Annotated in this window: 41 protein-coding genes and 3 tRNA genes (1 of these 44 only partly in view); 22 read left to right on the top strand and 22 right to left on the bottom strand. The window is 35.4% G+C overall.

All coding sequences use genetic code 11. From position 1 onward, the window contains the following. The first annotated feature begins 311 nt into the window (after window positions 1-311). The 6 genes from thrS (at window position 312) to ABH942_RS14695 (ending at window position 4,802) form a co-directional block, all read left to right on the top strand. Window positions 312-2,258: a threonine--tRNA ligase gene (gene thrS, locus ABH942_RS14720; RefSeq protein WP_139998187.1), complete on the top strand. Its 1,947-nt coding sequence runs from the start codon at window positions 312-314 to the stop codon at window positions 2,256-2,258. A 17-nt stretch (window positions 2,259-2,275) separates the two neighbouring features. After that, the gene (gene infC / locus ABH942_RS14715; protein WP_370033269.1) at window positions 2,276-2,830 is read left to right on the top strand and encodes a translation initiation factor IF-3; all 555 of its coding nucleotides are present in this window, start codon (window positions 2,276-2,278) and stop codon (window positions 2,828-2,830) included. A 102-nt stretch (window positions 2,831-2,932) separates the two neighbouring features. After that, window positions 2,933-3,130: a 50S ribosomal protein L35 gene (gene rpmI / locus ABH942_RS14710; protein ID WP_014164268.1), complete on the top strand. Its 198-nt coding sequence runs from the start codon at window positions 2,933-2,935 to the stop codon at window positions 3,128-3,130. Window positions 3,131-3,291: 161 nt separating this feature from the next. Next, a complete protein-coding gene (gene rplT / locus ABH942_RS14705) occupies window positions 3,292-3,636 on the top strand; it encodes a 50S ribosomal protein L20 (protein ID WP_008464948.1) in 345 nt (114 codons plus the stop codon). An 84-nt stretch (window positions 3,637-3,720) separates the two neighbouring features. After that, entirely contained in the window at window positions 3,721-4,290 is a 570-nt protein-coding gene (locus ABH942_RS14700; RefSeq protein WP_370033263.1) for a Crp/Fnr family transcriptional regulator, read from the top strand. 77 nt (window positions 4,291-4,367) lie between these two features. Continuing rightward, window positions 4,368-4,802 (top strand): carboxymuconolactone decarboxylase family protein, encoded by a 435-nt coding sequence (locus ABH942_RS14695; protein ID WP_056072574.1) that lies wholly within the window; start codon window positions 4,368-4,370, stop codon window positions 4,800-4,802. A gap of 45 nt (window positions 4,803-4,847) precedes the next feature. Here the strand turns inward: ABH942_RS14695 and ABH942_RS14690 are convergent, their stop codons facing one another. Both ABH942_RS14690 and ABH942_RS14685 read right to left on the bottom strand, forming a co-directional pair. After that, window positions 4,848-5,690, bottom strand: a complete 843-nt coding sequence (locus ABH942_RS14690) for an isoaspartyl peptidase/L-asparaginase (protein ID WP_370033260.1) — start codon at window positions 5,688-5,690, stop codon at window positions 4,848-4,850. Between the two features lies 1 nt (window position 5,691). Further along, window positions 5,692-6,561: a cyanophycinase gene (locus tag ABH942_RS14685; RefSeq protein WP_370033258.1), complete on the bottom strand. Its 870-nt coding sequence runs from the start codon at window positions 6,559-6,561 to the stop codon at window positions 5,692-5,694. 298 nt (window positions 6,562-6,859) lie between these two features. On the opposite strand from ABH942_RS14685, the gene cphA reads away from it, so the two are divergent. Next, window positions 6,860-9,484, top strand: coding sequence for a cyanophycin synthetase (gene cphA, locus ABH942_RS14680; RefSeq protein ID WP_370033256.1), 2,625 nt, complete (start codon window positions 6,860-6,862; stop codon window positions 9,482-9,484). Window positions 9,485-9,595: 111 nt separating this feature from the next. Further along, window positions 9,596-11,338, top strand: a complete 1,743-nt coding sequence (locus tag ABH942_RS14675; protein ID WP_370033254.1) for a T9SS type A sorting domain-containing protein — start codon at window positions 9,596-9,598, stop codon at window positions 11,336-11,338. A gap of 56 nt (window positions 11,339-11,394) precedes the next feature. Here the strand turns inward: ABH942_RS14675 and ABH942_RS14670 are convergent, their stop codons facing one another. The 7 genes from ABH942_RS14670 to tgt form a co-directional block, all read right to left on the bottom strand. After that, window positions 11,395-12,306, bottom strand: coding sequence for a glutaminase (locus ABH942_RS14670; protein WP_370033252.1), 912 nt, complete (start codon window positions 12,304-12,306; stop codon window positions 11,395-11,397). A 22-nt stretch (window positions 12,307-12,328) separates the two neighbouring features. After that, window positions 12,329-13,591 (bottom strand): asparagine synthetase B, encoded by a 1,263-nt coding sequence (locus tag ABH942_RS14665; protein WP_370033250.1) that lies wholly within the window; start codon window positions 13,589-13,591, stop codon window positions 12,329-12,331. An 85-nt stretch (window positions 13,592-13,676) separates the two neighbouring features. Continuing rightward, window positions 13,677-15,221 (bottom strand): replicative DNA helicase, encoded by a 1,545-nt coding sequence (gene dnaB, locus ABH942_RS14660; protein ID WP_370033248.1) that lies wholly within the window; start codon window positions 15,219-15,221, stop codon window positions 13,677-13,679. 141 nt (window positions 15,222-15,362) lie between these two features. After that, window positions 15,363-16,316 carry an acetyl-CoA carboxylase carboxyltransferase subunit alpha gene (locus tag ABH942_RS14655; protein WP_370033246.1) on the bottom strand — a complete coding sequence of 318 codons (954 nt, stop codon included), beginning with the start codon at window positions 16,314-16,316 and terminating at the stop codon, window positions 15,363-15,365. Between the two features lie 132 nt (window positions 16,317-16,448). Further along, window positions 16,449-17,351, bottom strand: coding sequence for a DMT family transporter (locus ABH942_RS14650; protein WP_370033244.1), 903 nt, complete (start codon window positions 17,349-17,351; stop codon window positions 16,449-16,451). Beyond that, a complete protein-coding gene (locus ABH942_RS14645) occupies window positions 17,338-18,414 on the bottom strand; it encodes an LptF/LptG family permease (RefSeq protein ID WP_370033243.1) in 1,077 nt (358 codons plus the stop codon). The genes ABH942_RS14650 and ABH942_RS14645 overlap by 14 nt, the downstream gene beginning before the upstream one ends. A 34-nt stretch (window positions 18,415-18,448) precedes the next feature. Further along, the gene (gene tgt / locus ABH942_RS14640) at window positions 18,449-19,579 is read right to left on the bottom strand and encodes a tRNA guanosine(34) transglycosylase Tgt (protein WP_370033241.1); all 1,131 of its coding nucleotides are present in this window, start codon (window positions 19,577-19,579) and stop codon (window positions 18,449-18,451) included. Window positions 19,580-19,831: 252 nt separating this feature from the next. On the opposite strand from tgt, the gene ABH942_RS14635 reads away from it, so the two are divergent. From ABH942_RS14635 to ABH942_RS14625, 3 genes are all read left to right on the top strand, one after another. Then, entirely contained in the window at window positions 19,832-21,010 is a 1,179-nt protein-coding gene (locus tag ABH942_RS14635) for a M50 family metallopeptidase (protein WP_370033239.1), read from the top strand. Between the two features lie 96 nt (window positions 21,011-21,106). Further along, window positions 21,107-21,958, top strand: a complete 852-nt coding sequence (locus tag ABH942_RS14630) for a transketolase (RefSeq protein WP_370033237.1) — start codon at window positions 21,107-21,109, stop codon at window positions 21,956-21,958. Window positions 21,959-22,014: 56 nt separating this feature from the next. Beyond that, complete coding sequence (locus tag ABH942_RS14625) at window positions 22,015-22,968, top strand: transketolase family protein (RefSeq protein WP_370033235.1); 954 nt, start codon at window positions 22,015-22,017, stop codon at window positions 22,966-22,968. A 65-nt stretch (window positions 22,969-23,033) separates the two neighbouring features. Here ABH942_RS14625 and ABH942_RS14620 read toward each other — a convergent pair whose 3' ends face one another. Continuing rightward, window positions 23,034-23,993, bottom strand: coding sequence for an FKBP-type peptidyl-prolyl cis-trans isomerase (locus tag ABH942_RS14620; protein ID WP_370033233.1), 960 nt, complete (start codon window positions 23,991-23,993; stop codon window positions 23,034-23,036). Between the two features lie 77 nt (window positions 23,994-24,070). Between ABH942_RS14620 and ABH942_RS14615 the strand changes: the two genes are divergently transcribed. Together ABH942_RS14615 and ABH942_RS14610 are read left to right on the top strand one after the other, a co-directional pair. Continuing rightward, the gene (locus tag ABH942_RS14615; RefSeq protein WP_370033231.1) at window positions 24,071-24,469 is read left to right on the top strand and encodes an RNA-binding S4 domain-containing protein; all 399 of its coding nucleotides are present in this window, start codon (window positions 24,071-24,073) and stop codon (window positions 24,467-24,469) included. 66 nt (window positions 24,470-24,535) lie between these two features. Further along, complete coding sequence (locus ABH942_RS14610) at window positions 24,536-25,033, top strand: phosphoribosyltransferase family protein (protein WP_370033229.1); 498 nt, start codon at window positions 24,536-24,538, stop codon at window positions 25,031-25,033. Here ABH942_RS14610 and ABH942_RS14605 read toward each other — a convergent pair. Then, the gene (locus tag ABH942_RS14605; protein WP_370033227.1) at window positions 25,025-25,543 is read right to left on the bottom strand and encodes a shikimate kinase; all 519 of its coding nucleotides are present in this window, start codon (window positions 25,541-25,543) and stop codon (window positions 25,025-25,027) included. The genes ABH942_RS14610 and ABH942_RS14605 overlap by 9 nt on opposite strands. Window positions 25,544-25,670: 127 nt before the next feature. Between ABH942_RS14605 and ABH942_RS14600 the strand changes: the two genes are divergently transcribed. From ABH942_RS14600 to ABH942_RS14590, 3 genes are all read left to right on the top strand, one after another. Next, window positions 25,671-25,743: transfer RNA gene (locus ABH942_RS14600), tRNA-Lys, on the top strand. 33 nt (window positions 25,744-25,776) lie between these two features. Further along, window positions 25,777-25,849 (top strand) — tRNA-Lys (locus tag ABH942_RS14595). A gap of 40 nt (window positions 25,850-25,889) precedes the next feature. Further along, window positions 25,890-25,971, top strand: a tRNA-Leu gene (locus ABH942_RS14590). A 386-nt stretch (window positions 25,972-26,357) separates the two neighbouring features. Here ABH942_RS14590 and ABH942_RS14585 read toward each other — a convergent pair. Then, the gene (locus tag ABH942_RS14585) at window positions 26,358-27,413 is read right to left on the bottom strand and encodes a T9SS type A sorting domain-containing protein (protein ID WP_370033225.1); all 1,056 of its coding nucleotides are present in this window, start codon (window positions 27,411-27,413) and stop codon (window positions 26,358-26,360) included. 390 nt (window positions 27,414-27,803) lie between these two features. After that, window positions 27,804-29,240, bottom strand: a complete 1,437-nt coding sequence (locus tag ABH942_RS14580; RefSeq protein WP_370033223.1) for a S41 family peptidase — start codon at window positions 29,238-29,240, stop codon at window positions 27,804-27,806. Window positions 29,241-29,641: 401 nt separating this feature from the next. Here ABH942_RS14580 and ABH942_RS14575 point away from each other — a divergent pair, with 401 nt between their 5' ends. Both ABH942_RS14575 and ABH942_RS14570 read left to right on the top strand, forming a co-directional pair. Beyond that, window positions 29,642-30,541 carry an alpha/beta hydrolase family protein gene (locus ABH942_RS14575; protein WP_370033221.1) on the top strand — a complete coding sequence of 300 codons (900 nt, stop codon included), beginning with the start codon at window positions 29,642-29,644 and terminating at the stop codon, window positions 30,539-30,541. Window positions 30,542-30,566: 25 nt separating this feature from the next. Further along, the gene (locus tag ABH942_RS14570) at window positions 30,567-31,040 is read left to right on the top strand and encodes a hypothetical protein (protein WP_370033219.1); all 474 of its coding nucleotides are present in this window, start codon (window positions 30,567-30,569) and stop codon (window positions 31,038-31,040) included. A gap of 9 nt (window positions 31,041-31,049) precedes the next feature. On the opposite strand, the gene ABH942_RS14565 is transcribed toward ABH942_RS14570, so the two are convergent. The 5 genes from ABH942_RS14565 to ABH942_RS14545 form a co-directional block, all read right to left on the bottom strand. Next, a complete protein-coding gene (locus ABH942_RS14565; RefSeq protein ID WP_370033217.1) occupies window positions 31,050-31,982 on the bottom strand; it encodes a Dyp-type peroxidase in 933 nt (310 codons plus the stop codon). A gap of 114 nt (window positions 31,983-32,096) precedes the next feature. Then, entirely contained in the window at window positions 32,097-32,702 is a 606-nt protein-coding gene (locus ABH942_RS14560) for a CDP-alcohol phosphatidyltransferase family protein (protein ID WP_370033215.1), read from the bottom strand. Window positions 32,703-32,910: 208 nt separating this feature from the next. Beyond that, the gene (locus tag ABH942_RS14555) at window positions 32,911-33,969 is read right to left on the bottom strand and encodes a hypothetical protein (protein ID WP_370033213.1); all 1,059 of its coding nucleotides are present in this window, start codon (window positions 33,967-33,969) and stop codon (window positions 32,911-32,913) included. A 522-nt stretch (window positions 33,970-34,491) separates the two neighbouring features. Beyond that, window positions 34,492-35,307, bottom strand: coding sequence for a hypothetical protein (locus ABH942_RS14550; protein ID WP_370033211.1), 816 nt, complete (start codon window positions 35,305-35,307; stop codon window positions 34,492-34,494). Beyond that, window positions 35,294-36,412: a hypothetical protein gene (locus ABH942_RS14545; RefSeq protein WP_370033209.1), complete on the bottom strand. Its 1,119-nt coding sequence runs from the start codon at window positions 36,410-36,412 to the stop codon at window positions 35,294-35,296. The genes ABH942_RS14550 and ABH942_RS14545 overlap by 14 nt, the downstream gene beginning before the upstream one ends. 228 nt (window positions 36,413-36,640) lie before the next feature. Between ABH942_RS14545 and ABH942_RS14540 the strand changes: the two genes are divergently transcribed. Continuing rightward, a complete protein-coding gene (locus ABH942_RS14540) occupies window positions 36,641-37,279 on the top strand; it encodes an MFS transporter (RefSeq protein WP_370033207.1) in 639 nt (212 codons plus the stop codon). Between the two features lie 934 nt (window positions 37,280-38,213). Here the strand turns inward: ABH942_RS14540 and ABH942_RS14535 are convergent. Further along, on the bottom strand, window positions 38,214-39,341 hold the full coding sequence (locus ABH942_RS14535; protein WP_370033205.1) for a hypothetical protein: 1,128 nt from the start codon (window positions 39,339-39,341) through the stop codon (window positions 38,214-38,216). A gap of 173 nt (window positions 39,342-39,514) precedes the next feature. Further along, window positions 39,515-40,678 (bottom strand): hypothetical protein, encoded by a 1,164-nt coding sequence (locus ABH942_RS14530; protein WP_370033203.1) that lies wholly within the window; start codon window positions 40,676-40,678, stop codon window positions 39,515-39,517. Window positions 40,679-40,888: 210 nt separating this feature from the next. Between ABH942_RS14530 and ABH942_RS14525 the strand changes: the two genes are divergently transcribed. The 3 genes from ABH942_RS14525 to ABH942_RS14515 all read left to right on the top strand — a co-directional run bounded on the left by ABH942_RS14525 (window position 40,889) and on the right by ABH942_RS14515 (window position 42,637). Further along, on the top strand, window positions 40,889-41,614 hold the full coding sequence (locus ABH942_RS14525) for a response regulator transcription factor (protein WP_370033201.1): 726 nt from the start codon (window positions 40,889-40,891) through the stop codon (window positions 41,612-41,614). Window positions 41,615-41,814: 200 nt separating this feature from the next. After that, a complete protein-coding gene (locus ABH942_RS14520; protein ID WP_370033267.1) occupies window positions 41,815-42,066 on the top strand; it encodes a type II toxin-antitoxin system HigB family toxin in 252 nt (83 codons plus the stop codon). 4 nt (window positions 42,067-42,070) lie between these two features. After that, window positions 42,071-42,637 carry a transcriptional regulator gene (locus ABH942_RS14515; protein WP_370033199.1) on the top strand — a complete coding sequence of 189 codons (567 nt, stop codon included), beginning with the start codon at window positions 42,071-42,073 and terminating at the stop codon, window positions 42,635-42,637. A 70-nt stretch (window positions 42,638-42,707) separates the two neighbouring features. Here ABH942_RS14515 and ABH942_RS14510 read toward each other — a convergent pair whose 3' ends face one another. Next, window positions 42,708-43,100, bottom strand: coding sequence for a VOC family protein (locus ABH942_RS14510; RefSeq protein WP_370033197.1), 393 nt, complete (start codon window positions 43,098-43,100; stop codon window positions 42,708-42,710). A gap of 37 nt (window positions 43,101-43,137) precedes the next feature. After that, window positions 43,138-43,475 carry the 3' portion of a hypothetical protein gene (locus tag ABH942_RS14505; protein WP_370033195.1) on the bottom strand. The gene runs 175 nt beyond the window's last position, so 338 of the gene's 513 nt are visible here — the last part of the coding sequence; the start codon falls outside the window, past its right edge; its stop codon occupies window positions 43,138-43,140.

Genomic DNA, 43,475 nt, shown 5'->3' with positions numbered 1-43,475 from the left:
CTTCCTGTCAGTATTTACCTATGAACTTCGCCTTTATTGCGGGTGCAAAAGTAGCACCTTTTTCCGCTTTCGCAAACTTTATCCTAACTTTTTTTTGAAGTTTTCTTAACTTTAAAGCTAACTTGCTGCAATACAATTTTTTGCGTCTAAAACTTTTTTTACCTCCCTCAAACAATCCTAAACAGACCTTATCAGATTACCTTAATTATAGGCTAAATCCAAAAAGCATATTATTATCTGTTTATATATACATATATATATTGTATGTATTTTGAGAATCTTCTATATTTGCCGGACATAAATTTTATACGATGATAAAGATTACGTTACCCGATGGGTCAGTGAAGGAGTTTGCACAAGGTGTAACTCCTATGGATGTTGCTAAAAGCATCAGTGAAGGATTAGCCAGAAATGTTATTTCTGCCTCTTTTAACGGAACTGCTGTTGAAACGACGACATCTCTGACGACGGATGGGTCACTCATATTATATACATGGAATGACATAGAAGGTAAAAAAGCCTTCTGGCATTCTACATCCCACGTCATGGCACAAGCCTTAGAAGAGTTATTCCCTGGAATCAAACTAACTTTAGGGCCTGCAATCGATAATGGGTTTTATTATGACGTAGATTTTGGAGACCAAAAGATTACTGATGCCGATTTCAAAAGAATCGAGGATCGCGTTCTTGAGATTTCCCGCGAAAAGCATGAATTCAAAATGCGTTCTGTTTCAAAAGCAGAAGCATTAGCTATATATAAGGACAATGAATACAAAACAGAATTGATCCAAAATCTTGAAGACGGAACGATTACATTCTGCGACCATGCAACTTTCAGCGATTTATGCCGAGGTGGACATATTCCAAATACAGGAATCATCAAAGCCATGAAGATCATGAGCATTGCTGGAGCTTATTGGAGAGGTGACGAAAAGAACAAGCAGTTGACTCGCGTTTACGGAATTTCATTCCCTAAACAGAAAGACCTAACCGATTATCTTGAATTACTAGAGGAAGCCAAAAGACGCGACCATAGAAAACTAGGAAAAGAACTGGAGTTGTTTGCTTTTTCACAAAAAGTAGGACAAGGTCTTCCGTTATGGTTACCAAAAGGCGCCGCTTTGAGAGATCGTTTGGAGCAGTTCCTGAAAAAAGCACAAAAGAAAGCAGGTTACGAGCAAGTTGTAACGCCTCATATTGGACAAAAAGAATTGTATGTGACTTCAGGCCACTATGAAAAGTATGGCGCTGATAGCTTCCAGCCAATTCACACACCTGCTGAAGGCGAGGAGTTTTTATTGAAACCTATGAACTGTCCTCACCACTGCGAAATTTTCAACACAAGACCTTGGTCATACAAAGACCTACCAAAACGTTATGCAGAGTTTGGTACAGTATATAGATATGAGCAGTCTGGAGAGCTTCACGGATTAACTCGTGTTCGTGGATTTACTCAAGATGACGCGCATATTTTCTGTACTCCAGAACAATTGGATGAAGAATTTAAAAAAGTAATTGACCTGGTACTTTATGTATTTGGTTCTTTAGGATTTGAAAACTTTACAGCTCAGATTTCCTTAAGAGATCAGGAGAATAGAGCTAAATATATAGGTACAGATGAAAACTGGGAAAAAGCAGAAAACGCGATTATCAACGCCGCAAGAGACAAAGGACTGAATACCGTTGTTGAATATGGCGAAGCGGCTTTCTATGGTCCTAAGTTGGATTTCATGGTGAAAGATGCTTTGGGAAGACAATGGCAATTAGGAACTATTCAGGTAGATTACAATCTTCCGGAGCGTTTTGACTTGACTTACAAAGGCTCAGACAACGAATTGCACCGTCCTGTAATGATCCACAGAGCACCATTTGGATCAATGGAACGATTCATTGCTATTTTACTGGAACATACGGCCGGAAATTTCCCTATTTGGCTTATGCCGGAACAGGCTATTATATTGTCTTTGAGTGAGAAATATGAAAATTATGCGAAAAAAGTTTTAGATTTGCTAGAAAATCACGAAATTCGCGCCCTAATTGACAACAGAAACGAAACAATCGGTAAAAAAATCAGGGAAGCTGAAGTACAAAAATACCCGTTCATGCTGATTGTTGGTGAGGAAGAAGAGAAAAACGGAACTGTTTCCGTACGTCGTCACGGACAAGAAGGTAAAGGAAATATCAGCGTTACAATTGAAGAATTTGCTGCTATTGTCGATGAAGAAATAAAAAAGACATTAAAAACATTCGGAGTTTAACTTAAAATTTTAGAGCCATAGCAATAAGAAACAACAGAGGTCATCAACCTCGAGTAGAAAAAAAAGATGCACACAGAATCAACAACCTGATTCGTGTCCCGGAAGTACGCCTTGTAGGAGATAATGTAGAGCCGAAAGTTTATAAAACTTCTGAGGCTTTGAGAATGGCAGAAGAACAGGAACTTGACTTGGTTGAGATTTCTCCAAATGCTGAACCTCCGGTTTGTAAAATCATGGATTATAAGAAATTCCTTTACATGCAGAAAAAGCGTGAAAAGGAGTTGAAGGCAAAATCTACTCAAATTACAGTAAAGGAAATTCGTTTTGGTCCGCAAACAGATGAGCACGATTACGAATTCAAAAGAAAGAATGCCGAGAAATTCCTTAAAGAAGGTTCTAAGCTGAAAGCTTTTGTTTTCTTCAAAGGTCGTTCCATCATCTATAAAGATCAAGGACAAATTCTTTTATTGCGTTTGGCTCAGGATTTAGAGGAATATGGAAAAGTGGAAGCTTTGCCAGTTTTAGAAGGAAAGAGAATGATTATGTTCATTGCTCCTAAGAAAAAGAAATAATTTTAGGCGATAAGCAGTAAGCAATAGGCAAAGCCTAAAACTTAAAGCATAGCGCTTAAAGCAAAAATAGTAAGTAAGACAATTCAAATACACTAGGAAAAGATGCCTAAAATGAAAACTAAATCTAGCGCCAAAAAACGTTTCAAAGTTACTGGCTCTGGAAAAATCAAAAGAAAGCACGCTTTCAAAAGTCACATTTTGACTAAGAAATCTAAAAAGCGTAAACTAGCGTTAACTCACTCTGCATTGGTTCACCAATCTGACGTGAAAAGCGTTAAAGAACAATTAAGAATTATCTAATACGTCGAAAGTTAGAAAGTCTTAAAGTCATTGACCTTAGACTTTACAACATTTGACTATAAAAATTCTTTAGGTTAAAACAATTAAATAACCTTGGAGTATGGCCTATTAAGATCCTTTGATTAAATTCAGGACGCCTGCTACAAAAAAACATTAAAATTATGCCAAGATCAGTAAATTCAGTTGCTAAAAGAGCAAGAAGAAAAAAGATAATGAAGCAAGCCAAAGGTTTCTTTGGCAGACGTAAAAACGTTTGGACAGTTGCGAAAAACGCGGTTGAGAAAGCAATGTCTTATGCTTACCGTGATAGAAAACAGAATAAGAGAAATTTCCGTTCTTTGTGGATTCAACGTATCAACGCTGGAGCTAGATTGGAAGGAATGTCTTATTCTCAATTCATGGGTAAAGTAAAAGCTAACGGAATCGAATTGAACAGAAAAGTTCTTGCAGATTTAGCTATGAATCACCCAGAAGCTTTCAAAGCTATACTTAACAAAGTAAAATAAACGTTTTATAAATCTATTTGTCTTACTTACTTATAAAAAAACCATCTCTTTTGAGATGGTTTTTTGTTATTAGTATATTTGCTTATGAATCCGCTACTTCAACACATACGAAAGTTTATACCATTAGACGATAAGGAAGCCGAAACCGTCCTCTCTTATTTTGAAACCGAAAGTTTCAAGAAAAAACAGATCATGTTGGAAGAAGGACATATCTGCAACAAGCAATATTTTATTACCAAAGGTTGTGTTCGCTTTTATATCAACAACAGCAAGGGTGTCGAACAAACACTTCAGTTTGGAATCGAGAATTGGTGGATTGCTGATTATTTGAGTTTCCAGGAACAAATCCCTTCTCATTTCTATATACAGGCCATAGAAGCTATCGAGGCGCTTTCTATAGACCGTAAATCGTTTGAATCTTTATTATTGCAACTGCCTAAACTTGAAAGATACTTCCGATTGATTATCCAAAAATCCTTTGGTGCTTCACAAACCCGAATCAAATATCTTTTTACGATGTCTGCTGAAGAACGTTATCATCATATGAATTCCAGATTTCCTGAGTTCATACAACGTGTCCCGCAATATATGCTTGCCTCCTATCTTGATTTCTCTCCGGAATTCCTCAGTAAAATCCGCGCAGGAAAAGTCTAGTTTGTTTTCTTGAAGTACTTCAAGTTTTTTCCAATCCATCTTGTAGAACTTTGTTGTGAACTTTAAAACACATCAAAATGGAAACTAGAGTAAATATTTTAAAAACGGCTCCAGAAGCCTATAAAGCAATGATGGGATTAGAAAAATTCCTTGCTTCTACTTCATTAAATCCGATCCATAAAGAGCTTATCAAAATCCGGGCTTCACAAATAAACGGTTGTGCCTACTGTATTAATATGCATACGAGAGACGCTCGTAAAATGGGTGAAACCGAGCAACGAATATATCTTTTGAATGCCTGGAGAGAAACTCAGCTTTACACCGAAGAAGAGCAAGCTATCCTAGCCATGACAGAAGAGATTACCTTAATCCAAAATCACTTATCAAAAGCAACATACGATAATGCCAGAAGATTGTTTGATGAAGAATATATCGCAGCCATCATTATGATGATTACTACAATCAACGCCTGGAACCGCATTGCTATTTCTACAGAAATGGCCCTTGACTAAAACAAAAAAGCCTGGCTATTGCCAGGCTTTTTTTAGTATATAATTCTATTTGAAAACTTCTTCAGTAACTCCGTCATAACTTGCAAATACCATAGTTGGATGTGAATCCTGATGATAGATGGTTCCATCTTTATCTATCGCAATGGCTCCTGCAAAACCGTCAAATGGTTTCAACTCTTTAAATGTCTTTTCAAAGGCGTCTTTTAAAGAGAATCCATCGGTTACACGGGTTACAATTTTAGCTGCAACTGCACCGCTTACGATATCTTCGCCAACTCCGGTGAGACTTACACCGCAAAATTCATTGGCATAATTTCCTGCAACGGTTGCGGAATCTGATATTCTTCCCGGTATTTCAAAACCTTTTCCACCGGTTGATGTGGCAACAGCTATTTTTCCTTCGCTGTCTAAAGCTACACAACCTACTGTTCCGGTTCCGAGAGATTTTAATTTGGCTTCATATTCTGTCCTTCTTTGAGGAATTTCAGTAGAGAATGCTTCAAAACCGTGCTTTCTGGCAAAGTTTGTCGCACCACTTCCACCCAAAACCTTATCGTCATAATCTTGCAAAATTCGGGCAACCTGAATTGGGTTTTTTACTTCTTCAATATTAATGACTCCGCTCATCTTATGCGTTGAACCATCTATTAATGAAGCGCTCATTCTGATTTTCCCATCACTTTGTATCTGTGAACCTATTCCGGCATTAAACAGCTCATCATCTTCCAAAAGAGAAACTGCATATACAACTGTCTCTAAAGCAGAATGTGATTTCAAAAACTCATACGAATCTTTTGCGATACGCAACAATGCGTTTTGCTTGGCTATTTTAGTTTCCTGACTGGTAGAAGATTCTGAAAAGAAACCACCGTGAATTATGATTTTCATCCTAAACGTATTGAGAAGATTGGATATGCATCTTATTTGTTTTGAGGTCATACGTATCGTATTTGCTCATTACGTGTACAATCAGATTGTTGATTGAGATTGGCTGTCCAAGCTCAACCTGAGTCAGATTGGTATCTTTAATCTGGTGTCCGTCAACCAAAATAACCAATCCGGAACCAATAGCTTCCATTTTATCTCCTATAATCAACAGGCCGGTATCTTCTCCTAATCCTACTCCAAGTACTTTAGGGTTTCCTACAACTGCCTGGAATAACCTTCCGATTCTTCCTCTCTGAACAAAATGCGTATCAATAATGACATCATCAATCAGTCCTAAGCCGCTCGTGATTTTTACTTCTCCTTTCAATAATGCTTCAGAACTACTTCCCTGGTATATCATATTGTTAGAAGCTGCAGCAGCACCAGCTGAAGTTCCGGCATACAGGAAATCTTCATTTCTGTATTTATCCAAAATAATGTCGTGGAATTCTGTTCCTCCCAAAATAGAAGTCAATCTTAATTGGTCACCTCCGGTAAACATTACAACATCGGCTTCTCTGATTCTTTTTAGGATTTCAGGATCTGTCGCTTGTTCCCTTTTTTCTATATGCAGCACATCTACGTTTGTTGCATTCAGGTATTGCAAAGCCTTTACATATTCAGGGCCTACTTCTCTTGGTATTTTTGAAGCCGTGGTTACTACCTCGATTCTTGATTTTTCTTTGTGTTTCGATTCAGTCAAAAGCCTTTTTAAAATCCCTGTTTCAAAGAAATTCAGGTTATTGGCTACGTTGGCATCAAAACTGGCTTCTGTAAAACTTCCTTTATCTACAGCACCTCCAATGATCATTAATTTTCCTTTTATATTCATTTCAAATGGTATGTGAATTCCGTAAAAATAACCAAAAACTTAAAAAACGCAATTAAACACGTAACATTTATTTAAACTTTTCATGATTTCATCTAAAGAATAGTTTTATAGTAAAAATTTAAAAAAATTTTGATTGATATTTTAAAAAAATTATTTTAGTAGAAATTTATTTTAATTTTTTTAACTAAATCTATAAAAAATAGCTGTAAATCTGACAGCAAATAGTACACCAAAAATCATAATCACCTACCTATTAAGCAATTACACTTATTAATTAACTTAACTCACCCATCCATTTATGAAAATACTCAAAATACAAGCCTTACGCGGACCAAACATTTGGAGCGTTCGCAGAAAAAAATTAATCCAGATGCGTTTGGATCTTGAAGAAATGGAACAATATCCTACGAATAAGATCGACGGATTTAAAGAGAGAATCGAAGCCATGTTTCCTACAATGTATGAACACCGATGTTCTGAAGGTGTACCCGGAGGTTTTTTCATGCGAATTGAACGAGGTACATGGATGGGACATGTTATTGAACATATTGCCTTAGAAATCCAGACACTTGCCGGAATGGAAACCGGATTTGGAAGAACCCGTGAAACAAAAACTCCTGGCGTCTATAATGTTGTTTTTAGCTATACTGAAGAAAATGTGGGTCTTTTTGCAGCAGAATCGGCAGTAGCCATTGCTGAAGCCTTGATAGCTGGCACTGATTATGATTTGGAAGCAGACATTCAAAAAATGCGTGAAATCAGAGAACGCGACCGTTTAGGCCCAAGTACGGGAAGTATAGTCGAAGAAGCCGTAGCCCGAGATATTCCTTGGATTCGTTTAGGCACCAATTCTTTAGTACAGCTTGGTTATGGCATTAATCAGATGCGTTTTCAGGCAACAATTACCTGCAAGACAAGTAGCATTGCTGTAGATATTGCCTGTAATAAGGAAGAAACCAAAAGGATGTTAGACAATGCTTCCATTCCCGTAGCCAAAGGTTCTATTTGTGTGGACGAGGAAGACTTGCAAAATACGATTGATAAAATAGGTTATCCGATTGTTATAAAACCTTTAGATGGTAATCACGGAAAAGGAGCTTCTATCAATGTGATTAATTATGAAGATGCAAAAGCCGGACTGGTCTATGCACAAAAATACAGCCGCAGGGTTATTGTAGAAAAATTCATTACCGGATTTGATTTCAGGGTATTGGTAATCGACAATAAGATAGTTGCTGCGGCACAAAGAGTTCCTGCCCATGTCAAAGGAAACGGTACAAACACTATCGAGCAATTAATCGAAATTGAAAACCAGGATCCCCGCAGAGGTTACGGACATGAAAATGTCCTTACAGAAATTACGGTTGACAGAGATACTACAGATCTTTTGGAAAAGATGAATTATACTTTAGAAACTGTACCTCGAAAAGGAGAGATTGTTTATCTGAAATCTACGGCAAATCTGAGCACCGGCGGAACTTCTGTTGATGTTACCGATATGATGCATCCGGAAAACATTTTCCTTTCGGAACGAATTTCAAGAGTAATTGGACTGGACATTTGCGGTATCGATATTATGGCAGAAAATCTGACGCAACCGTTAAACGAAAATGGTGGCGTTATTTTGGAAGTCAATGCAGCTCCTGGTTTCAGAATGCACCTGGCTCCATCTGAAGGATTGCCAAGAAACGTTGCATCACCAGTAATTGATATGCTTTATCCTCCGGGAAAACCGAGCCGCATTCCGATTATAGCAGTTACAGGTACTAACGGAAAAACCACCACAACGAGGCTTCTTGCCCATATTGTAAAAAACAACGGGTATAAAGTAGGATTTACAACTTCTGACGGTATCTATATACAAAACCATATGTTGGAAAAAGGTGATACGACCGGGCCAATCAGTACGGAATACATACTGAAAGATCCAACTGTCGAATTTGCCGTATTAGAAACTGCCCGTGGCGGAATACTTCGTGCAGGATTAGGTTTTAGCCGTTGCGACATTGGAATAATCACCAATATTTCTGCCGATCATTTAGGATTAAACGATATCGATACGCTTTCGGATTTAGCCCGTGTAAAGAAAGTTGTTGTCCGAAGTGTCAAAAAAGACGGATGGGCGATCTTAAATGCTGATGATGACGAATGCGTAAAAATTGCCTCTGAACTGGAATGCAATGTAGCCTATTTCAGTATGGATGAAGAAAATCCATTGATTAAAAAATTAGGAAAAGAAGGCAGAACAGTTGCTGTTTATGAAAACGGATACATTACTATAAAAAAAGGTGATTGGAAAATACGCGTTGAAAAAGCCGCTCACATTCCGTTGACATTAGGCGGAAAAGCAAAATTTATGATTGCGAATGTTCTCGCGGCTACTCTGGCATCTTATTTATGGGGATTCAAAACAGAAGATATAAGTCTTTCACTTCAGACCTTTATTCCAAGCGTTGCTCAAACTCCGGGAAGAATGAACATTTTTGAATTCAAAAAATTCAAGGTTATGATTGACTTCGCGCATAATCCGTCCGGATATATGGCTATTGAAGATTTGCTTAATAATATCGAATCTAGCCGAAAAATAGGAATTATTGCAGGTGTTGGCGACAGGCGTGATGAAGATATTAAAGAATGTGGAATGATAGCAGGTAGGATGTTTGACCATATCATTATCCGACAGGAAAAACATCTCAGAGGAAGAACCGAAGAAGAAATCATCAATCTGATTTTGGAAGGAATCGAAGAATCCGGAAGAGATATCACTTATGAAATTATTCCTAAAGAAACCGAGGCGATAAAACATGCCATCAATAGTGCCGATGAAGGAACTTTTATCACAGCACTCAGCGATGTAGTGACCAATGCTATCGAGATTGTCCAGCAATATCTCGACAAAGAAAATGAGGACGGAATAGTCTAAATATACAGCTGCTTGAGACACTTGCCGTGTTTCAAGCAGTTTTATTTTTCTTCATTATTTAATTAATTCTTATATTTATTCCGTAAGAACTCCCTAAAAATTAAATAATTTATGAAAAAAATTACTCTTTTTCTTTTATTTTTCTACTCTATTCTAAATGCCCAAACCGCTGATTGGAGCTGGGCTAAAAGTTTTCCAAATCTCAGTACTGCCTTTAATGATTGTTTTATGGATACCCAAAAAAACATCTACCATATTGGCGTATTTAATACTGAAACTTTAACCATTGAAGGAACAGTTATTACTAATTCGAGTGAGGTATCTCCAATTACCAATGCAAAATATCAGGATACTTATATTACCAAACATGATTCAAACGGAAATCTTCTTTTTGTCAAGCATTTTCCAGGATCTAAAATTGATGGTTTTACATCAATCGCTTATGATAATAACAATCATTTTTATGTAACCGGATATTTTAGTGGTAACATTATACTTGGTGCAAATACATTACAAACTCAAAATGATGAGATGAAATCTTTTTTGGCAAAGTTTGACCTAAATGGAAATGTAATCTGGAGTAAAGTGATGGATTATCATGGTGCTCCTATCCTAAAATTCAAAGACAACAACCTATACCTTACCGGAACACATACAGGCAATACGTATACTTTAGACAATATCACAACTCCAAGTGCAGGTTATACAGCGGTTATAAGTTTTATGGACAAAGCGTTTGTTGCCAAATTGGATACTTCCGGAAATGTAATCTGGTTAAAATCTTCAACCTATAATGGGAGCTCTTCCATTAATGAGCCTCACAGGGTAGGTACACAGCCAAAAGCCATGACCATTGACAATCTTGGAAATGTATATATAGCGGGAATGGTTTTCTGTCGGTCAACTACTTTTGGCACCATAACGATCAACAAATCCGTGACTAACAATAATGCAAACTTGTTTATTGCGAAATATGACAGTAACGGAACGGCACTGTGGGCATCTACCGCTCCAACCAGTTCATCAGCACACACGACTGTTACTGACGTAGTAACCGATAGCAACAATAATATCTTCCTATGTGGTCAGGTATATAACAGTCAGATTGGTTTTGGAGGAACTACATTAAACTTTGGCAGCGGCCAAGGTTCTTACCTTACAAAATATGCTCCTGCCGGAAATGTGCTTTGGGCTAAAGCCGCAAAAATAGCAACAGACACACAGCCAGTTATAGGTAACGGGTTGAATTCTTTTGAAGGATTATTTGTTGATAGCAGTAATAACATTCATGTCACAGGAACATTTATAAAAATCATCAATTTTGGAAATAATATTGTCTATGAAAATAGCAATAGTGCTATTGGCAATCTGTTTTCTGTAAAATACGATACAAATGGCAATCCGAGTGATTTTTATAAAATTACGGAAACCAATAATTCCACTGATCTTAAGATTTTAGATATTTCTCAAGATGAAAATGTGTACTACTACAAAGGTCGAACATCTCAAAACTCTTTGGTTTTAGGAGATATTACGATTAGCAATCCTGCTAACTTGCAACTCACCTATTTTGGAAAAAGAGACAAACGTTTAAGCACAGAAGAACATTTTGTAAAAAACATTACGTTATATCCAAATCCTTCACAAGAGCAGATTTATATCTCCGGTGTAGATTCTTTATCAGAAAATATGCTTTTCACTATTTATGACATAAGCGGAAAGAAAATAAAATCTTTAGAATCTGCAAATGAAGATGTAATGACTATCGATATCAAAGACCTCGCTTCAGGAAGCTACGTTTTAAAAATCCAAGGTAATACTGCTCAAAAAAGCATACAGTTTGTAAAAAACTAAAGATATACTATTATAGTAAAAACTAAAAATCCCAGGCTTAGCTTGGGATTTTTTTATTAAAATACAGACATTCCTGTTTTTGTCGTAAATAATTCTAAAGCATTCATGCCCAATTCTGAGTTTCCTTTTTCATTCAGGCGTGGACTCCAGGTTACTATTGTAAAGTGTTTGGGAAACAAAGCCGCTATTCCTCCACCAATTCCACTTTTGCCGGGAAGCCCAACTTTATAGGTAAATTCGCCAGATTCATCATAAAAACCGCAAGTCTGCATCAAAGCATTAAGACGCTTGACATTGCTTTTTGATAAAATCTGATTGCCATCTATAGTTTTACCCTCATTGGCAAAAAAATAAAACGAATGTGCCAGTTCCTTACATGTCATTTCAATGGAGCATTGATGGAAATAAAAATCCAAAACCGTTTCTACATCATTTTCAATATTGCCAAACGATTTCAGAAAGTTAGCCAAAGCGGCATTCCTATAGCCCGTATCTTTTTCAGATTGGGCTACTTTTAAATTGAAATCTATTTCCTGAGTGCCTGAAATGGCTCGTATAAAAGCCAAAAAATCTTCTTTGGGATGTTTCAAATGCGAAACCAGCATATCAGCTATGACTAAAGCTCCGGCATTAATAAATGGGTTTCGAGGAATTCCTTTTTCAAATTCCAGTTGAACAAGAGAATTGAAGGCTGTGCCAGAAGGCTCAACTCCTACTCTTTCCCATATTTTTTCACCCATAAAAGAAAAAGCCAATGCAACGGTCAGCGCTTTGGAAACACTCTGGATTGAAAATTTTTCGTTGCTGTCGCCAATTCCAAAGTCTTGTCCTTTGATTGTAGTCAGATGAATACCAAATTTATCAGGATCTATCGTGGACAGTTGTGGGATTGTTTGGGCAACATTTCCAATTTGCGGAAACGATTTGGCTTCAAGATAAACTTCTTGCAGTATTTTTTGATAATTCATTCCGTTAAAAGGATTGGAAAGATTATGTTTTTAATTTTTTCTTTCTTGCTGCCGGGAACAATACATTGTTAAGTATCAATCTATATCCTGGAGAATTCGGATGCAGATCTAAAACCGTTGGGGCATCACCCACCCTGTGTTGGTAATCTTCGGGATCGTGTCCTCCAAAATAAGTGAACATTCCTTTTCCTTTTGTACCATGAATATACCTGGCTTCGTTATTTACCTTATTTTCACCCATGACAAGAACACTGGATTTAATCCGATTACTGTCAAAAGAAGTAGTTTGTCCCATAAAACCTTTAACCAATTGTGTATGGTTTTGGCAAAGCATGCTTGGGATCGGGTCCCATTTAGCAGAATATTCCATTAACGTGAAATAATCCTTTTCAGGCATGATGTTTCTTTTCATTGTCATGTCAATATCAGAAAACTCGTAGATAATAGGATTCTTTTCCAGAATATAGTCTTTAAATGCGAAGCTGTTCTCATATTTAATCTTTGCCTGATAATTAGCCTCACTTTCGTCTCCGTCAAACATCGGTTCGCAAATATCTACACCATCTGCGGCAAGCGCAATATCAAAACTATCTGTAGCAGAACACATGGCAAACATAAATCCGCCACCTATTACAAAATCACGTATTTTTTTAGCAACTGCCAGCTTTTCTTCCGATACTTTGCTGTAGCCTAATTTTTTTGCCAATTCCTCTGCGTCTTTCTTTTGCTCAATATACCAAGGCGCATTTCTGTAGGCTCCGAAGAATTTACCATACTGTCCTGTGAAATCTTCATGATGCAGGTGAAGCCAGTCATACAACAGCAGACCATCTGATAAAACTTCTTCATCATAAACTGCGGTAAACGGAATTTCAGCATAGGTCAGTACTAATGTGACGGCATCATCCCAAGGTTGTTTTCCTTTTGGTGTATATACAGCAATTTTAGGCGCTTTTTCCAAAACTACAGTTTCCATGTTTTGTGATGGGCTACTGATTTCATCCAAAATTTGATTGGCCTGTCCATCAGAAAGCAGTTCAAAACTAACGCCTCTAATCTGACATTCCTTTCTGATTTCTGAGGCATCTGGTAACAAAAAAGAGCCACCTCTATAATTCAAAAGCCAACTCACTTTATAGTGCTTATCTAGTGACCAATACGTAATTCCGTAGGCTTTCAGGTGATTTTTTTGTGAGGCTTCATCCATTGGAAGCAAAATAAATGATGCCCAAGACGGAATTGAGGTTAAAAATAATAAAAATAAAAAGGCTGTTTTTTTAAGCATTCCAAAGATTTTACTTCAAAGATAACGGTTTTTAGGGAAGCAAATTATAAAAAAAACCGCCTCGTTGGGCGGATTTAACTCTATTTTAGAACGGTACATCACTGTCGTCATCTACATTATTCATATTACTACCAAAGGCTTCATTTGCCGAAGGCAGGTTTTTGGTAAGGAATGGCGCATCCTGCATGTTCATTTTTGAAGGCAGGTCATCAAAGTTGGTTCCATATTCATCAAGGTTGTCAAATTTACCTAAGTTTCCAACGAATTTAAGCCTTACGTTTTCCAAGCTACCATTTCTGTGTTTTGCAATGATAAATTCTGCCTGACCTTCTGTTGGTGAATGTTCATCATCATCCCATTCGTCAATTTTATAATATTCCGGACGGTAAATAAACGAAACGATATCGGCATCCTGCTCGATAGCTCCCGATTCCCTAAGATCCGAAAGCAACGGCCTTTTACTCGATCCACGGGTTTCAACGGCACGGGAAAGCTGTGAAAGTGCAATTACCGGAACGTTTAATTCTTTCGCCAAAGCTTTTAAGTTTCGGGAAATTGTAGAGATTTCCTGTTCACGGTTTCCGCCTCCTTTTCCGCCACCACCTGCTGTCATCAACTGAAGGTAATCGACAACTATCAATTTGATACCATATTGCGAAGCCAAACGACGCGCCTTAGCACGTAAATCAAATATGGAAAGCGATGGTGTATCGTCAATATACAAAGGTGCTTTTTCAAGATTTTTTACCTTGATACTAAGCTGTTCCCATTCGTGTTTTTCTAATTTTCCGGTACGTAATTTTTCTGAAGATAGTCCTGTTTCTGACGAAATAAGACGCGTAATCAACTGTACGGATGACATCTCCAATGAAAAAACCGCTACAGCATGGTTAAAATCTATCGCAATATTTCTAGCCATAGACAAAACGAAAGCCGTCTTACCCATACCTGGACGTGCTGCAATGATAATCAAGTCACTTGGCTGCCATCCAGAAGTTACTTTATCTAACTTTTCAAAACCGGTGGCAACACCACTCAGACCTTCCTTATTCGCAATTTCTTCAATTCTTTTCTTTGCCTGGATAACCAAACTTTGGGCTGTCTCAGAACTTCTTTTGATATTTCCTTGAGTTACTTCGTATAATTTTGATTCTGCCTTATCCAACAAATCAAAAACATCTGTTGTCTCATCATAAGATTCTTCAATAATTTCAGAAGAAATCTTAATCAGGCTTCGTTGGATAAATTTCTGAAGAATAATTCTCGAGTGGAACTCGATATGCGCCGAAGATGAAATTTTTTGTGTCAGCTGAATCAAATAGAAATCGCCTCCTGCAAGATCCAACTTTGCCATCTTTTTAAGCTGAGCTGAAACTGTTAATAAGTCAATAGGCTGTGAATCGTTAAAAAGCTGTACGATAGCTTCAAAAATATATTTGTGGGCTTCCTTGTAGAAAGCTTCAGGCTGGAGAATATCAATAACCTCATCCACCCCTTTTTTATCAATCATCATAGCACCCAAAACGGCTTCTTCCAGTTCGATAGCCTGCGGCGGGAGCTTTCCTTTTTCGAGATTGATTATGGTAGTTTTATCTACTCTAACCGGGTTTATATTTCTGAGATTTTCCATAATGCGAATGTAACCAAAATTAAAAGAAATTGCCTTTTGACTTGTTAGCTACTTTTGTTTATAAGTATTAAAATTGTGTTGATAACCAAAAAAAAATCCGAAACCACGGGGCTTCGGATTTAGTTTCAATTTTAGTAAGGTTTACTCTTTAAATTCGCCCATTTTGCTGTATTTGTCCATTCTTTGGGCCACTAATTCAGCTGTTGATAAGTCTTTTAATTCGTTGTATCCTTTCAATATGTATTTTTCAACTGATTTGAACGTTGTTTCTCTATCATAATGAGCTCCACCTAGCGGCTCAGGTATGATATCGTCAATCAGCTTTTGTTTTTTCATGTCAAATGAAGTCAGTTTTAAGGCTTCAGCTGCCTGCTCTTTATATTCCCAACTTCTCCATAAGATAGAAGAACAAGATTCTGGAGAAATTACAGAATACCATGTGTTTTCCAACATATAAACTTTATCTCCAACACCAATTCCTAAAGCACCTCCTGAAGCTCCTTCACCAACAATTACTGTGATGATTGGAACTTTAAGGCGAATCATTTCAAGAATGTTTCTTGCAATTGCTTCTCCTTGTCCTCTTTCTTCTGCTTCTAATCCAGGGTATGCCCCAGGAGTATCAACCAAAGTAATTACCGGAATACCGAATTTCTCTGCCATTTTCATCAAACGCAATGCCTTACGGTAACCTTCCGGGTTTGCCATACCAAAATTTCGGTACTGACGTGTTTTTGTATTGTATCCTTTTTGCTGGCCAACAATCATGAATGACTGTCCTCCAATTTTACCCAAACCTCCAATCATCGCCTTGTCATCCTTAAAACTTCTGTCTCCAAAAAGCTCTAGGAAAGTGTCGCCACATAGAGCGTGCACATGATCCATAGTATAAGGACGGTTAGGATGTCTTGACAACTGTACTCGCTGCCAGGCGCTTAAGTTTTTGTATATATTTTTCTTAGTTTCTTCAAGTTTTTTTTCAATCTGCTTGCAAGTATTCGATACGTCAACGTCAGATTCTTGACCAATTACTTGGCATTTGTCTAATTGGTCTTCAAGTTCTTTTATAGGGAGCTCAAAATCTAAATATTCCATAGGACTTGTGCATTTTTTGTTTAGTTCGAACTGCAAAGATAGGATTTTCATTTAAGAACAAAAGCTAATTTTTGAAAAGATTTAGCCTCTTTGTGTCTTAAACATTCCAATCAAAAACAGTCGTGAATTGCTTTATTTATCAGCCAAAAGAGATTTTTTGGCCTTATAATTCTTTAAAATTCCGTTTAAAATTACTGTTGCCAAAATAATGACTGCTCCCACATAAAAAGCGGGGCTCATCTTTTCTTTATCACCTAAGATAATATAAGCCAGCATGATACCATAAACAGGTTCCATGTTTGTTGTGAGCATAACCGTATAAGGCGTGAGTTTTTTCATGACATTGACTGATGCAGTAAACGCATAGGCAGTACAAACAGAAGAAAGCACTAGCAGCAAAATCCAATCGTGTTGAGAAACAGTAAAGAATTCAGCAGTAAATTTTCCGCCATACAACAGATAAAGAGACACAAAAAAGACTCCTGCAAAAAATTCATATAGTGTAATTACAGATGGATCGTATTTCTGTATCAGCTTGCCATTGAATAGCGTAAAAGTAACCCCTAAAAAAACTGAAATCAGTGCATACACCATTCCTAAAATATAGTGCGTTTCAACCTGCATTATCATCAACAGGCCGCCAATAATGATAAGCCCGAAAAACACTTCGTACCATAGCATTTTTCTATTAAAAAAGATAGGTTCCATGATGGACGCAAAAAAAGCTCCGGTTGAAAAAACAGCCAGCGTAATCGAAACGTTAGAAACGTTTATTGCTTTGAAGAAAAATATCCAATGCAGGGCAATAATCAGGCCTACACTAATGAGGTGGAAAAACGATTTTCGGGGAATACGCCATGGTTTTTTGGTAACCAATACATAGATCAGCATGAAAATTCCTGCCATGAGCATCCTGTACCATACTACAGACTCTTCCTTTATCGTGATGAGTTCGCCAAGTATTGCCGTAAATCCCCATATAAAAACAATTAAATGAAGATTAAGATAGCTTTTCAGGTTGTTATCTTTTTGCATTTCGAAGCAGGTAGATCGCTAAAATTCCAAAAACAAAATTCGGAAGCCATACAGCTATAAACGGCGGTATACTCGATTTTTCAGCCAGAGTTCCGAAGATTTTATCAAAAAAGATAAAGGTAAAGGCAAGACCAATTCCTATTGCCAAATTCATACCCATTCCTCCTCTTCTTTTCATAGAAGATACGGCAACGGCAATAACCGTAAGGATGAAAGCCGAAACCGGAAGACTATATTTTTTATATAGTACTACAAGATAGGTATTGATATTTGACGACCCACGTTCTCTTTCCTTGTCGATAAAATCATTTAATTCGCCCAAAGTCAGTGTTTCAGCAATATAAATTACCGGAGTCAAATCTTCAAGATCGAATTTAAAAACCGTGTCTTTTTTAGCTGCCGTCTCTAACCTATCATCCACTACGCCAACTTTTCTTTTTGTATAGTTGTACATCGTATACGTGGTATCTTTTGCATTAAAATGAATACGTGAAGCATTGATAGCAAAGTCCAGCTTATTATCGTTGAATTTCTTAAGAGAGAAATCAAATGCCGTTTTTGAATTAATATTAAAATTGCTCACATAAATAAATTCACCCGGGCTGATTTCTCTGTAGACATTGGTAGTCTCCCTCGTTTTGTTATTACCTTTGAGATAGGTATACCTAAAATCATTAAAACCCTGACTCGCTTTTGGAACAATAAAAAATCCCATCAATAAGGCGAAGATCGAAACAATTGTGGCTCCAATCAGGTAGGGACGTAAGAATCTCTGGAATGATATTCCAGAGCTTAAAATCGCAATGATTTCGGTATTGTTGGCTAGCTTGGAAGTAAACCAGATAACGGATAGGAATAAGAAAATGGGAAAAAGAAGGTTGGCAAAATAAATCGTAAAATCTACATAATAAAGAGCCACTTTTACGAGCGGCACCTTATTTTGGAGGATTTTATTGATTTTTTCCGACACATCAATTACAATCCCAATCGGAATAAACAGAAACAGCATCACAAGAAATGTGACTAGGTACCTTTTCAGGATATACTTGTCGATTATCTTCATTTTTCTACCAGATTCTAATCTTATTTTAGATTTATTATAATCTTTTATCCATCTGCTTAACCATCATTTCCTTCCATACGCGGAAATCTCCTGCTAAGATATGTTTTCTTGCTTCACGAACCAACCACATATAGAATCCAAGGTTGTGAATCGTTGCAATTTGTTTTCCAAGGTATTCATTTGCTGCAAAAAGGTGACGCAAATAGGCTTTTGTATATTCTGTATCGACAAAAGTGTGCCCCATTTCATCTAGTGGTGAAAAATCAGCTTCCCACTTTTTGTTTTTGATGTTGATGGTTCCGTGAGCGGTGAAAAGCATCCCATTACGGGCATTTCTTGTAGGCATCACACAGTCAAACATATCAATTCCAAGCGCAATGTTTTCTAAAATATTGATAGGAGTACCTACTCCCATAAGGTATCTCGGTTTGTCTTTTGGCAATATATCCGTAACAACTTCAGTCATTGCGTACATTTCTTCTGCCGGTTCACCAACAGAAAGTCCACCAATAGCATTTCCTTGTGCTCCAGCGTTAGCAATATATTCTGCCGACTGCTGGCGTAAATCTTTATAAGTACTTCCTTGTACAATTGGGAAAAAAGTTTGCTCATAGCCATATTTATATGGCAATTTATCCAAATGGCTGATACATCTATCAAGCCATCTGTGCGTCATGTGCATTGAACGCTGAGCGTAACGATAATCGCACGGATAAGGAGTACATTCATCAAAAGCCATGATAATGTCTGCTCCGATTGTTCTTTGGATTTCCATTACATTTTCAGGCGTAAAAACATGGTATGAACCATCAATATGCGATTTGAATTTTACGCCTTCTTCCTTAATTTTTCTATTTGAAGAAAGAGAATACACCTGATAACCTCCTGAATCGGTCAGGATATTTCTGTCCCAATTCATAAATTTATGAAGTCCGCCAGCCTTTTCAAGAATATCAGTCTGTGGTCTTAAATATAAGTGATAGGTATTCCCTAAAATAATATCAGGATTGATATCGTTTTTCAATTCTCTTTGGTGTACGCCCTTTACAGAAGCTACAGTTCCTACAGGCATGAAAATTGGCGTTTCGATAACACCGTGATCCGTTGTTATTTTTCCGGCTCTTGCCTTTGAATTCGGATCATTTTGTAATAGTTCAAATTTCATTCTTTTCGCTTTATCCCAAACTTTGGGAGGCAAAGATAATTTATTTAAGATTTATCATTTTAGATTTATGATTTAATTTAACATCCAATCCGATAAGCCTACCGTATGTCTGTTTTTGGAACCTATAAAAATGTTACTGTCAGTTTTTTAAGTTGATAAAAATGCATTTGCATTAAGAAAAAAATTTATTGTTATTTTTAGACCCAAATGTAACTACCCCCTAAGCATTTTTCCTGCCAAATCCTGATAGACATGAAAACACAATTGATGGCTGAATTGCTTGCTATATTATTAATATCCAGACCCTTGCTTACGGTCTTTCATGAACTCGGCCATGCTATTCCTGCTATTTTAATGACACGCGAGCGTGCCACTATTTTTTTAGGATCTTATGGCGATACCGATAAAAGTTTTCGATTGGCCATTGGCAAGCTCGAAATCTGGGTAAAATACAATCTTTTCAAATGGAAAGGTGGCTTATGCGTTCCTCATGCCAGCAATATTTCGATCAACAAAAAAATCATTTATACGCTTACCGGCCCATTGGCTTCTCTTTTGATTGCAATAATTTCCTGCTACTTAGCCTTTGCCTATAAACTGAAAGACTTTTTATCGTTTCTTTTTCTAGTTTTCTTATTGCTTTCGATTTTTGATTTTTTAAAAAACATCATTCCTAGCAACCAATCCATTACATTACATGATGGCAAGATTGGGCATAATGACGGGACTTCACTGGTCAGACTCTTTCGCCATAAAAAATATCCCAAACAATATTTTGATGCTATAGCTTTATACAACAACAAACAATACACCGAAGCAGCATCTGTGTTCGACACCATACTTTCCAACGGACTCAAGGATCAGGACACCTATCGTTGGGCTATATATTGCCATCTCCTGATTAAAAACTACCGCAAGGCCAAAAATTATTTTGATGAATTCAGAAAACGATTTCAAATGAATTCGGAGGACTATTCAAACCTGGGCCTTATCTATTCACATTACGAGAATCATGAAAAAGCGATGAAATTATATGGAATATCCCTAAAACTGAATCCCATGAACAGCTATTCACTAAACAATAAAGGTTACACTTTGAACATACTTGAGAAATATGAAGAAGCTATTCCTTTTTTTGATAGAGCGCTAGAAATCGACAAATCATTTGCCTATTCCTACAACAACAGAGGATTTTCAAAAATAAAACTTGGCCGTATAGAAGAAGGACTCTATGACCTCAACCAATCTTTTGAACTTGATCCCTACAATCCTTATTATTTTAAAAACCTAGGGATTTATTACCAAGAGAGAGGCGAATACCAAAAAGCCCTAGAATTATTTCTTAAAAGCAAATCTTTAGACAATTACACACATAACATTGACACATTAATCGCTCAGGTTCAGAAATATTTAAGTCATAAAACCTATTAGCGGAATTTATGCCTTATCTGAAATTCTAAAAATTCAGATGTCCAAAAATCCAAATATCTGATTATCTTTGCGCCAGTTTAAATTTATCCTATAAGAATGAAACCTAACACACAACAATTAAACAACTTAACTATTCAAGTACGCAGAGATATTCTCCGAATGGTTCATGCTGTAAACTCAGGTCACCCTGGCGGTTCGCTGGGTTGTACAGAATTTCTCGTTGCTCTTTATCAAAATTTAATGGATCGCAAACCAGGTTTCGATATGGATGGAAAGGATGAAGACATCTTCTTCCTGTCAAACGGACATATTTCTCCTGTTTTCTACAGCGTATTAGCGAGAAGCGGTTATTTTCCAATATCTGAGCTGGCAACATTCCGCCACATTAATTCCAGATTACAAGGTCACCCAACAACACACGAAGGTCTTCCGGGCATTCGTATGGCTTCCGGTTCATTAGGACAAGGAATGTCTGTTGCTATTGGTGCTGCTTTGACAAAAAAACTGAATAAAGATTCTCACCTAGTTTATAGCCTACATGGTGATGGTGAATTACAGGAAGGGCAAAATTGGGAAGCTATGATGTATGCTTCGGCTTATAAAGTCGATAATTATATCGCTACAATCGATTTAAACGGAAAACAAATTGACGGTCCTACTGACGAAGTCTTGAACATGGGAAGCATCAGAGCAAAATTTGAAGCTTTTGGATGGGACGTTTTAGATATCGAGAAAGGAAATGATATCGAAGCTGTTATTGCTGGTATGACCGATGCAAAATCAAGAACAGGAAAAGGAAAACCTGTTTGTGTATTGCTACATACAGAAATGGGTAATGGTGTAGATTATATGATGTATAGCCATGCTTGGCACGGAAAAGCTCCAAACGACGAGCAGCTTGCAAATGCTTTGGCTCAAAACTACAGTGAAAGCGAAAGCGATTATTAATCTATTTTAGAATTGGGTTTATCCAATCGATTCTCAAATCCTTTCAATTAAGAAAAATGAAAAAATATATCAATACAGGAAATAAAGATACCCGCTCCGGTTTTGGCGCGGGACTGACCGAACTAGGTCAAAAAAATGAAAATGTCGTTGCACTTTGCGCTGACTTGATCGGTTCACTAAAAATGGATGATTTCAAAAAGAATCATCCGGAACGTTTTTTTCAGGTTGGAATAGCAGAAGCTAACATGATCGGGATTGCTGCCGGCATGACTATTGGTGGAAAAATTCCTTTTACAGGAACATTCGCTAACTTTTCCACAGGAAGAGTTTATGATCAGATCCGCCAATCTGTTGCTTATTCTGATAAAAACGTAAAAATATGCGCTTCACACGCAGGACTTACTCTTGGTGAAGATGGAGCTACTCACCAAATCCTTGAAGACATAGGATTAATGAAAATGCTACCAGGCATGACTGTAATCAATACTTGCGATTACAACCAGACCAAAGCAGCTACTATTGCCATTGCTGAGCATCACGGGCCGGTTTATCTTCGTTTTGGGCGCCCATCGGTTCCAAACTTCACTCCGGAGAACGGAACATTTGAAATTGGAAAAGCAGTATTGCTTAACGAAGGAACAGACGTGACTATTGTTGCTACCGGACATTTGGTATGGGAAGCGCTGGTTGCTGCAGAAGCATTGGAAGCAAAAGGCATATCAGCTGAAGTAATCAATATCCATACTATCAAACCTCTTGACGAGGAAGCTATTTTGAAATCACTTGCAAAAACAAAATGTATTGTTACTGCCGAAGAACATAACATGCTTGGTGGTTTGGGAGAAAGCGTAGCAAGAGTACTGGCATTAAACAGTCCAGCACCACAGGAATTTGTTGCCGTAAACGACAGTTTTGGTGAGTCAGGAACTCCAGATCAATTGATGCAAAAATACAAGTTAAACAATCAGGCTATTGTTGAAGCTGCTGAAAAAGTAATCAAAAGAAAATAAAAGATTCTTCTAAAAATAAAAAATCCCGTTCATTTGAACGGGATTTTTTATTGCTTATCTATTTTTTAATGACAAGTCGGATCCAAATGCTTTTTCAAGCCTCCGATTGTTCCGGCACAGTTTGGTATCAGATCAAATGGATAGATATTTCCAAAGGCATCTTTAATTTCAGTCCTTGTTCTTGTTCGGTCTCCATCATCATCAATATCTAAAAAGTTAGGTATACCATCACCATCTGTATCATCGTCATAATAATCGCCATTTCCATTCAAATCCTCTAAATACGAAGGAATTCCGTCTCCATCATTATCTGCAAATTTTACCGAATGCAGATTGATCGTAAATACTAAAGGTGAGTAAGAAGACAATCCTGAACCAGCCGGAGCTCCATTAAAATACCCTAATCCAGAAGGTATGAATACGATCCCTACGCCATAATCTGTTAACAATGTCCCACCTGGATTAGAAGGATCATCAGCAGCATTTCCAGATTTAAACTCGGTCATTACATTTCTCCATCCGGAAACCACGCTTTCTTGTGAAAACCATACCGGATTTGGTCTGTAATCAAATTGCGTTCCGTCTAAAGTATTACCTCTATAAGTCACTAAAGTAGAATCAACTCTTGTTGGAGACTGACCTACACCTTCTCTTATTTTTAAATAATATAATTTATATTCAACAGGATCATTAATTAGCTTTCCAACTATAGGGTCAGCATTTGAATAGGTTCTGCCGTCATTCTTGACAATTTTAGATTTTAAAGGATAATCTTGCTGATTCCATATAGAAACCTGAGTACCTCCTTCCGGAATCTGAATGATAGTTGGAATCGGATTATTATTGGCATCCATAGTAACGGTAAGATAATGCGTCTTTAAGTAGGTTTCGATATCTTGTATGTCTGAAGCATATTGTGTCGCCCTGTCTCTTGGTGGAGCTACTTTTGAATCATCGTCTTTTTTACATGAAAAAAGCACCGTGCTTGAAACTATAGCTATTAAAAAAATCTTAATTCTGGTCATTATTATTGATTTTAGAGGCGCAAGATACAATTTTGATTTATTTTTGTAAATAAATTAACGTAGAATTTAGTTTTAGAATGAGAGTAGACAAATACCTCTGGTGTGTTCGATATTATAAAACACGTAACATGGTTACAGAAGCATGTAAAAAGAATCATATTACCGTAAACGGTCAGATTGCAAAGCCATCAAAAGAAGTATTCCCTACTGATAAGATTACCTTCAGGAAAGATCAGATTACGCATACGGTTATCGTCTTAGACATTCCACAAAACCGTGTGGGTGCTAAACTTGTTGATATTTACCGAAAAGATGAAACTCCTATCGAAGCATTCCAGCACCTGGAACTCTTGAAACTTTCAAAAGAACACTACAGAAAACATGGTGAAGGAAGACCAACAAAAAAAGACCGCAGAGATATTGACGGCTTTAATTTGGACTTTGAAAATGACGAAGACGACACAGAACAGCATTAAAAATATAAACTGCCGCATGGCGCAAACAAGCAAAGCGTTTTTTATCTTTGAAAAAAATAAATCAAAATGAGCAAAAATATCATCCTCAACAACCAAGAAATTGAACACAAAATTCTGCGAATCGCTTATCAGATATACGAAACTTTTGTTGACGAAGAAGAAATTGTTATCGCCGGAATAGCAAAAAACGGTTATGTTTTTGCTGAAAAAATTGCTCAAAAACTCACCCAGATATCACCATTAAAAATAGCCCTTTGCGAAGTCTTCATCGACAAGCAGAATCCGCATAAAGAAGTGACGACATCTTTAGAGAAAAAACAATACGAAAACAAGGGGCTCGTTCTTGTAGACGACGTATTAAACTCCGGCACTACATTAGCCTATGGCGTAAAGCACTTTTTAGACGTTCCTTTAAAGAAATTCAAAACAGCGGTACTTGTGGACCGAAATCATAAAAAATACCCTGTAAAAGCCGATTTCAAAGGAATTTCACTTTCTACTTCATTACAAGAGCACGTTCAGGTTGTTTTTGAAGACCAGGAAGACTATGCTTATTTAAGCTAGGATACGATTTATTTCAACCGCAACTTCTTCCGGAGACTTGTCATCGACAGGTACAATATGCGTAGCCTGATTGTAGTAATAGCTACGGTCAAAAAGATGCTTTGCTATATACTCTTTCATTTCCTCTTCTTCCTGCTCTGCAATTAAAGGGCGATTATTTCTTATAGAAAGTAGCCTGTTATAAAGAGTTTCTATCGAAGCTTTCAAATAAAAAGAGACCACTCCTTTGCCATTAAGCAATTCATGATTGTTAGCATAGCACGGCGTACCGCCACCCAGACTTAGAATCATTTCTCTTTCGGAGGAAATCAATTCTTTAAAAATCTGATTTTCCAGTTTCCGAAAAAAGACTTCTCCTTTCTGCTCAAAAATATTTTTTATAGACATCCCTGCCCTTTCTTCGATAATTTTATCCAGATCAAGAGCTCCAATTTGAGTTTTTTCAGACAGCAGTTGGGCAATTGTTGACTTACCCGAGCCCATATAACCCAATAAAACAATTTTTATCATTAAAGTAAAACCTTATAAATTAAGGCATTATAAAAGATTAGTAAAAAAAGACAAATTTAAAACAAAATTGCTTTGAAAAATAAATAATAAGAACGTATATTTGCACCCGCATTCAAGAAATTAAAATGACTCGATAGCTCAGTCGGTAGAGCACATCACTTTTAATGATGGGGTCCTGGGTTCGAGCCCCAGTCGGGTCACTACAAAATTTTGAAATTTCATTGAATGCTAAAGACTCGATAGCTCAGTCGGTAGAGCACATCACTTTTAATGATGGGGTCCTGGGTTCGAGCCCCAGTCGGGTCACAAAAGTTATTCGCCAAGGCGGGTAACTTTTTTTGTTTAAGGCCACGTGGAGAAATTGGTAGACTCGCCATCTTGAGGGGGTGGTGCTGCAAGGCGTATGGGTTCGAATCCCATCGTGGTCACTTCAAAAGGACAAACCAGAATAATTTTGGTTTGTCCTTTTTTATTTCACAACCTTTTATCAAATAGCAGCATAAGCCTTAATGTTTCGTTTACTCTTGCGATTCAATATCCGAATCCGGCAAATGTCAGTTTTTCGGGGAATATAAAACCGATTATCTTTCTGCGCTGTACCACGGTACCCTGTGCATACTAGACATCAAGCCGGGATTGGAATTATTATCATTTCTGCCACAAAAAAGCTAAGGCAATAATCTTAATTGATTACATCAATGGTACTGAATTTATAAAAGAAAAATAAATAGAAAAGCCGGCTTAATCAGCCGGCTTTCTTGTTAGCAGAAATTACTTTTTCTTGTATTTGAAGAAATAGCCTGTAATCCTTTGGTTATTTCTTTACTATTTTTTTATGGAATATTTTACCCTCGACATTTAACTTCACTATGTATGTTCCCTTTGGCAAGTCGGATATGTCAATACTGTTACCATTATTATTTTTCACGTCGATATGTTTTCCGTCCATTTCGGTTAGGCCCAAAAACATACCCTTTTCAAAATTTACGATATTGGCTGAGGGTACGGGATAAATTTTGATTTTATCTTTATGAAAATCATCAACCGAAAGAGACATGTCTATCTTTATTACATCGCCTCCTTCCAGGTTTGAAACATAGAAACCATTGCCAGTAAAAATAATGTCCCAGTTTGTTCTCGACGGAGTTGTGGCAATTTGACTGAATGTTCCATCTGCCGTGTTGATTTTGACTACGTGATCAGGATTATATTCTGTACCATAAATAATAGTATCCGTTTCCCCTTTGGTAATCCCCTGTAATGTTGTAAAGCCGCTTACAACTAAAGTTTCCTGTGGATTTGTTTGTCCTAAATTGTATTTTACAAGTTTATTAGGAGTTGAAACAAAAATATAATTACCTATAACCAGTAATCCATTTGTCCCTAAAATTCTATCTACATTTAGATTGTCCACAACTACAACCGGTGTTGCATTCGGCGCATTTAAATCTATTCTGAGTAATTTTTTATCTGAATTGACATACAGATATTCATTATCAATAGTAATACCATTTGGGAAAGGGAGCGATATTACATTTTCAACTGTGGGATTGGGCTGCGTGATATCTATTCTGATGATTCTGCCGCTGTCAGCACTGATGGCGGAAACCGAAGCATATAAATAATTGCCTTTGATGCACAGGTCATAAATATCTTCCGGTACTGATACGTATGTTGATGCCGTTGGATTTGGTTGTGACAGGTCTACTTTATAAATAATGCCATCAAAAAAACCACCGGCATATAGTGTATTTCCGTTTATTGCGATACCAGATGTGTTTGTGGTCTGGTTTGAAAATACCGTGGAAATTGTTTGGGCTTCAACAATTGAAAAAATAAATAAAGCAACCAAGAGTAGTGTTTTTTTCATAAATGTTTTTCTTTTTAATGATAGATTTTGTTTAAAATAATCTGCAAACATAAATAAGTCATGATGTTCCTTTGCAAAAATAAAAAACAAAGGAAAAGGGTTCTCGCTAATGAACAAGTGCTGTTTTTTCAGACATCAACGTTGACTATCAATTTACAATCGTTTTTCGGAATTGAAGTATTTCCGATAAAATCAAAGGAATCAGCATTAAAGACTTTCCAGGCGTAGCGGTATCCGCTCAACTTAATAGTAAGAAAACACGGATTTTCTATACAATACAGACTTATGGAATCCATGATGTTCACAAAGAATAACAACAAATAAAAAGCCTGCAAACATTTGATTTACAGGCTTTTTATTTTTAGCATAACCTTCAAAATATACATTAAATCATTGATATTGCTTAATAACAAAATCAATTTGTCTGTCAAATTTTGTTCTTAAGTCATTTGGCTGTATTTGTATTTCAACGTCCGGCTTAATTCCTTTTGGATCATTTATAAAATGGGGTGTTCTCATTTTGTATTGAAAAGTAGGTATCCAAACCAATGTTTTGGAATAAGGCAAAATAAACGCCTGTCCGCCCGAATTGCTATAATTACTCCCTTGCGAATATTCTCCGTAAAATTTCCCGATTTTATGCTCCCTCATCAATGCTAAGAAATGTCCTGCGGTTGAAAAACATCCACCGTTTATCAAAACGCTGATCTTCCCTTTATAAAAATTTACTTTGTTCTGTTGTAGTTCAAACCACCAATAATCTGCACTGTCAGTTTCTGTGTAGCAATTTAATCCATTCTTGAGTTTTGTTTCATTCAAATTTATTTCTTCGATATTGTCTGGATATTGAGCATAATGCTTCCATTCTTTTACACTTTTATATTTTGCTCCCATATAATCAAAATAGTAATAAGGGGCGCTGGTTAAATATGAAAATAAGTAGTTTGCAATATCTGCAGAACCGCCACCATTATCTCGCAAATCAATAATCAAATTTTCAGTTTTTAAACTGTCAAGCTGTGTAAAAAAGCGGTCTAATTGTTTCTCTGCAATTTTCCTGTCCGTTTCATTATAACCATTTTCAAATGAACGAAATTTTAAAATAGCCAAATCAGTTGTTCTAAACTCAGTTGTTAAAGGTTCTGTTTTTTCTGAAATATTATTTGTATATGTTTTAAATGACATTCCTTTGAATGTGTCTTTCTGTTTATGATTGTTACTATCTACATATTCAATTTCAAATTTTTCTGTTTGATTGTAAATAAAATAATAAAAGGGAAAATTACTAAATCGTGTATTTAATCCTGTTTCATTTCTGCCTTCAAGATGAATATATTGTTTAATTTCGTTTACTACAGAATTTATATCTTTTCCATTTATTTTTAAAATTCTCAATCCGGCATATTCCTTATTTTCTTGAGATGATTTATCCAAATAATAATTGTCCTTAATTTTATAGATGCTGAAAGGAAAAACCAATCTGTCATTTAGTAAGGCAACAATTTGCCCCCTATCAACGGCTGTATGTCCATCTTTAATTTTTGCCATTAAAGTGGCCGTTAGTTTATAATATTCTACAAGTGAAAGATCAGTTTTTATGGTGCTTTTTAAAGATAAATACGTTTTATCAAATTCCTTTTTTGAACAAAACATAAATTGTCCTGGATGAATTGTATTTGTTAAATTATATAGTTCTGTGAATTCGGCAATAATGCTGTCTTTTTTCAGCGTTTTTTCAAGCAGCCCCGGCTTTTTTAATTCTGTTTTTTGCCCATAAGCAAAATTGATTGTAAAAAATAAAAGTGCTAAGAATATCTTTAAATTCATCTAAAAGTTTTTTTAACTCTAATCCATTTGAATAACGCAGCGAAAAGGGTATTGAGGAACAGAAAATAGCAGCCTAGCCTTTATACTTTCTGCAAACTGAGCCATTTTTCATGGCTAATTTACATTTTTCGTGGCAGAAAAATAACAAATGTGATTTGTACTTACTCTCTTTTTTACCACAAAAATTAAAGTAAAACTTGGAAATATCATAAAGCTACATCATATAACGACGGTTCACACAATATCTGGTTTTATTTTTCTATGCAGGAAACCATTAAAAGAATAATACTATATATTTGTAAGCATCCTCAAAAGTGTCCGCCACTGACACCAAGTTTCTTAACTTTGTAGACAATGTTAATGAATACCATTTAAAAAACAATTTTTCTTATTAATCTAAAATGAACGTTACTCTTTTTTCTAAATTATTTCTTTGGTTATCATTAATAATCTTACCAGAAATGGCATTTTCTCAATCGTCTGATTTTACCATTCAAGATATAAAGTTTGAAAGTCAGGGTGTCACTCTAGCAGGCTCAATTTTAACGCCTAAAAAAGCAGTTGCAGCAGTTGTAATTGTTCATGGATCTGATCCTGTAAAAAGAGAATTGGAGTTCGCTAAACGTCTTGCCAAAGACGGGATTGCTGTATTGACATACGATAAACGTGGAGTTGGAGAATCCGGCGGTGTATATGTAGGTCCAACTGTTGGCACAAATAATATCGACACTACCAATCTAAATTTATTATCTCACGATGCGAGTGAAGCGGTAAATACATTTCGAACCTATTTGAAAGATAAAAAAACACCTATTGGACTAGTTGGCTTCAGTCAGGCAGGATGGATAATACCAATTGCTGCAAGTAAAAATCCACAAATAGAATTTATGGTTTTATTTAGTTGTCCAACAATTACAACTTTGGAACAACTTAGATTTCAGTTTTACACCAACGGAAATAATGATTTTTGGGAAAATCATACAGAAGCAGAAGCTCGTGAACATATCAAAAACGATTCTGACAGGTATCAATTTGCTGCTACCGATCCGAAAATTTCCTTGAATACTCTATCAATTCCCGGACTTTGGCTTTTTGGGGAGAAAGATATCCAAATTCCGGTAAAGTTGTGCATAGAGCAACTGAATACATTTAAAGCTCAAGGCAAACCTTTTGAATATACCTTATTTCCAACATTAGGACACAATACTGTTTCTGGCAATATTACAGCACCAGTTGAAATTTCAATTCAATGGATAAAACAGAAAGTTTTAGATATTAAAAAGTCTAAAGTATCAAAATAAGGCACTACTTACAATAACAAATAAGATGATTACACAGAAATCTAAGGTTGAAACTTTACATGAGGAAATAATAAGACTTTCTTCTGGAAGTACGCAAATTTTATATGAAATAGATGGAATCTGCTATGAAGCGTATCAAATCTTAAAATCATTTACTATTACAGACCGCGAGGAATTAATAGAAAAACTGCCTACATGGAGTAATAAAGAATTAGAATTTCTTGCCTTTATTTTACACGATGATTCTAATGAAGTATATAATGACAACTTTCTTTTAGGATATATATTTACTTTAGCAGATGATATATTAGCAAGTAGCCTTTTAGACCAATGGCTCATATTTTTCTTTGAAGAAAATACTGTTGAATCTATGGAACTTTTAGATGCTATGCTTAACAGACTTGAAGGGTTGCGATTAAACAATTACATAGATGAAACTACATATAAATACTGGGTTGAGTATATAACCAATTTAAAAACGAAGCAACAAGGCCTGTAATCTACAATTCTATCCTGAAAAATCAGCAAGCATATCCAATGAAGGAACAAAAAACAGTGTTCCTGTTTTGGCAGTACTAAAATCCAAGATGCGATCATAATTACCCGGAGGATCACCTACAAACATATTGGTCAGCATCTTTTCTACTGTACTGAACGTACTTGCATAGCATATAAAATAAGTCCCCATTTCATTAGTAGCAACATTTCCAAAAGGCATATTGTCACGGACAACCTTTAAATCATCGCCTACGTTGGATAAGGCTATGTGTGAATTTTTAGGTTTCACATCATCGCTCATCTCTATATCACGATCCTTCGACCTGCCTATTACTTTTTCCTGCTGTTCAACCGAAAGTGATTTCCATGCATCAAGATTGTGAAGATACTTTTGAACGAAAAGATAACTTCCTCCCTGATATTTTAAATCCTGTTTATCAATTACTGAAAAATAATCCCGATCTGTTCCATGTGGATTTTCTGTTCCATCCACAAAGCCTAAAATAGACCGGCTATCCCAATAACGAAATCCCTGAACTTCAACAATGCAGTCTGCAATGTCTTTCATAAAGTCCGAAATCATCGAAGACATGTCATAGGCAAAACTTTTTTGGTCAGAGCGGATATGAAAATGAAGATCTCCTTTCGTTGCAACTGCAATATGTTTATCGCCTGCAATAGGCTCAAATGCTTTAAGTTCTTTGGGCAGCGGTTTTGGCAAATCGAGTTTTAGCCATGCTTCATAGCCAATTCCCATAACACAGCTCGCTTTAGAATCTGGAAACCGATCAAGGGCAGAGTTATTGATATTTATTACCAAGGCACATATTCTTTGGAATCCGTCCTTTATTTTTTCTGCCGGAATCTGCTCCTTGAAATTCCATACCAGAAAATAGGTATTGTCATTTGGATAATCGGTTACATTTTGAGGAGTACTACGCATAGCGAGTTCGTTTATTATTTCACGGTTGTTCCTTTATTCAAATTCTTAATAGTATTGTTGCTTCATGTTTTTCTTCTGGCTTTCACAAAAAACATGTTCTAAGATACTTTATTATTAACCGTTAAACAATTTTCTTCGCTTTATTTCTTTCCCTTTTCTGAGTTGTATCGCATGATAGAGTGAAGGAACATCATTTGTCCACTTTTTTAGCGTTAGGATAATGCCTATAATTTCAATTCGCGTAATCATTCCAATCCAAAAACACATTTGAAACAGATAAACAGATTGGCATTCTACTATTACCTGAATAAGTGTACCAAATAATAGCAATGTCCAAAATTTTGCACCAAGTGAATGTGTTGCTATTTCTTTCTTAAACTTTAAAAAACTGACAGCATAAGTCAGAATTTCGGTTCCTATCAGAATAGAAACTAACAGAATATTATTTCTAAAAAACTCCGGACATTGGATATAGGTAGCAAACGCGACACAAATGAAAAAAAATTGGTCAATGGTAGAATCTAACCTTCTTAGCAATTGTGTTGAAATGTTTAATTTTCTTGCGATAATTCCATCAAATATGTCTGTTAAGAGACCAATTGTTAGTAAGGACACAGCTATTGGCTTGTAGTTTTCTATATTTATATAGCTTATAATAACAATTAAAAACCCGATTACTAATCTGGAGAATATTAAAATTTTGGGGATTTGATTCTTCATTAATCAGGTACAAAAAAGGTTAGCTTTCAATAATTTTCTCTTTGCAAACTTTACGCCTCTCGCCTTTGCGAATAATTATTTTCTCGCAAAGACCCAGAGGCGCAGAACAGAATATTTCTTAATATAAAACCGGCAATCAATATAGCTTAAAAAAGAATTAAAATTGAATTCCTACTTTAGAATCTTTATACTCTACAGCTATCGCTCTTTATTTTAGTTTTGTTAGTGCTTTAGAGTTTCTCAACAAAAATACATATTGAAAATAATCTGTCGTAAAAGTACCATTTTGAGGAACAATATTCTCTCCAAAAATTCTCGATTTTACATTTATCAGATGTTGCGATTTAAAGTAGGGTGAATTTGGCGCATCAATCTTGAAAAGTGTAATCGTATTAGGCTTACTCAATTCTTTCAGGTCTTTTATTCCCTTAACTAACTGCAAAGGACCATCTGCATTAACCCAATTGATTTTTTCGTCTTCAGGCGTTGGAAATTGAGGGTTTTTAGGAAGATACATTTCACTGTCTATTGTATAACTAACAAAGCTGGCGGTTTTAATACCTGATTTTTTCAATCCTGAAGCAAATGCTTCTTTTCCATTTTCGGTTTTATTTTGTAGCACATGGAAATACCCAAAAAGTCCGTAGAATTTTTCATTCTCCAATTTCATTTTTTTGATGGAATTGTTAAAGTTCGTAACCATAGCAGAATCTCTCGATACTTTTGAGGTATCATCAAAATTCTTGTCTATTCCAATTACGGTAATTTTTAAAGAATCTGGCAACTTTTGATTATAATCGTAAATTTCATTCCATTTGTCAAATAATTCCTGACTGGATTGTTGCGGAATTCTTTGATTTATCGCAACAACAACTTCTTTTAATTTCGCTTCATCTTTTATTGAACTGTCTTTCAAAAAAGCATTCAGTTTTTTAGCTGTCAAGCTATCCATTTCTGCAATATAATATTTAACTTCTGCCTTTTTGTTTAGGAAAAACAATAGCTCCTTATCTAGTTTTTGATTGTCAGCATAACCATGAATTTCTCCTAAAAGAAAAACCTGTGATTTGTAAAAATCCTCATCAAACAATTCTTCATTAATTGAATCTGTAATTTGAGTTTTATTTTTTGTCAGATAGCTAATGTTGTCTTCATTTTTGGAGCCCAGAAATAATTTGTTGCTTATAAAAAAGTATAAGAACAAAAGTAAACAGATGCTTAGAATAGCTGTGAATGTGAATTTGATGATTTTTAAAAATTTCTTCATGGTTGTTGGTTATGTTTTATTTTGATACAAATGTATCTGGGGCAAAACAAACACTCAATTTTTAATTACCGAACCGTTGTTTTTTGATGATGAACTGTTTTGAATTCCGAATATTTGGATTTTAAATTACAGCTAAAAACCTTTCATACTGATATAAAACACGGGTGTAATCGAGTAAAAGTCAATACCTAAAGCCTTCAAATTCATAAAATTTCACAAATCAAATAAGGAATAGTATAATAACATACTACCACCAAATCTTGAATTTTGTCATTAGAAAGCTTATCCACCAAATATTCGAGAATGATGATACTATTAATCAAGGGAATGGTCTGCAATAGATGTGTTTATGTTATTGAACAAGAGTTTATCAACCTTGGCTTTAATTTAATTGGGTAGTCAGCGAATACTGCACACCGAATTGCAACATACTTTAGGATTGTTGGAATTCTAAAAGATTAAATAATAACAAACCACACCTGTTGGTGTGGTTTTCTTAAACATATAATTTTGTTTACTATGTTATTTTTTTGAATTTCCTTTTAGCCAACCTTTTTGTGGAGTAAAAATCAAGGCCAAACCGTTATAATTTCCTTTGATTGTATAAACTCCCGTTTTTGTCTGATTATTATCTAAATAAAATTCATAAACTCCTGTTTTAGGATAGGATAATAGTTGTGAGTTATTAAAAAACTCTATCTGAAACAAGCCAATATTTGTCTTATAATTCACTCCTAACGAAACATCTAACGAACCTGTCACTTGCTGTTCTGTTGAATTTACCATAAAGAAAGTCCGTCCTTTTTGCTCATTATAATCAATTGCAAGAACGGATAATTCATCATCCCCTCCACTTGTCCTAATATCTAAGCTCATACCCAAACCAACTGCAAAGTTTAAATTATTGTTTATGGGTATAAAATATTCTGTTTTTACTGTTTGTGAAAAAATAAATTGATTTGCTATTTCAAAACTGCTTAAATTTTGAGAATAATCGTATCCTGCATTTAAGTCCTCGTTTGAAATTTTGATATTGAAGGTTGGATTAAATGTTTTCACTATAACCCCGGCTTTAAAATTAAAATTATTCTTTTGATAAAAGTTATAGAAAAAACCAAATTGAGCAGAGAAATTAGTATTAAATGAAATACTTGGAGAGCCATTAGAACTCACGTCATACCCAGGCCCCACATCGTATCCTTTAAGTAAGGATGGCTGTAACACCAAACTAAATTTTGATAAATTTTCTCCGAATAATTTTTCAGCTGTCTGGGAATATATTTTAGCATTAATACAAAGCATAAAAATCAAAACGGTAATAATTCTAGTACATGTCATAATAATCTAATATTAAATTTATTGAACCTTGTTTATGATAGCTATATGCTTTTTGAGGTTTTATTCCTATAATTAAGCTGGCTCCATCAAATCGCTGTCCTCTAATTTTAGCCTTCACCCTTCTCCTCCTCTTTTCTTTAACTTTGTGTTTTTCAAAAGCTATTCCACAATTTTGATACAAAACACTATTATTTGTTACCTCGCTTCCTGTTACTCCGGCAGTAATCCGTGTTCTGGCTCTTTTCCATTTGCCATTTTTCTTTTTATAACCTACAGTTAAAGCTGATATTTTTTTTGCTCCCCAAGAATCATTATTAATGACTTTTGATTTTATTTTTATTCTATTTGTACCGTTCAAATAATATTGTGTTTTTTTTATATGTGTTTTACACTCAGTTGAACTTTGTGAATTTTCCTTTACTTTTATTTTTTTTACAACTACATTGGGATTATTTGTAGGCATAAGACCTCTACTGACCTGCATAATAGCATCCAGGTCCCAATTATGAACTTCAATCCAGTTAAAATTATCTATTAGTTTATAATAGACATATCCTGTCTTTTTTTCTCCAATGATAACTTCAGTATTAATACTAAATAAAGCTCTTTCTGTTTCATCATATATAAAATGACTATCAGGATCTTCATTAACATTCCAATCTCCGTCCCCCTGAAGTTCAAGCCATTTATTTTCTAATACTTCTACTTTTTTTCGAAGTGAACAGAAAGCCAAATCCTCCTCAAATTTCACCAAAACATTGTCTTCATCAAATCCCGCAATATTTGCTACAATATCATATTCTTCATCAGTTAAATTATTTGGTACTGTCGCATCAAATGCATCGTATTCATCATCTATCATTTCATCCAATTTATCTGCTGTTTCCCAAAGCTTTTCCCAAGACGGAAAGATCAAAATATTGCTACCACAATCAATATCGTTATCTATTTTAATTGATTCAATATAACTAAACATTGAACTTTGTCTCTGCTTCCTAATCAAAGAAACTTCATTTTTCACATCCTTTTCTTGTAATAAATCTGGGCTATCACAAGATAAAAATGCGATACTACCTACTAAAAATAAAATTAACTTTCTGTTCATGGCTTTTAAAAATTTATTTTTTTACGCTTTTAAGGGTTTTCAAGTTATTCCGTCGGAAATACTTTTTAGATGACTATCTTCTTTTTTCGCAAAAGATTAAAATGAGAACCATCTTCTTTTGTTTTTTTAAAGTTATTTTTAAAAAAACAGATAGCGACTACACAAAAGGATAGAATTTAGGTTTATGCTCAAATTCTATCCTTTTGTGTAGTAACAGACGTATCTCCGATGATGCCTTTGTCAATTTTTAAAGTACCTAACCTTTCGGCAGGTAATATCGTAATGGCTTTACTGGCAGCAGCATGGATACCGCTACGGTTTTTCCTTAATCTGTATTTACAGCAAACACTGCATTATTCCGCTTTTAACAGTGGACTCGCGCAATTGCCGATGACATTGGCGATTCTGTTTCTGATGGTTGGCGTTACAGGAAAACTGGTAGCAAAATTTGGTTTTAAATCCAATATGATAGTTGGATTGCTGATACTTGCCGCATCACTGATTTTATTTAGTCAGATACCAACTGACGAAACATTTGTTACTGATGTATTACCAGCATCTTTATTGGGTGCATTAGGCATGTCACTTACCTATATTCCTGGAACAGTAGCTTCTATGTCGAGTGCAAAACCTGAAGAAACAGGCCTTGCATCCAGATTGGTTAACACGAGCTATCAGGTAGGATCTGCTTTGGGTCTGGCTATTATCGTTGCTATTTCGGCAGCCAAAACAAATACGTTGAAAATGACAGGTACAACAGAAGCCGCTGCATTAAATACCGGTTTTCAGACAGCCTTTTTCTCAGCCGGTATGGTTTGTATTATCGCTGCTCTTATCGCAACAGTATCTATACGTTCCCCTAAATAAGAATTTGCTTTGTTTTATATTTCAGCCGAAAACCCGCTTTATAAGCGGGTTTTGTGGTTAATGGAATCTATACCTGCTTTTTACGCAGTTTGATTTTGACTTAAATAAAAACTCAGCAATATCAGATTATAATTTACACCAATTCGGTTTCATAAAGTGATAGTAGCAAAAGACTTATTTTTTAGAATTTATTTTCTTCAGCAGCAGTACTAACAAAAAGAAAATAATCAGGAAAATAAAGAATGAAAACAAAATATATATTTTTAAAGGTTAGAAAATCAAATCTTATGTCAGGCAGTGAAGTCATTGCCTAGAAAGATTCATAAAATAAATCCGTATATTGACTCCCGTTGTTTTATTAGGAGTTTCTAAAATGGAATAGAAACTTTTAATTTTCGTAAAAGCCTCTATTATTTAAACTTTGACTGACCGAAAATCATATTTCGATCAAAATAAACTCATTGTTTTCCGGCATATATATCATACTATTTTTACAGATAGTACTACAGCCGCTATCCTCGAGACAATCATAAATTAAAGAGCCACATGAAAACTTGCCGTCACATTCTTTAGTCCAAATATCTTTACCTCCCTTAGTACAGGTAACTTTGTATTCTTTTCCTGGTGCTATTAAACCTGGATCTATTGGATTTTCTTTATTTAATAACCTCAAAATCAGCTCTTTCTATATTACATTAGTGACCTCTATCGTCTTATTTTCTTTATCCCATAAATAATCAATATAAAAGTGTAAAACGATTTTTGAAAAAGTTACTTTTAAAGAAAATTTTATTTTTTCATTTTGAAAATATTTTTATACAGATAAGTCCCAATTCCTCCACCTATAAAAGATGAAATTATCACGATTACTATATCGCCAATTGAATACATAATTATTAAAAATTTAGACTATTATATTTCAGGGCTTTTTTATTTAAAAATTAGCCATATCATAAAAATCTTTGTTTACACTTAAAGGTCCTCTTTTATGATAACTAAATAGTTTGTTATCTTGGAATGTAAAATTTCGTGGAACCCCAATAATAGGAATATTGGCTGTATTTACTGTTTTAACAGTTACTTGACGTCTTTTTCTTTCTTTATAGAGATGGATAGAGCGTTCTTGAATGCAATTAATATATGCTAAACCTGAAGCATTCCGATTTTGTCCATTAATTCCCACAGCTATCAATAGTCTTGCCCGTTTCCATACCCCATTTATCTTTTTATAACCTATAGTTTTAGATATAATTTTACTTGGAGTAAACCAAGTAGCCTGTGTTACTTCACTGGTTCTTTTAAATCTATAAATGCCTGAAAATTCATAAACGTTTTGTGACACACTACTTGCACAATTATATGCACTTACTCTCCCAGGATTAACAACCACTACATTAGGGTTATTAGATGGAATTTTTCCTTGGCTTACTTGAGAAATCGCATCCCTATCATTATTGAGAACTTCAATCCTATTTCCTTTGTCATCCAGAAATTTGTAATAGACATAACCTTTTTTCTCATCACCAATAATAACTTCAGCGTTAGCGCTTAATAAAGTTCTTTCAGCAGGATCTCCAATAAAATGATTATCCGGATCTGTAGTGGCGTCCCAATCCCTATCGCCTTGTCTGTTCAGCCAAGCTGTTTCCAATCTTTCAATTTTACGTCTTAAAGAGCAAAAGGCCAAATCTTCCTCAAACCTACGCAATGTATTATTTTCATCAAAACCTACTGCATCGGCTAAAGCATTATATCGGTCTTCAGATATATTATTTGGAACATTTGAGTCGAATGCATCGCACTCTCTCTCAACCATCTGATCTAACCTGTCGATTGTTTCCCAATAGTGATTCCAGCTTGGAAAAATTAAGATGTTGTTTTCACAATTGACATCGTTATTAATCCGTGCTGATTGAATATAACTAAACATTGAACTTTGTCTCTGTCTCAGCGTTAATGAATTATCATTACTTGCATTTTGTTCCTGTGGCAGGTCTGCTCTTTCACAAGAAATAAGCATTAACCCAGTTAGGATTGATAAGTTTAAAATAATTTTCTTCATAAATTGTTTAATTAATTTTAGATAAAATTATCCGTAAAAAAGCTAACAATCGCTACACAAAAAGGTGGAATTTGCTTTCAAAACTAAATTCCATTCTTTTGTGTAGTACACTGGATTAACAAATATTAAGAGTAAAATAAAAAAGACGCCTAAAACGACGTCTTTCTTTGAATTTAATTATCTGGCATATCATAATAATCTTTGTTTATAATTAAATTTCCTCTTTTATGATAGCTAAATAATTTATTATCCTGTAATGAAAAATTATAAGTTTGTCCTAAAATAGAAATATTATTAACACTTTTTGCAACTACTCTTACTTTACGTTTTCTTTTTTCTTTAAAACGATGAGGGTTATTTTCTCCAATACAATCTATATATGCTGAACCTGGAACATTCCGAGTTTGTCCATTAATTCCGGCGGCTATCCATAGTCTTGCTCGTGTCCAACCTCCATTTCTTTTCTTTTTATAACCATTAGTTTTAGAAACAATTCTACTTGCAACAATACTTGTGCAAGAATTATTTGAACATATTGTCCCCCAGGATTTCCTCACCTTACTGGTTCTTTTTAATCTGTTAGCACCGGAAATTTCATAAGCATATTCTGTAACTCTATCTTTACATTTATTGGAATCACTTTCTTTGTCCGGACGAACAACCACAACATTTGGGTTCCCTGTTGGGATTCTTCCAAGACTCACCTGAGAAATCGCATCCCTATCATTATTGAGAACTTCAACACGGCTTCCTTCATCATCCAAAAATTTATAATACACATAACCTCTTCTCTCATCACCAACAATAACTTCAGCATTAGTACTTAATAAACTCCTTTCAGCCAGGTCATCAATAAAATGGTTATCCGGATCTGAATTAGCATCCCATTCCCTATCATCTTGACGATCCAGCCAAGCTGTTTCCAACGATTCAATTTTACTTCTTAACGAACAAAAGGCCAAGTCTGATTCAAATCTGCGCAATACGTTATCTTCATCAAAACCTGCTGCGTCAGCTAGGATATCATATCGTTCTTCAGATATATTATTTGGAACATTTGAATCAAATGCATCATACTCCCTCTCAACCATCTGATCTAACCTATCAATTGTTTCCCAATAGTGATTCCAGCTTGGGAAAATTAAGATGTTGTTTTCACAATTAACATTGTTGCCAATCCGTGTTGATTGAATGTAGTTAAACATTGAACTCCGTCTCTGTCTCTGCATTAATGAATTATCATTATTTGCATTTTGTTCCTGCGGCAAATCTGCTTTTTCACAAGAAATAGCCATTAACCCAGTTAGGATTGATAGGTTTAAAATAATTTTCTTCATAAATTGTTTAATTAATTTGGATAAAATTATTCGTAAAACGGTTAATAGCCGCTACACAAAAAGGCAGAATTTACTTTCAAACTTAAATTCCACCCTTTTGTGTAGTTAATTGAATTCCATATAATTAAAACTATTCTCTATTTTTGTAAAAAGCCCATACAAAACTCTCTACTCAGATAGTAGAATATATATGCACTTAACTTTTAAGCCATGCAAAACTCAAATACTAAACATTCAGAACAGCCTTCGCAAACGGCTTATATTGAAATAGCAAAAGCTTTCGATAAGCTTACCTATAAAAGCATTTATATATTTGACTCTATTCAAAAAAAAATTGAATACATATCGAATCATCGCTTTTTCTTGCATAACCTCACATCGGATGAGATTATAGGAATGGGAGAACCGCTTTTTTCTACTTTCATCAAAGCGGAAGATCAGGCCATCGTAAACCAGGCCAATAAAGCCGGCACTGCATTTTATGCTACTTTGCCTGAATCTGAACGCAAAAGCTATACACTGGCATACAATTTCCATCTGGTTGACGAAAACCAAAATACATTGCTTGTTAACCATAGGCTTACGCCATTATTGTTAAGCAATGAAGGTCAAATCTGGAAAACTCTGGGTATGATCTCATTGGCAACAAGCAATTTGCCGGGAAATATCACGCTCACCAAAGATGGTGACAATACCATTTTGAAATATAATATCGAAACAGATGAATGGGTACACTATAGCAAAATAGCACTTACTGAAAGAGAAATCCAAATTCTTCGCTTTTACGCACAAGGGCTTACTATCAATGAAATTGCCTCCGTCCTAAACCTGTCTGCCGATACGATTAAATTTCATCGCAGAAACCTGCTTCAAAAGATGGAAGTAAACAATATCAACAAAGCACTTGCTTATGCAACAGCTTGTAAGCTGATATAATTTTTGCTGTCGTTGTAAGATGTTTATTAGTGTCTTTGGTCAATTCAATAAAAAACAACAAAAAGTTCGGTTTTTATCAGAACTTGTTTTTATATTTGTAAAGTCATTCAAATGAGAATAACAGGAATAAAAATACTTCGGAAGCTCCAAAAGAAAAACATAGGAAATCAAAAGCTATGTAATGAAATTGATAAGTTGCTATCAGATCTCAAAACGTTCGTCCCTTAAAACAACAGATTCACGAAGTAAGGAATGATGCGGACAAAGTACATGGTGAAGGATTCTACTTTTTCAATATCAACATACACCGAACCTTGATACTTATAGAATTAGATGACGAAGGTGAAGCTACCATTGTATGGGCAGGTACACACGCTGAATATGAAACCACATTCAAAAATAATAAGTCGACCGTTGAAAAATGGCTAAGAAGCAAAGGTTATATAGATTAGTAGTATGAAAACACATTTTGATATAGAAAAACTCATTGAAATAGGATCAATTACCAACGAATTAGATTACGAAAGAGCCCTTATAGCCGATAGAAACCTTCGATTACTTGCAAAAGATAACGATCATTTAAAAAAATTAAGATCTAAACTTCGTGACCTTATAGAACAGTATGAAAATACTGAGTGGAACAATGTTAGCCAGATAAATGACGAAAAGATCTTAGAAAGCGATAAGGTCGAGCGATTGGCAGAATTCGAAAGAATCTTTATTCAGAACAGAAAAAATGCGATTAGAATAAAACTCCAAGAACTTGGTTTGAATCAGGAACATCTTGCCACTCTTCTAGGGCATAGAAGCAAGACTCATATGTCAGAACTCATTAATGGCATCAAACCATTTACTCTCAAAGATTTAATCATTATCAATCGTTTACTAAAAATCAATATTGAGATATTGATCCCACCTTTCCTTTCCGATAAAGATGAAATAAAAATAAAAGAAGCCGTTACGAAAATAGACAAACCTGAATTGAAATTGGCAATGGACGATTTAGTTATATTCGTTCCATAATTCAAATCATCATCGAAAATCCACAATACTTTACCAGCCAAATAAAGGGATTATTGGCTCTTAAAAAACATCAGCCCATTGGCGTACAGATTTCAATTAAAAAACCATCAAGGTCTCTTATATAGGCAACGATTTGTCCCCACGGTTTTGTTTTTGGGTTTTCAACAAGTGTCGCACCTGCTTTTAGGGCTGTTGAAACAGTCTCTTCTACATTTTCTGTTGTAAAACCGATTTCAATTCCAAATGGTTTGCCTGCTAAATTGCTTTCTATAAAACCATCTTTCAAATTTGATTTTGCTAATACTATTGAGGCAAACGAAAGTGTTGTTTCTCCTACTAAAAGTTCACCATAGTCATTTCCGGGTGAAACAAATTTTCTTGTAAAACCAAATGCATTTTCGTAAAACGTAATAGCTTTAGTTACGTCCTGAACATATAGAATGGTGTAAGCAAATTTTATCATTATCGATTGTTCTTATTTGTTATTCTCTAAGTTTATATTATTGCTTTAATTGGCCTATTCTTTCCAAAACTTCGGTCAATTCATCGGGTTTATTAGTTCCGATGAGCAGTTTTTTATTATCAATAAATTCAAGCTGTAGCCCCTTATCTCCCGAAACATTAAAGGCTTTTCCTTTTCCTAAAAACCCATAACGCAAGCCCCAGCCACCATATTCAGCAATTGGAGAATATTGCCTAACAAAGGATTTTGTCAATTTTTCCCACGCATAATATCTAAATTTTAAATGGAAAGGAAAAAAACGAACATAAATCCCGTCCTTCTTAATAAGGGTATCTAATCGAAAGTTTACAAATAAAATAGTCAGGAGAATAGTCA

The organism is Flavobacterium sp. 28YEA47A (genome assembly GCF_041262125.1).
In the GTDB taxonomy this organism is placed as follows: Bacteria; Bacteroidota; Bacteroidia; order Flavobacteriales; family Flavobacteriaceae; genus Flavobacterium.
Note: the sequence above shows the minus strand (reverse complement) of the source record. Positions and strands in the feature narration are given on the sequence as shown.

Bases quoted from the DNA above. Each gene is read 5' to 3' on its own strand.
- thrS (WP_139998187.1), top strand. From the start codon at position 312: ATGATAAAGATTACGTTACCCGATGGGTCAGTGAAGGAGTTTGCACAA.
- rpmI (WP_014164268.1), top strand. From the start codon at position 2,933: ATGCCTAAAATGAAAACTAAATCTAGCGCCAAAAAACGTTTCAAAGTT.
- rplT (WP_008464948.1), top strand. From the start codon at position 3,292: ATGCCAAGATCAGTAAATTCAGTTGCTAAAAGAGCAAGAAGAAAAAAG.
- ABH942_RS14700 (WP_370033263.1), top strand. From the start codon at position 3,721: ATGAATCCGCTACTTCAACACATACGAAAGTTTATACCATTAGACGAT.
- ABH942_RS14695 (WP_056072574.1), top strand. From the start codon at position 4,368: ATGGAAACTAGAGTAAATATTTTAAAAACGGCTCCAGAAGCCTATAAA.
- ABH942_RS14690 (WP_370033260.1), bottom strand. From the start codon at position 5,690: ATGAAAATCATAATTCACGGTGGTTTCTTTTCAGAATCTTCTACCAGT.
- ABH942_RS14685 (WP_370033258.1), bottom strand. From the start codon at position 6,561: ATGAATATAAAAGGAAAATTAATGATCATTGGAGGTGCTGTAGATAAA.
- cphA (WP_370033256.1), top strand. From the start codon at position 6,860: ATGAAAATACTCAAAATACAAGCCTTACGCGGACCAAACATTTGGAGC.
- ABH942_RS14675 (WP_370033254.1), top strand. From the start codon at position 9,596: ATGAAAAAAATTACTCTTTTTCTTTTATTTTTCTACTCTATTCTAAAT.
- ABH942_RS14670 (WP_370033252.1), bottom strand. From the start codon at position 12,306: ATGAATTATCAAAAAATACTGCAAGAAGTTTATCTTGAAGCCAAATCG.
- ABH942_RS14665 (WP_370033250.1), bottom strand. From the start codon at position 13,591: ATGCTTAAAAAAACAGCCTTTTTATTTTTATTATTTTTAACCTCAATT.
- dnaB (WP_370033248.1), bottom strand. From the start codon at position 15,221: ATGGAAAATCTCAGAAATATAAACCCGGTTAGAGTAGATAAAACTACC.
- ABH942_RS14655 (WP_370033246.1), bottom strand. From the start codon at position 16,316: ATGGAATATTTAGATTTTGAGCTCCCTATAAAAGAACTTGAAGACCAA.
- ABH942_RS14650 (WP_370033244.1), bottom strand. From the start codon at position 17,351: ATGCAAAAAGATAACAACCTGAAAAGCTATCTTAATCTTCATTTAATT.
- ABH942_RS14645 (WP_370033243.1), bottom strand. From the start codon at position 18,414: ATGAAGATAATCGACAAGTATATCCTGAAAAGGTACCTAGTCACATTT.
- tgt (WP_370033241.1), bottom strand. From the start codon at position 19,579: ATGAAATTTGAACTATTACAAAATGATCCGAATTCAAAGGCAAGAGCC.
- ABH942_RS14635 (WP_370033239.1), top strand. From the start codon at position 19,832: ATGAAAACACAATTGATGGCTGAATTGCTTGCTATATTATTAATATCC.
- ABH942_RS14630 (WP_370033237.1), top strand. From the start codon at position 21,107: ATGAAACCTAACACACAACAATTAAACAACTTAACTATTCAAGTACGC.
- ABH942_RS14625 (WP_370033235.1), top strand. From the start codon at position 22,015: ATGAAAAAATATATCAATACAGGAAATAAAGATACCCGCTCCGGTTTT.
- ABH942_RS14620 (WP_370033233.1), bottom strand. From the start codon at position 23,993: ATGACCAGAATTAAGATTTTTTTAATAGCTATAGTTTCAAGCACGGTG.
- ABH942_RS14615 (WP_370033231.1), top strand. From the start codon at position 24,071: ATGAGAGTAGACAAATACCTCTGGTGTGTTCGATATTATAAAACACGT.
- ABH942_RS14610 (WP_370033229.1), top strand. From the start codon at position 24,536: ATGAGCAAAAATATCATCCTCAACAACCAAGAAATTGAACACAAAATT.
- ABH942_RS14605 (WP_370033227.1), bottom strand. From the start codon at position 25,543: ATGATAAAAATTGTTTTATTGGGTTATATGGGCTCGGGTAAGTCAACA.
- ABH942_RS14585 (WP_370033225.1), bottom strand. From the start codon at position 27,413: ATGAAAAAAACACTACTCTTGGTTGCTTTATTTATTTTTTCAATTGTT.
- ABH942_RS14580 (WP_370033223.1), bottom strand. From the start codon at position 29,240: ATGAATTTAAAGATATTCTTAGCACTTTTATTTTTTACAATCAATTTT.
- ABH942_RS14575 (WP_370033221.1), top strand. From the start codon at position 29,642: ATGAACGTTACTCTTTTTTCTAAATTATTTCTTTGGTTATCATTAATA.
- ABH942_RS14570 (WP_370033219.1), top strand. From the start codon at position 30,567: ATGATTACACAGAAATCTAAGGTTGAAACTTTACATGAGGAAATAATA.
- ABH942_RS14565 (WP_370033217.1), bottom strand. From the start codon at position 31,982: ATGCGTAGTACTCCTCAAAATGTAACCGATTATCCAAATGACAATACC.
- ABH942_RS14560 (WP_370033215.1), bottom strand. From the start codon at position 32,702: ATGAAGAATCAAATCCCCAAAATTTTAATATTCTCCAGATTAGTAATC.
- ABH942_RS14555 (WP_370033213.1), bottom strand. From the start codon at position 33,969: ATGAAGAAATTTTTAAAAATCATCAAATTCACATTCACAGCTATTCTA.
- ABH942_RS14550 (WP_370033211.1), bottom strand. From the start codon at position 35,307: ATGACATGTACTAGAATTATTACCGTTTTGATTTTTATGCTTTGTATT.
- ABH942_RS14545 (WP_370033209.1), bottom strand. From the start codon at position 36,412: ATGAACAGAAAGTTAATTTTATTTTTAGTAGGTAGTATCGCATTTTTA.
- ABH942_RS14540 (WP_370033207.1), top strand. From the start codon at position 36,641: ATGATGCCTTTGTCAATTTTTAAAGTACCTAACCTTTCGGCAGGTAAT.
- ABH942_RS14535 (WP_370033205.1), bottom strand. From the start codon at position 39,341: ATGAAGAAAATTATTTTAAACTTATCAATCCTAACTGGGTTAATGCTT.
- ABH942_RS14530 (WP_370033203.1), bottom strand. From the start codon at position 40,678: ATGAAGAAAATTATTTTAAACCTATCAATCCTAACTGGGTTAATGGCT.
- ABH942_RS14525 (WP_370033201.1), top strand. From the start codon at position 40,889: ATGCAAAACTCAAATACTAAACATTCAGAACAGCCTTCGCAAACGGCT.
- ABH942_RS14515 (WP_370033199.1), top strand. From the start codon at position 42,071: ATGAAAACACATTTTGATATAGAAAAACTCATTGAAATAGGATCAATT.
- ABH942_RS14510 (WP_370033197.1), bottom strand. From the start codon at position 43,100: ATGATAAAATTTGCTTACACCATTCTATATGTTCAGGACGTAACTAAA.